Source organism: Bradyrhizobium sp. AUGA SZCCT0105 (assembly GCF_018129565.1).
GTDB lineage: Bacteria > Pseudomonadota > Alphaproteobacteria > Rhizobiales > Xanthobacteraceae > Bradyrhizobium.
The window spans coordinates 626,285-683,955 of record NZ_JAFCMK010000001.1; the positions used below are offsets into that span (position 1 = coordinate 626,285).

The 57,671-nt window shown below is 65.3% G+C and carries 45 protein-coding genes and 1 pseudogene (2 of these 46 running past the window's edge); 21 read left to right on the forward strand and 25 right to left on the reverse strand.

Annotated elements, in window-relative coordinates:
• From JQ573_RS02940 to JQ573_RS02985, 10 genes are all read right to left on the reverse strand, one after another.
• On the reverse strand, positions 1-937 hold the 5' portion of the coding sequence (locus JQ573_RS02940) for a sensor histidine kinase (protein WP_212317549.1). The gene continues 155 nt to the left of window position 1, outside the view; 937 of the gene's 1,092 nt are visible here — the first part of the coding sequence; its start codon is at positions 935-937; its stop codon lies beyond the left edge, outside the window.
• Positions 934-1,374: a response regulator gene (locus tag JQ573_RS02945; RefSeq protein ID WP_212317548.1), complete on the reverse strand. Its 441-nt coding sequence runs from the start codon at positions 1,372-1,374 to the stop codon at positions 934-936. The genes JQ573_RS02940 and JQ573_RS02945 overlap by 4 nt, the downstream gene beginning before the upstream one ends.
• Positions 1,371-2,909 (reverse strand): CHASE3 domain-containing protein, encoded by a 1,539-nt coding sequence (locus JQ573_RS02950; RefSeq protein WP_212317546.1) that lies wholly within the window; start codon positions 2,907-2,909, stop codon positions 1,371-1,373. Before JQ573_RS02950 ends, JQ573_RS02945 begins: the two co-directional genes overlap by 4 nt.
• A gap of 100 nt (positions 2,910-3,009) precedes the next feature.
• Complete coding sequence (accC, locus tag JQ573_RS02955; RefSeq protein ID WP_092113729.1) at positions 3,010-4,368, reverse strand: acetyl-CoA carboxylase biotin carboxylase subunit; 1,359 nt, start codon at positions 4,366-4,368, stop codon at positions 3,010-3,012.
• 24 nt (positions 4,369-4,392) lie between these two features.
• Positions 4,393-4,887: an acetyl-CoA carboxylase biotin carboxyl carrier protein gene (gene accB / locus JQ573_RS02960; RefSeq protein ID WP_212317544.1), complete on the reverse strand. Its 495-nt coding sequence runs from the start codon at positions 4,885-4,887 to the stop codon at positions 4,393-4,395.
• A 52-nt stretch (positions 4,888-4,939) separates the two neighbouring features.
• A complete protein-coding gene (gene aroQ, locus JQ573_RS02965) occupies positions 4,940-5,401 on the reverse strand; it encodes a type II 3-dehydroquinate dehydratase (protein ID WP_212317542.1) in 462 nt (153 codons plus the stop codon).
• A 298-nt stretch (positions 5,402-5,699) separates the two neighbouring features.
• A complete protein-coding gene (locus JQ573_RS02970; RefSeq protein WP_212317541.1) occupies positions 5,700-6,545 on the reverse strand; it encodes a DUF1236 domain-containing protein in 846 nt (281 codons plus the stop codon).
• 125 nt (positions 6,546-6,670) lie between these two features.
• Positions 6,671-7,630 (reverse strand): hypothetical protein, encoded by a 960-nt coding sequence (locus JQ573_RS02975; RefSeq protein ID WP_212317539.1) that lies wholly within the window; start codon positions 7,628-7,630, stop codon positions 6,671-6,673.
• A gap of 134 nt (positions 7,631-7,764) precedes the next feature.
• A complete protein-coding gene (locus JQ573_RS02980; protein WP_092113737.1) occupies positions 7,765-8,532 on the reverse strand; it encodes a DsbA family protein in 768 nt (255 codons plus the stop codon).
• 86 nt (positions 8,533-8,618) lie between these two features.
• A complete protein-coding gene (locus JQ573_RS02985; protein ID WP_212317537.1) occupies positions 8,619-10,040 on the reverse strand; it encodes a M48 family metalloprotease in 1,422 nt (473 codons plus the stop codon).
• A 226-nt stretch (positions 10,041-10,266) separates the two neighbouring features.
• On the opposite strand from JQ573_RS02985, the gene JQ573_RS02990 reads away from it, so the two are divergent.
• Positions 10,267-11,454: a pyridoxal phosphate-dependent aminotransferase gene (locus JQ573_RS02990; protein ID WP_212317535.1), complete on the forward strand. Its 1,188-nt coding sequence runs from the start codon at positions 10,267-10,269 to the stop codon at positions 11,452-11,454.
• A gap of 185 nt (positions 11,455-11,639) precedes the next feature.
• Positions 11,640-12,974, forward strand: a complete 1,335-nt coding sequence (locus JQ573_RS02995) for a dicarboxylate/amino acid:cation symporter (protein WP_212317534.1) — start codon at positions 11,640-11,642, stop codon at positions 12,972-12,974.
• 103 nt (positions 12,975-13,077) lie between these two features.
• On the opposite strand, the gene JQ573_RS03000 is transcribed toward JQ573_RS02995, so the two are convergent.
• Together JQ573_RS03000 and JQ573_RS03005 are read right to left on the reverse strand one after the other, a co-directional pair.
• Entirely contained in the window at positions 13,078-14,310 is a 1,233-nt protein-coding gene (locus tag JQ573_RS03000; RefSeq protein ID WP_212317533.1) for an FAD-binding oxidoreductase, read from the reverse strand.
• Positions 14,311-14,416: 106 nt separating this feature from the next.
• On the reverse strand, positions 14,417-17,602 hold the full coding sequence (locus JQ573_RS03005) for a ribonuclease E/G (protein WP_212317532.1): 3,186 nt from the start codon (positions 17,600-17,602) through the stop codon (positions 14,417-14,419).
• A gap of 705 nt (positions 17,603-18,307) precedes the next feature.
• Here JQ573_RS03005 and JQ573_RS03010 point away from each other — a divergent pair.
• The 5 genes from JQ573_RS03010 (at position 18,308) to JQ573_RS03030 (ending at position 25,647) form a co-directional block, all read left to right on the forward strand.
• Positions 18,308-19,633 (forward strand): N-acetylmuramoyl-L-alanine amidase, encoded by a 1,326-nt coding sequence (locus tag JQ573_RS03010; RefSeq protein WP_212317531.1) that lies wholly within the window; start codon positions 18,308-18,310, stop codon positions 19,631-19,633.
• Between the two features lie 279 nt (positions 19,634-19,912).
• Positions 19,913-22,414 (forward strand): penicillin-binding protein 1A, encoded by a 2,502-nt coding sequence (locus tag JQ573_RS03015; protein ID WP_212317530.1) that lies wholly within the window; start codon positions 19,913-19,915, stop codon positions 22,412-22,414.
• 208 nt (positions 22,415-22,622) lie between these two features.
• Positions 22,623-23,754, forward strand: a protein-coding gene (gene prfB / locus JQ573_RS03020; RefSeq protein WP_173643340.1) for a peptide chain release factor 2 whose coding sequence is annotated in 2 segments (ribosomal slippage) — positions 22,623-22,691 and positions 22,693-23,754 — 1,131 coding nt in all. Because the reading frame shifts where the segments join, the coding sequence is not laid out codon by codon here.
• Positions 23,755-23,757: 3 nt separating this feature from the next.
• Positions 23,758-24,627 carry an NAD(P)-dependent oxidoreductase gene (locus JQ573_RS03025; protein WP_212317529.1) on the forward strand — a complete coding sequence of 290 codons (870 nt, stop codon included), beginning with the start codon at positions 23,758-23,760 and terminating at the stop codon, positions 24,625-24,627.
• Positions 24,628-24,711: 84 nt separating this feature from the next.
• Entirely contained in the window at positions 24,712-25,647 is a 936-nt protein-coding gene (locus JQ573_RS03030; RefSeq protein ID WP_212317528.1) for a DMT family transporter, read from the forward strand.
• Here the strand turns inward: JQ573_RS03030 and JQ573_RS03035 are convergent.
• The gene (locus tag JQ573_RS03035; protein ID WP_212317526.1) at positions 25,607-27,760 is read right to left on the reverse strand and encodes a carbamoyltransferase C-terminal domain-containing protein; all 2,154 of its coding nucleotides are present in this window, start codon (positions 27,758-27,760) and stop codon (positions 25,607-25,609) included. The two genes, JQ573_RS03030 and JQ573_RS03035, sit on opposite strands and share 41 nt — an antisense overlap.
• A gap of 159 nt (positions 27,761-27,919) precedes the next feature.
• Between JQ573_RS03035 and JQ573_RS03040 the strand changes: the two genes are divergently transcribed.
• Positions 27,920-29,155, forward strand: a complete 1,236-nt coding sequence (locus JQ573_RS03040) for an ABC transporter substrate-binding protein (protein ID WP_212317524.1) — start codon at positions 27,920-27,922, stop codon at positions 29,153-29,155.
• A 291-nt stretch (positions 29,156-29,446) separates the two neighbouring features.
• On the opposite strand, the gene JQ573_RS03045 is transcribed toward JQ573_RS03040, so the two are convergent.
• The 6 genes and pseudogenes from JQ573_RS03045 to JQ573_RS03070 form a co-directional block, all read right to left on the reverse strand.
• Positions 29,447-30,283: an O-antigen ligase family protein gene (locus JQ573_RS03045; protein ID WP_312011348.1), complete on the reverse strand. Its 837-nt coding sequence runs from the start codon at positions 30,281-30,283 to the stop codon at positions 29,447-29,449.
• Positions 30,270-31,263: pseudogene (locus tag JQ573_RS03050) on the reverse strand (glycosyltransferase family 1 protein); the annotation flags it as partial. The pseudogene JQ573_RS03050 and the gene JQ573_RS03045, both read right to left, overlap by 14 nt.
• Positions 31,260-32,000 carry an ABC transporter ATP-binding protein gene (locus JQ573_RS03055; protein ID WP_212317522.1) on the reverse strand — a complete coding sequence of 247 codons (741 nt, stop codon included), beginning with the start codon at positions 31,998-32,000 and terminating at the stop codon, positions 31,260-31,262. The gene JQ573_RS03055 and the pseudogene JQ573_RS03050, both read right to left, overlap by 4 nt.
• 3 nt (positions 32,001-32,003) lie before the next feature.
• The gene (locus JQ573_RS03060; RefSeq protein WP_249131199.1) at positions 32,004-33,944 is read right to left on the reverse strand and encodes a glycosyltransferase; all 1,941 of its coding nucleotides are present in this window, start codon (positions 33,942-33,944) and stop codon (positions 32,004-32,006) included.
• A 17-nt stretch (positions 33,945-33,961) separates the two neighbouring features.
• Positions 33,962-34,147, reverse strand: a complete 186-nt coding sequence (locus tag JQ573_RS03065; RefSeq protein ID WP_212317518.1) for a hypothetical protein — start codon at positions 34,145-34,147, stop codon at positions 33,962-33,964.
• 186 nt (positions 34,148-34,333) lie between these two features.
• A complete protein-coding gene (locus JQ573_RS03070; RefSeq protein WP_212317516.1) occupies positions 34,334-34,696 on the reverse strand; it encodes a hypothetical protein in 363 nt (120 codons plus the stop codon).
• Positions 34,697-34,779: 83 nt separating this feature from the next.
• On the opposite strand from JQ573_RS03070, the gene JQ573_RS03075 reads away from it, so the two are divergent.
• Both JQ573_RS03075 and JQ573_RS03080 read left to right on the forward strand, forming a co-directional pair.
• Positions 34,780-35,655 carry a DUF6502 family protein gene (locus JQ573_RS03075; protein WP_212317514.1) on the forward strand — a complete coding sequence of 292 codons (876 nt, stop codon included), beginning with the start codon at positions 34,780-34,782 and terminating at the stop codon, positions 35,653-35,655.
• Positions 35,652-36,896, forward strand: coding sequence for a DUF5666 domain-containing protein (locus JQ573_RS03080; RefSeq protein ID WP_212317512.1), 1,245 nt, complete (start codon positions 35,652-35,654; stop codon positions 36,894-36,896). The genes JQ573_RS03075 and JQ573_RS03080 overlap by 4 nt, the downstream gene beginning before the upstream one ends.
• Positions 36,897-37,064: 168 nt before the next feature.
• Here the strand turns inward: JQ573_RS03080 and JQ573_RS03085 are convergent, their stop codons facing one another.
• Together JQ573_RS03085 and JQ573_RS03090 are read right to left on the reverse strand one after the other, a co-directional pair.
• Positions 37,065-38,429, reverse strand: a complete 1,365-nt coding sequence (locus JQ573_RS03085) for a M23 family metallopeptidase (protein ID WP_212317510.1) — start codon at positions 38,427-38,429, stop codon at positions 37,065-37,067.
• Between the two features lie 99 nt (positions 38,430-38,528).
• On the reverse strand, positions 38,529-39,275 hold the full coding sequence (locus JQ573_RS03090) for a peroxiredoxin (protein WP_212317508.1): 747 nt from the start codon (positions 39,273-39,275) through the stop codon (positions 38,529-38,531).
• A gap of 227 nt (positions 39,276-39,502) precedes the next feature.
• On the opposite strand from JQ573_RS03090, the gene JQ573_RS03095 reads away from it, so the two are divergent.
• Together JQ573_RS03095 and JQ573_RS03100 are read left to right on the forward strand one after the other, a co-directional pair.
• Complete coding sequence (locus JQ573_RS03095; protein WP_212317507.1) at positions 39,503-43,237, forward strand: DUF3971 domain-containing protein; 3,735 nt, start codon at positions 39,503-39,505, stop codon at positions 43,235-43,237.
• 222 nt (positions 43,238-43,459) lie between these two features.
• On the forward strand, positions 43,460-45,214 hold the full coding sequence (locus JQ573_RS03100) for a hypothetical protein (protein WP_212317506.1): 1,755 nt from the start codon (positions 43,460-43,462) through the stop codon (positions 45,212-45,214).
• 144 nt (positions 45,215-45,358) lie between these two features.
• Here the strand turns inward: JQ573_RS03100 and JQ573_RS03105 are convergent, their stop codons facing one another.
• A complete protein-coding gene (locus tag JQ573_RS03105; RefSeq protein WP_212317505.1) occupies positions 45,359-45,904 on the reverse strand; it encodes a hypothetical protein in 546 nt (181 codons plus the stop codon).
• A 132-nt stretch (positions 45,905-46,036) separates the two neighbouring features.
• Here JQ573_RS03105 and JQ573_RS03110 point away from each other — a divergent pair, with 132 nt between their 5' ends.
• On the forward strand, positions 46,037-46,441 hold the full coding sequence (locus tag JQ573_RS03110) for a hypothetical protein (RefSeq protein WP_212317504.1): 405 nt from the start codon (positions 46,037-46,039) through the stop codon (positions 46,439-46,441).
• 128 nt (positions 46,442-46,569) lie between these two features.
• Here the strand turns inward: JQ573_RS03110 and JQ573_RS03115 are convergent, their stop codons facing one another.
• Positions 46,570-47,817: an MFS transporter gene (locus tag JQ573_RS03115; RefSeq protein ID WP_212318026.1), complete on the reverse strand. Its 1,248-nt coding sequence runs from the start codon at positions 47,815-47,817 to the stop codon at positions 46,570-46,572.
• A 56-nt stretch (positions 47,818-47,873) separates the two neighbouring features.
• Positions 47,874-49,127 carry a tyrosine--tRNA ligase gene (tyrS, locus tag JQ573_RS03120; protein ID WP_212317503.1) on the reverse strand — a complete coding sequence of 418 codons (1,254 nt, stop codon included), beginning with the start codon at positions 49,125-49,127 and terminating at the stop codon, positions 47,874-47,876.
• A 152-nt stretch (positions 49,128-49,279) separates the two neighbouring features.
• Here tyrS and JQ573_RS03125 point away from each other — a divergent pair, with 152 nt between their 5' ends.
• From JQ573_RS03125 to JQ573_RS03135, 3 genes are all read left to right on the forward strand, one after another.
• Positions 49,280-50,383 (forward strand): anhydro-N-acetylmuramic acid kinase, encoded by a 1,104-nt coding sequence (locus JQ573_RS03125; RefSeq protein WP_212317502.1) that lies wholly within the window; start codon positions 49,280-49,282, stop codon positions 50,381-50,383.
• Between the two features lie 82 nt (positions 50,384-50,465).
• On the forward strand, positions 50,466-51,143 hold the full coding sequence (locus JQ573_RS03130) for a glutathione S-transferase family protein (protein WP_212317500.1): 678 nt from the start codon (positions 50,466-50,468) through the stop codon (positions 51,141-51,143).
• A gap of 3 nt (positions 51,144-51,146) precedes the next feature.
• Positions 51,147-51,476 carry a multidrug efflux SMR transporter gene (locus JQ573_RS03135; RefSeq protein ID WP_212317498.1) on the forward strand — a complete coding sequence of 110 codons (330 nt, stop codon included), beginning with the start codon at positions 51,147-51,149 and terminating at the stop codon, positions 51,474-51,476.
• A gap of 102 nt (positions 51,477-51,578) precedes the next feature.
• On the opposite strand, the gene JQ573_RS03140 is transcribed toward JQ573_RS03135, so the two are convergent.
• Positions 51,579-52,226: an alpha/beta hydrolase gene (locus tag JQ573_RS03140; protein ID WP_016843213.1), complete on the reverse strand. Its 648-nt coding sequence runs from the start codon at positions 52,224-52,226 to the stop codon at positions 51,579-51,581.
• A 474-nt stretch (positions 52,227-52,700) separates the two neighbouring features.
• Here JQ573_RS03140 and JQ573_RS03145 point away from each other — a divergent pair, with 474 nt between their 5' ends.
• From JQ573_RS03145 to JQ573_RS03165, 5 genes are all read left to right on the forward strand, one after another.
• Entirely contained in the window at positions 52,701-53,858 is a 1,158-nt protein-coding gene (locus tag JQ573_RS03145) for a cysteine desulfurase family protein (protein ID WP_212317496.1), read from the forward strand.
• Between the two features lie 96 nt (positions 53,859-53,954).
• The gene (sufB, locus tag JQ573_RS03150; protein ID WP_212317493.1) at positions 53,955-55,451 is read left to right on the forward strand and encodes a Fe-S cluster assembly protein SufB; all 1,497 of its coding nucleotides are present in this window, start codon (positions 53,955-53,957) and stop codon (positions 55,449-55,451) included.
• A 58-nt stretch (positions 55,452-55,509) separates the two neighbouring features.
• Positions 55,510-56,262: a Fe-S cluster assembly ATPase SufC gene (gene sufC, locus JQ573_RS03155; RefSeq protein ID WP_212317492.1), complete on the forward strand. Its 753-nt coding sequence runs from the start codon at positions 55,510-55,512 to the stop codon at positions 56,260-56,262.
• A gap of 17 nt (positions 56,263-56,279) precedes the next feature.
• Positions 56,280-57,602 (forward strand): Fe-S cluster assembly protein SufD, encoded by a 1,323-nt coding sequence (gene sufD, locus JQ573_RS03160; RefSeq protein WP_212317491.1) that lies wholly within the window; start codon positions 56,280-56,282, stop codon positions 57,600-57,602.
• Positions 57,599-57,671, forward strand: the 5' end (the start) of a protein-coding gene (locus tag JQ573_RS03165) for a cysteine desulfurase (protein ID WP_176531605.1). Its footprint extends 1,175 nt past the window's final position; 73 of the gene's 1,248 nt are visible here — the first part of the coding sequence; the start codon lies at positions 57,599-57,601; its stop codon lies off the right edge, out of view. Before sufD ends, JQ573_RS03165 begins: the two co-directional genes overlap by 4 nt.

The following is a 57,671-nucleotide window of genomic DNA, read 5'->3' on the forward strand; positions in this document are numbered from 1 at the left end:
CGCGTGGATCGGCCTTGTCGGAGAAGCCCACGCCTTCATCGCTGATCGCAAGCTGCAAATCGTCCGCGTCCGGCTTCAGCTCGACATGGATCGGGCCGGCGCCGTCGGGATAGGCGTATTTCACGGCGTTCATCACCAGCTCGTTGACGATGATGCCGATCGCGACCGCGCGGTCGGGATCGATCTCGACCGGCTCGGCCTTCAGCGTCAGCCGCGACATCTTGTTGCCTTCGGCCGATCGCCTGAGGTCCTCGAGCAGCGCCTCGAGATACTGGTTGAGCATCACCGTTTTGAAGTCGTGCGAGGTGTAGAGGCGGCGGTGCACCTGCGCGACGGCGGCGACACGGCCCATCGCATTGGTGAGCGCCGCCTTGACATCCTGCTGGGTCGAGGAATTGGCTTGCAGATGCAGCAGCGAGGCAATGATCTGCAACGAATTGCCGACGCGATGGTTGACCTCGCGCAGCAGAACCTCGCGCTCGGCGGCGAGCGCGGCGTACCGGTCGCGCGAGGCGTGCACCTCGGCCTCGGCCTCGTCGCGCGCCTTCTGGATCGCGGCGCGCCGGACCGCGCCGTTCACCGCGACCTGGAGCAGGGGGATGAATTCGCCCCTGACGTCCTTGACCAGATAGTCCGCCGCGCCGGCCTTCAGCGCGGTGACGGCAATCGCCGAATCCTGCGAGGCGGTGACGAACACCACCGGCGGTGCGTCCGCAATCTTGAGCATCTGCTCCAGCGTCTCCAGCCCATCGAGGCCGGGCATGTACTGGTCGAGCGCGACGACGTCGATGCCGCCCTGGGCGAGCCGCTCGAGGCCTTCCTGGCCGCTTGCGGCGTGCACGACCTTGTAGCCCGCGCGCGTCAGCCCGCGTTCGACCAGGCGCGCCAGCGCCGCGTCGTCGTCGATGTAGAGCAGTGTCGGCGTTGCGCTGGTCATAGGGAAGCTGGCGGCACCTGAATCACGGAAAAGAACAGGCCAAGCTGGCGAATGGCGTTGGCAAAGCTTTCGTAGTTCACCGGCTTGGTGATGTAGACGTTGCAGCCGAGTTCGTAGCAACGCTTGATCTCCTGGGAGTCGTCGGTGGTGGTCAGCACGACCACCGGCGTCGCCTTGAGATGCTTGTTTTCCTTGACCCGCTTCAGAATATCGATGCCGGTCATGTCAGGCAGATTGAGATCAAGCAGGATGAGCAGGGCCTGGCCCTTGCGCTCAACCGCGCTGCCATCCTTGCCGAACAGGTAGTGCACGGCCTCTGTACCGTTGGTGAACGGGACGATCTCATTGTTGACACCTGAGCGCCGGATATTCCGCTCAATCAGGCGGGCATGGCCCTCGTCGTCCTCGATCATGATGATGGTGACTGGATCGCTCATGATTCTTTGTCCCGGTTCTTGCCTGAGTTCTTGCCTGACCATTTGATAGGCAGCGTGATCGTGAACGTGCTGCCATTGTGAAGTTCCGATGTTACCGACATGGTGCCGCCCAGTCTGCGCACAAGTGCGCGGACATGGGCAAGCCCGATGCCCTGACCAGGCTTGTCCTGGGTTCCGGCACGGCGGAATAGATCGAAGATGCGCTGGTGGTCCTTCGGATCGATGCCGCGGCCATTGTCGGTCACTTCGAAGATCGCAAAACCCAGCTTGGTGCGGCCCTCGATCGAGATCTCGCCGGGGACGCCGTCCTTGAGGTACTTGAGTGCATTGTCGATCAGGTTGGAGAAGATCTGCTCCAGCGCGAGGCGGTCGCTGACGAGATTCGGCAAAGCGCCGACCTCGACGGTCGCATTGGCCTCGGCCGCCTGATGCGCGACCGTCTTGACGATGCCGTCGATCAGCTCGCGGAGATCGATCCGCTCCGGCTTAAACTCGCGGCGGCCCTCGCGGGTGAGATTGAGGATCGCGCTGATCAGGCGGTCCATCTTGGCGATCGACGATTTGATGAAGCCGAGCGATTCGTTGAAATCGTCGGATAGCTGCTTGTCGGATCCTTCGAGCTCGGGCTCGGCCACGTCGGTCGCGTCTTCCATCGCCGGCGCCAGCGATGCGGTGCGATTGAGCGTGGCGATGCGCTTGAAGATGTCGCCGCGCAATTCCTCCAGCTCGCTGGTGAAGCCCATGATGTTGACCAGCGGCGAGCGTAGGTCGTGGCTGACGATATAGGCGAAGCGCTGGATTTCCTCGTTGGCCTCGCGCAGGTCGGCGGTCCGTTCGTCGACGATGGTTTCGAGATTGACGTTGCTGTCGCGCAGCCTGGCCTCGGCCTCGTCGCGCGCCCGCGAGGACTGCCGCAGCAGCACGAGAGAGAGGGCGGCGAGCGCCAGCACCATGCAGGAGCCGGCGATGGTGACGGAGGAGGCGAGCACCTGGGTCCTGTCCGCGGTTGCGGTGCGCTCAGCCAGCAGCCGATCCTCCTCGGTGCGCATGTCGCGGCCGATCCGGGCGATCGCTTCCAATGCATCGGCCGAAGTGCCCTGGCGCAGGATGTCGACGCTGGTCGCGGCGTCGTTGTTGTTGGCGCGCTCGATGCTGAGGGCGAACTCGGCCAGCCGTTGCTCGACGGCGGCTTTCAGCTTCGCGGCATTGGCGACCTGCGCCGGATTATCGACGGTCATCATCTGGAGATGGCCGAGCGCGGCCGGGAGCGCCGCCGCGGCCGACTGGTACTCAGACAGGTATTGTGGTGCTGACGTCAGCAGATACGCCCTGGTCGCGCTTTCGGCGCGCCTGACGTCAAGCAACAGATTGGCAACCTGGCTCTCCACCTCGACGGTATGGACGACCCAGGCGTTGTCCTCACGCGCCTTGTTGACCAGCAGGACGGACGCCACGCTGACCGCGACCAGCACGAAAAATCCCGCCGAGAGCAGCAGGATCTGTAACGTGGACCGGCGTCGTGAAACTGGTGTCACGACGGTCTCTTCGCGAGAGTGGGATTCAATGCGTCCCCGTGGAAAGCCAACAACCCTTTAGTACGTTTGAGCGGGGCGCTGGGTTCCACAAAGTTCCAAACTATTTCGGGGCGTCGGATGGCTGGCCGGCGAGATACTGCTCCAGCCAGTGGATGTGATAGTCGCCCTCGATGATGTCGGGCTCGCGCACCAGCGCGCGGAACAGCGGCAGCGTCGTCTCGATGCCGTCGACCACCATCTCGTCCAGCGCCCGGCGCAACCGCATCAGGCATTCGCCGCGGGTCTTGCCGTGCACGATCAGCTTGCCGACCAGCGAGTCGTAATAGGGCGGAATCACGTAGCCCTGATAGACGGCGGAATCGATCCGCACGCCGAGACCGCCAGGCGCGTGGAATTGCGTGATCCGTCCGGGCGACGGACGGAAGGTCTGCGGGTTCTCCGCATTGATGCGGCACTCGATGGCGTGGCCGATGATCGCGATCTCGCTTTGCTTGGCCGGAAGCTCGCCGCCGGCGGCAATCCGGATCTGCTCCAGCACCAGATCGATATCCGTGATGCTTTCGGTGACGGGATGCTCGACCTGGATGCGCGTGTTCATTTCGATGAAATAGAATTCGCCGTCCTCGTAGAGGAATTCGATGGTACCGACGCCGAGATACTTCATGTCCCGCATCGCCTTGGCGCAGGTCTCGCCGATCCTGGCGCGCGCCGCCGCGCCAAGCACGGGCGAGGGGCCTTCCTCCCAGACCTTCTGGTGACGGCGCTGCAGCGAGCAGTCGCGCTCGCCGAGATGGATGGCGCCGCCGCGGCCATCACCGAGAATCTGGATCTCGATGTGGCGCGGCTTCTGCAGGTATTTCTCCAGATAGACCGAGGCGTCGCCGAACGCCGACTTGGCTTCGTTGGCCGCGGTCGTGAGCGCCAGCGCGAGGTCGGCCTCGGTGTGGGCGACCTTCATGCCGCGGCCGCCGCCGCCGGCCGCCGCCTTCACCAGCACGGGGAAGCCGATCTCCTTGGCGATCGCCATGGCATCGTCGTCCGCCGTCACTGCGCCGTCCGAACCGGGCACCACGGGGATGCCGAGGCGCTTGGCGGTCTTCTTGGCCTCGATCTTGTCGCCCATCAGGCGGATGTGCTCGGCCTTCGGCCCGATGAAGCCCAGATTGTGATCGGCGAGGATCTCGGCGAAGCGCGCATTCTCGGACAGGAAGCCGTAGCCGGGATGCACGGCGTCGGCGCCGGTGATCTCGCAGGCGGCCAGCAGCGCCGGGATGTTGAGATAGGAATCCTTCGACGGCGGCGGCCCGATGCAGACGCTCTCGTCGGCGAGGCGCACATGCATGGCGTCGGCGTCGGCGGTCGAATGCACCGCGACGGTGGAGATGCCGAGCTCCTTGCAGGCCCGGAGCACGCGAAGCGCGATCTCGCCGCGATTGGCTATGAGGATCTTGTCGAACATCGCAGCGCCTGACGTTGACGGAAGCTATTCAATGATGACGAGCGGCTCGCCGAATTCGACCGGCTGGCCGTCCTCGACGAGGATCTGCGTCACGGTGCCCGCGCGCGGCGACGGAATCTGGTTCATCGTCTTCATCGCCTCGATGATCAGAAGCGTCTGGCCGGCCGTGACCTTGCTGCCGACTTCAATGAACGGCTTGGCGCCAGGTTCCGGAGCCCAATAGGCGGTGCCGACCATCGGCGAGGGCACGACGCCCGGGTGTTTCGCCATGTCGGCGGCGGCAGCGGCGGCAGCCGGCACTGCCACCGGGGCGGCAACCGCATGCACGGCTGACGGCACGGAGGCGGCGATGCTGATATTGCGCGCGACCCGGACGCGCAGGCCGGCGCGCTCGATCTCGATCTCGGTGAGGTTGGTCTCAGCAAGCAGCAGCGCGAGCTCGCGGATGAGGACGCTGTCGTCGTTCTTGGAGTCGTTCTTGGACTTTGCGGCTGGTTTGTCGTCTGGCTGGCGCGCCATGTTGTTTGATCCGAAATCTCTGTCTGGTGACGGGGAACGTCAGGATTGACGATTAAGTCTTTGCCTTCGCACCGATCCTGGTGGCGAGGCCGATGATCGCAAGCCGGTAGCCGTCGATGCCGAAGCCGCAAAGTGACGCGAAGGCGGCTTTAGCAGTGAACGAGTGGTCCCGGAAGCTCTCGCGGGCGTGGATGTTGCTGACGTGAACCTCGACGGCGGGAATCTTGACCGCAACCAGCGCGTCATGCAGCGCGATCGAGGTATGGGAGTAGCCGCCGGCGTTGATGATGATGCCGAGCGCCTTCTTGGCGTGAGCCTCATGGATGAAGTCGATCAGTTCGCCCTCGCGGTTGGACTGCCGGCAGTCGGCGGTCAACCCGAACTGCCGCGCGGTGTCCGCGCACAGCTTCTCGACGTCGGCGAGGGTGGCATGGCCGTATGTCTCCGGCTCGCGCGTCCCCAACAGGTTGAGGTTCGGGCCGTTCAGCACATAGATCGTTCCGGCAGCAGCCATTTCCATGGGTTCCGAAGGGGAAAGTGGGCCGGGTTATAGGTAACAACCGGCCGCAGGGGAAGTCTTTAGGTGAAATCGGAACGTCTTCAACAGCTTCCTTCGCCCTGTTAGATAGCTGCCGTAACCTACGGAAATTGCTGATTAACCAAATCTGGCGGAAGGCGGGCCGGGGGTGTGCTCCGGCCAGCCATCCACTGGCGACTGCGGGGTGCAGCCGCATGCAAAACCCCGCCCCTGAGGGGGCGGGGTTGAGATCGAGGCGAGGGCCCGTCATGGCACCCTCGCGCCGAGGCCGAGGTCAGCCCTCGATGATGTAGACGATCTCATGGGTCTCCGGCTGCACGATGATGTAGCGGCCGTGGACCAGGATGAACTCGTAACCGCGCCACTGCGGATAGATCGTCACGACGCGCTCCGGCACCGGGTAGAAGTGCACGTCATTGGGAACGCGGGTGCCGACCGCCACGTTGAAGTTCACATTGGTGGCTTCGGTGACGTGCTCCGACCTGATCGCCGTCGAGATCTGGGTGCGCTTCTCGGCCGGCGGAGCCGCGGTGGCCGACGTCGCCGCATTGCCGGTCGTGGTCTGGGTGCGGCTGGTGTCGTTGGTCTGGGCGTGGTTGGTGTCGGTCGGGCTCTTGGTCTGAGCGTTCTGGTTGGTGGTGGCGCCGCTCTTCTCGCGGCTCTCGGCGGCGTTGTTCATCTTGCCGCTCTTGTCATGCTCCTCGGCCTTCATGTTGCCGCTCTTGTCGCGGCCTTCGGCCTTCATGTCCTTCGAACCTTCCTTGGCGCCCTTGGTCGCATCGTTCTCCGAGCTCATGCTCTTCGACTTCTGCGTGTTCTCCTGTGCACCCTTGGTGGCGGGGCCGGACTTTTCGGACTCGGCGCCCTTCATGCCCGACGCCTCATCCTTCATGCCTGAAGAAGACTCACCGGTCGTGGAGTGCTCGGAACCCTTCATGCCGCCCGTATCGCGCTGCATGGTGCCCGACGATGCGCCACCGGACGGTGCGCTGTGCTGCACGGTCGCGCCACCGCCGGCCCCGGACTCCTTGTTGGCGCCGCCGGCGCCCTGTGCATTCGCAAATCCGGTACCAGCGATCAAAGCCGCCGCAGCGACCGAAATCAGAAAGCGGTTAGACATTGTAGTCCTCCTCGTTATTCAGCATTGCCCGCGCCGACAACGGGAGAGGATGTGCGATGTTCCTGTTGATTTGCGGTTCCTTGCAGATTGTTTCTTGTGTGAACGCGCGATGAACGATTTGCGTTTCAACCGCAGGCCCAGTCGAACTCCATGCTCGCAAGGTCGAGCTGGCCGTTGCCGCCGCCGAAATTGAATCCGCCGAAATGCTCTTCGATCTCGAGATAGGTCGCGCTGTATCTCGGCGTCCACTGGTTCGGAAACATCGTTCCGCCGAGATGGTTGCGGCCGTGCAACCGCTCGAGACCGCGTGCACTGCCTTGCTCGCCGTAAGGCGCGATGTAGTCGCCGAGTTCGCCCTTGTGCAGCAGATGATCGCGCGGCGGCTTGCCGACATTGGGATCGTCGTCGCGCGGCGCAAGTGCGATGCCGTAGGCGTGGTGCCCGGCCTCGGGGATGCCGCCGAACAGGCGGTACCAGTATGTCTTCTCCAGCGCGTCGCTGCGGGTGCGGCCGACGTTGACGTCGAACGCCGTGCGCGCCGCCCCCTTCACGAGCCAGCGCGGAGGCGAATTGGTTTCCAGCAGCGGATTGCCGGCAAGCTCCGGCGGCCGGCAGAGCGGTCCTGCGAACTCGGTCTCCGTGAGCCAGATCGCCACAAAATTGTGGTCGATGATGTCCTTCATCCGAAACTCCATCGGATGACGGTTCTGCCGATAGGCGAAGTAGGGCAGCAGATTGGGATCGGATGGACGCGCGATGGTCTCTGCCGCGAGATATTGCGCGACCGCGTCGATCTCGACGGGTTCGTCATATTGCTGATCGGCGAACATGGCGAGCGCGACATAGGCGTCACCCTTGGCGCGATACTGCGCCGGGACGCGCAGCGTGAAGCAGTGCTGCATCGGAAAGCCGTCATGGGGACTGAGCGGCCATTGCTCGGTGCGAATGCCCGATGGCAGACCGTAGCACCAGCCATGATCGTGGTCGGAGCCACGCTGTGGCGCGGTCTTCAGGAGGGTGAGATCGTAGCCAAGTGTTGGTGGAGCAAGGGTTGGCGGGGCCAGTGTTGGCGGGGCCAGGGGCATGGCGCGCGACTTCCGTTATTGGTGATGCCCCTTGGTTGCGGCCAGCGCGGAAGCGGTTCGGTGCCGCAAACAAAAAAATCCGACTGCCAGGCAGCCGGATTTTTCTTGATGGATGAGCGCTGTCGAAGCGACGATCAGCAGGTCGCCTTGCCGCAGCGGGCAAGGCCGATCTTCTCCTTGAGACCCTCGACGCCGACCGCGCCGATCACGACCTGCTTGCCGATCACGTAGCTCGGCGTGCCGTTCATGCCCATGGATTCAGCGAGGCGGAAGTTCTCCTCGATGGTCGCCTTCACCTCGGGGCTTGCCATGTCCTTCTCGAGCTTGGTCATGTCGAGACCGACCTCCTTGGCGACCGCCAGCGCGCGCGCCTTGTCGGCGGCGCCGCGGCCGCCCAGGAGCTTCTGGTGAAACTCGAGATACTTCTTGCCGGTCGGATCCTGCATGCGCACGGCGACCGCGACCTGCGCGGCCTCGACCGAGCCCTGGCTCAGCACCGGGAATTCCTTCAGCACGACCTTCAGCTTCGGATCTGACTTCATCAGGTCGAGCATGTCGGACATCGCGCGCTTGCAGTAGCCGCAATTGTAATCGAAGAACTCGACGAAGGTGACGTCGCCGTCCTTGTTGCCGAGCATGACGCCGCGCGGCGAGTTGAAGATCGTGTCGGCGTTCTTGGCGACGCTCTGCTCATGCTTCTCGGCTTCGGCGGCGGCCTGCCGCTTGCTGAGCTCGTTCATCGCCTCTTCGAGCACCTCGGGATGCGCGATCAGGTAGTTGCGCACGATGGTCTCGATGTCGCCGCGCTGGGTATCGTTGAAGCTCTGCGCGGACGCAGTCAGCGGCGCGGCGCAAATACCGAGCGCGAGCAGGGCAGGGGCGAGAAAACGAAGCGCTGGCATGGCAAAATCCTTGTTCGAGGTGGCCCGAAATTCGGCAGGGCCGCGGGCTGGTTTCGGTGATCGTTGTATGGAACTACGGTTTATTTCTAGTTGTTTTTCTGACCCGGCATCGGCTTGGCGCTCACAATGTCGTCAGCTTTGACCCAGCCGGGCGTGCCGATCGCGAACCGCGTCTTGGCGCGCGACGCCAGTTCGCGGGCGGTCTTGTTGTCGCCGCGGAGATAGGCGGCCTGCGCCGAGGCGAGGTCGGCCTGGGCATAGTCGCCCTTGCGGCCATAGGCCATCGCGAGCTGGGTATAACCGAGCGGCGCCTCGGGCTCGCGCGCCACGGCGGCGCGCAGCATGTTGATCGCATCGTCGGTGTAGGCCTTGTTATCGGAGGCGACCAGCGCCTGGCCGAGCAGCATCTCGATCAGCGGCGAGCTGCCGGAGAGCTGCACCGCGCGGCGCAACGGCGCGATGGCCTCCGCCGGCCGGCCGCCTTCGAGCAGCGCCTGGCCGCGCAACTCGTAGAAATAGGGATTGTTGGGCTGGACCTGGATCAAGCCGTCGATCTGGGCGATCGCCGAACGCAGATCGCCGTGCAGATAGGTGGTGATCGCGCGCGCATAGCGCGCCGGCAGGCTGGTGTTGGACAACGGATAGCGGCGGTAGACCGTGTCCTGCCGTTCCATAAAGCCGGAGATCTTGGCGCGCATCATGTCGTGACGCAGCTGCAGCGCCGGATCGTCCTTCTTGTCCCAATAGGGGCTCGAGCGCGCCAGGTCCTGCAGCGCCGAGACGCGGTCGACCGGCATCGGGTGCGACTGCAGATAGGGGTCGGCGCCGCGCGCGGCGAACAGGCTCTCGTCGGTGAAGCGCTTGAACGTCTCGTACATGCCCTTGGCGGACTGGCCGGTCGCGTTCAGGAATTTGACGCCGGCGCGGTCGGCGTTTTCCTCCTGCTGGCGCTGGTAGGAGAGCAGTGTGCGCTGAATGACCGACTGCGGCGCCGAGATCGCGGCGGCACCGGCGCTGGAGAGGCCGTTTCCAACGCCGCCGCTCGCAGCGCCTGCGGCCAGCGCGCCGACGCCGAGCAGCATCGCGATGATCATCTGGGTCTGCGCCTGCGCCAGCTGCTCGCGCATCTTGGCAAGATGACCGCCGGCCAGATGGCCCGTCTCATGCGCCAGCACGCCGATGATCTGGTTCGGCGTCTCCGATTGCAGCAGCGCGCCGTAATTGACGAAGATGCGGCGGCCGTCGGCGACGAAGGCATTGAACGAGCCGTCGTTGATGATCACGATCTGGATGTTCTGCTTCTCGAGACCGGCGGCGCGCAGGATCGGCCTGGTATATTCGCGCAGCAGCTGCTCGGACTCGGTGTCGCGCAGCACCGGCGGGCCCTTCTGCTGGGCTCGCGCCGGGACGCCGGGACCAACGGCGAGTGCAACCGCGGTCAGCAATGCGGTGAGCTTGAACGCCGTCGGCTTGAGGGTCCTGGCGCGAAGAGCGAGGCGGAACAGCATGGGCGATCTATCGGCGATTTCTGGCCGCGCGGCGGCAAAGTCCGGTTCCCGACCCGACCGGGGCAGGCGCGTGGCACAGTCTGTTGTTTTTGCAGTTCTTCTTCACGCGAACCGGGTATGCACTTGGCCTGAAAGCGTTATAAGGAGCCACCGAATGCGGCCAGTCTGGGGCGGTCGCCGGTATCGGAACCCGAACCCGGCAGCGGCCGTCCAATAGCAGAAATCCATGCGTGAAGCGACAGCGAGAGACCGTGTGAGCAGCCTTTTGACAGCGTCCGGCCGGAGCGATGTTCCGCCGTTCATGGTGATGGACGTGATGGCCGCTGCGGCGCGAATCGAGGCCGCGGGTGGCCATGTCATCCACATGGAGGTGGGGCAGCCCGCCGAGGGGGCGCCGAAGCCGGCGATCGCCGCCGCACAGGCCGCGCTTGCCGGCGGGCGGATCGACTACACCTCGGCGCTCGGCATTCCCAGTCTGCGCGCGCGCATCGCCCGGCATTACCGCGACACGTATGGCTGCGCGGTCGATGCCGAGCGCATCATCGTCACCACGGGCTCGTCGGGCGGGTTCATCCTGGCGTTTCTTGCGATGTTCGAGCCGGGCGACCGGGTCGCCGTCACCGTGCCGGGCTATCCGCCTTATCGGCACATCCTGACCGCGCTCGGCTGCGAGCCGGTGCTGATCGAGACCTCCGGCGACACCCGCCACGCGCTGACCGGGGAGGCGCTGCTGGCCGCCCATCGCAAGGCGCCGCTGAAGGGCGTGCTGGTCGGCAGCCCGGCGAACCCGACCGGCACGATGATGTCGCGCGAGGCGCTGTCGAGCCTGATGGCCGCCGCCGACAGCGCGGGCATCCGCTTCATCTCCGACGAGATCTATCACGGCCTCGACTACGCATTTCCTGCGGTGACGGCGGCGGAGCTGTCGCCGAACGCGCTCGTGATCAACTCGTTCTCGAAGTACTTCTGCATGACCGGCTGGCGCGTCGGCTGGATGGTGGTGCCCGATGTGCTGGTGCGGCCGATTGAGCGGCTGCAGCAGAACCTGTCGATCTCGGTGCCGACCTTGTCGCAGATCGCCGCCGAAGCGGCCTTCGAGGGCCGCGAGGAGATGGAAGCGATCAAGCGCGGCTATCAGGAGAACCGCCGCATCCTGATCGAAGGCCTGCCCAAGGCCGGGCTGACCAAGTTCCTGCCCGCCGACGGCGCGTTCTATCTCTACGCCGACGTCTCCGACTTCACCTCCGACAGCTTCGCCTTCGCCAGCGAAATGCTCGAGAAGGCGCATGTCGCAGCGACCCCGGGCGTCGATTTCGATCCGATCCACGGCCGCGCCTTCATCCGATTTTCCTATGCGCGTTCCGCGGCGGAGATGCAGGAAGCAGTTGCGCGGATCGCGCATTGGCTTAAATAGCCCGCAATCTTCAAGAGCCCTCGGTCTTGTCGGTTAGATCGGTTTCGCAAGCGCTGGCCCCGGTTTCGGCGGAGCAGCACGCGACAGATCGCCGCGGATAAACGGCAGGGCCGACACAGTTCCATTTGACTTGAACGGCCAAGTTGATCTTGGCTATTTCCGCCATTTCTGAGGGGGAGTGACACATGGCAGCGGCAACCGTTGCCACGGCTTCACCGGCGTCTGCCGGTAGCAAGCCGTGGTACAAGATTCTCTACGTCCAGGTTCTGATCGCGATCGTGCTCGGCGCGCTGGTCGGCTGGTTGTGGCCCAGCATTGCCACCAACGAGTGGATCAAGGCGCTCGGCGACGGCTTCATCAAGCTGATCAAGATGGTGATCGCGCCGATCATCTTCTGCACCGTGGTGTCCGGCATCGCCCACATCCAGGATGCCAAGAAGGTCGGCCGCATCGGCGTCAAGGCGCTGGTCTATTTCGAGGTCGTCTCGACCTTCGCGCTGGTGATCGGATTGCTCATCGGCAATATCGTCAAGCCGGGCGCGGGCTTCGGCAATGCGGCGGCGAACGCGCAGGCGGTTGCCGGCTATGCCAAGCAGGCGGAGGCGCAGAAGAGCGTCGACTTCGTGCTGCACATCATTCCGGACACCGTCGTCGGCGCATTCGCGCAGGGCGAGATCCTGCAGGTGCTGCTGTTCTCGGTGCTGTTCGGCTTTGCGATCATGGGCCTGGGTGAACGCGGCCACACCATCCGCTCGTTCATCGACGACGCCGCGCATGCGGTGTTCGGCGTGATCTCGATCGTGATGCGGGCGGCGCCGATCGGTGCGTTCGGCGCGATGGCCTTCACCATCGGCAAGTTCGGCACCGGCGCGATCCTCAATCTGATGGGGCTGATCGCGACGTTCTATCTGACGGCCGCGCTGTTCGTCCTCGTGGTGCTCGGCATCATCGCGCGGATCGCCGGGTTCTCGATCTTCAGGTTCCTGGCCTACATCAAGGATGAACTCCTGATCGTGCTCGGCACCTCGTCCTCCGAGAGCGCGCTGCCGTCATTGATGGAGAAGCTCGAACGTCTCGGGTGCTCGAAGTCGGTGGTCGGTCTCGTAGTGCCCACGGGCTATTCGTTCAACCTCGACGGCACCAACATCTACATGACGCTGGCGACGTTGTTCATCGCGCAGGCGTTGGGCTACGACCTCTCGTTCAGCCAGCAGCTCACGATCCTGGTGGTGGCGATGCTGACTTCGAAGGGCGCCTCCGGCATCACCGGCGCGGGCTTCATCACGCTGGCGGCAACGCTTGCGGTGGTCGATCCGCGGCTGGTGCCGGGCATGGCGATCGTGCTCGGCATCGACAAGTTCATGAGCGAGTGCCGCGCGCTGACCAATCTGTGCGGCAACGGCGTCGCCTGCGTGATCGTCGCCTGGTGGGAGGGCGAGCTCGACCGCGACAAGCTCAATGCCAACCTTTCCCGGCAGATCGACCCGACCGACATGGAGACCGCGCTGACGACGGACTAGAGCATGATCCGGAAAAGTGTGAAGCGGTTTTCCGAGAAGATCATGCTCAAACAAGAATCCAAGGCGCGATGAGGACTCAGCGCGCTTTGGTTCGCGTCAGCGGTCAGAACCGGTCCAGCCGATACGGCGAGGTGTCCACCGAGGATGCCTCGCCGTTCATCGTTTCGGCCAGCACCCGTGCCGTCGCCGGGCCGAGCGTAAAGCCCTGGTGGCCGTGACCGAAATTCACCCATAGCCCGCGATGGCGCGGCGCAGTCCCGAGCACCGGCAGCATGTCGGTGGTGCAGGGGCGGGTGCCGAACCAGGGCTCGGGCTCGACGCGGCTGCCGATCTCGATCAGCTCGCGTGCGGCCGCTTCGGCGTAACCAAGCTGGATCGGTGTCGCCGGCGCATCGGGGCTGGTCAGCTCCGCGCCGGTCGTGATGCGAATCCCCTTGGCCATCGGCGCCATCGCATATCCATTCGCGGTGTCGACCAGCGGCAGGTCGAGCGAGCGGCCGCCCTGATAGTGCATATGGTAGCCGCGCTTGCGCACCAGCGGAATCCGGTAGCCGAACTTGCGCAGCAATTGCGGTGACCACGGCCCGAGCGTGACCACGACGTGGGCGGCATCGATCCGGCCGCCAGCGGTGTCGACCGACCAGCCGGTGGCGGTCTCCGTCAACGTCTGCGCATCGCCGCGCAGCAGCGTGCCGCCGAGACGCTCGAACAATCCGGCATAGGCCGAGACCAGACCGCCGGGGTCCGACACGGTCCACGGCCCGAGCCAGTGAATGGCGCCGGGCAGGTCGTCGCGCAGCATTGGCTCGGCCCTGGCGAGCTCGCTGCCGTCAAGCACGCGAAACTGCACGCCGAAGTCACGCTGGTTCTCTTCGGCGACTGCGATCGCCTGCTCCAGGGCCGCCGGGTCGCGATGCAGCAGGCGATAGCCGGCGCGGCGGATCAGATTGTCGGCATGCGCATCGCGGATCAGCGTGTCGTGCTCCGCCGTCGCGTAGGCGATCAGGCGCGCCCAGGCGATGGTGGCTTCGCGGTGCCGCTCGGGCGTCGAGTTCCACCAATAACGCAGCAGCGGACCGGCGTGCCGGGGCAACGAGGCCAGGCGATAGCGTACGTCGTTGGTGCGCCCCATCGCGATCCTGGCGAGCGTGGCCGGATCGCGCGGCATCGGATAGGGCCGCACCGCCTCGCTCTGAATGATACCGGCATTGCCGTAGCTGGTTTCGCGGCCCGGTTCCTTGCGGTCGACGAGCGTCACCGACCAGCCGCGGCGTTGCAGGTGCAGCGCCGTGCTGACGCCCACCATGCCGCCGCCAAGAACGATCGCGCTTTGCATTGGGATCCGTCTCCGTTAGGCTCCGTCACGCCGGCGTCTGACGAACGGATGGCCTGTCCAACAAAAACGCCCGGCGTGAACCGGGCGTTTTGACTTTCAGGTGGCGCTAGTTGCCGCCGCCGCCGAAGCGGCGCGACCACCAGCCCTTGCGGGCCGGAGCCTCGGCCGTGGCGGCATCCGCTGCGGCCTGCTGGGCAGAGGCTGCGGGTTCAGGGGCGGGGGCAGGTTCCTCCGCCGGGCTCTGAGCCAGCGCCGGTGTTGTCTCGGGTTGCGGGCTCGACGCGAAGCTGACCTTTTCGCGCACCGTCGAGCGGCGCCGCTGCGCGCGGTCGCTTTCGGCCGTGTCCTCGGCGGCAGGTGTTGCAACGGGTTCGGGCTCGGGCTCGGGTGCCGCGATCGCCTCAACCGGCGCGGCCTCGATCGGCTGCCATTCCGCCGGCTGGGCAAACAACTCGGGCTGCGCGAGCGAGGGGGCCGGCTCCGCGTCGTGGCTATCGAAATCGGCAACCGCGTCCGTGGCTTCAGGTGCTGCCACCGGGCTCAGCTCATCGGAGATCGATCCGGCGAGACCGTCATCCGGTCCGCCAGTGCCGCGCCGGCGGCGGCCGCCACGGCGCCCGCGGCGCCGCGGGCGGCGATCGCCATTGCCGGCCTGGTCGTCGCGGGCAGCGCCCTGCGCTTCGTCGCCTTCGTCCTCATCGCCTTCGGCTTCGCCCGCGGCAACCACCTCGGTGCCATCGGGCAGGACATGCATCAGATCGCCGTCCTCGCGCGGCGGCGGAGCGCCTTCGCGCGCTTCGCTGCCACCACGGCCGCGGCGCCGACGGCGGCGCTTGCGGCGCTGGCCGTCGCCTTCGCCCTCCGCGGCGCCTGCTTCCTCGCCGGCCGCCCGGTCGTCGACGAGCCCTTCGGTCTCGTCGGTCTCGATCTCGGCTTCGTATTCGAACAGTTCTTCCTCGTCATCCGGTTCATCGACCTGCGCCGGCGCAGCGGCAGCTTGCGCGGCAAGCAGCGCCTTGGCGGCTTCGAGCGTATGCACCTGCTCGCCGCGATCGATGATGTAGGATTGCTGGCCGTGCACCGTGGCGTCGGCGACGACCGACAGCGAGACTCGGAAGGATTCCTCGAGGTCGCGCAGATGGCCACGCTTGTGGTTGAGCACGTAGAGCGCGACGTCGGTGCGGGTGCGGACCACCAGATTGTGGGTCGCGCCCTTCATCAGGATTTCCTCGATGCCGCGCAGCAGCTGCAGCGCCACCGACGAGACCGAACGGACGTGGCCGCTTCCGCCGCATTGCGGGCAGGGCTCGGTCGAGCTCTCCAGCACGCTGGCGCGGATGCGCTGGCGCGACATCTCCAGGAGGCCGAAATGCGAGATGCGGCCGACCTGGATCCGTGCACGGTCCTGGCGCAGGCAGTCCGACAGCTTGCGCTCGACCGCGCGGTTGTTGCGCTTCTCGTCCATGTCGATGAAGTCGATGACGATCAGGCCCGCGAGGTCGCGCAAACGCAATTGACGCGCGACTTCTTCCGCGGCTTCCAGATTGGTCTTGAGCGCGGTGTCCTCGATATGGTGCTCGCGCGTGGCGCGGCCGGAGTTGACGTCGATCGAGACCAGCGCCTCGGTCTGGTTGATTACGATGTAGCCGCCGGAGCGCAATTGCACGGTCGGCGAGAACATCGCATCGAGCTGGCTTTCGACGCCCATGCGCGAGAACAGCGGCTGGCCGTCGCGATATTGCTTCACCGCGCGCACATTGGCCGGCATCAGCATCTTCATGAAGTCGCGCGCTTCACGGTAGCCGGCTTCGCCCGCCACCTGAATCTCGTCGATCTCCTTGTTGTAGAGGTCGCGCAGCGAACGCTTGATCAGCGAGCCTTCCTCGTAGACTAGGGTCGGCGCCTGCGACTTCAGGGTCAGGTCGCGCACCGTCTCCCACATCCGGATCAGGTACTCGAAGTCGCGCTTGATCTCCGGCTTGCTGCGGGAGGCGCCGGCGGTGCGCAGGATGATCCCCATGCCCTCGGGCACGTCGAGGTCCTGCACCACTTCCTTCAGCCGCGAGCGGTCCTGGGCTGAGGTGATCTTGCGGCTGATGCCGCCGCCACGCGCGGTGTTGGGCATCAGCACGGCATAACGGCCGGCGAGCGACAGATAGGTGGTCAGCGCGGCGCCCTTGTTGCCGCGCTCTTCCTTGACGACCTGCACCAGCATCACCTGCCGGCGCTTGATCACTTCCTGGATCTTGTACTGGCGACGGGGGCGGAACGCGCGCTCCGGAACCTCCTCGAGCACATCGTCGCCGCCGACGGACTCGACGACATCCTCTTCCTCGCCTTCCTCGCCGTCATCCTCGTCATCGTCTTCGCCGGCATCGTCGCCATGCCGAGCCTCGGGCGCGGCTCCGTCCGCAAGCGTTGCGTATTCCGCGACGGCGTGCTCATCGGCCGCGGCGTGGACTTCGTCGGCAGCGACATGCGGCGCGTCGTCGGCATGCGCGGCGTTTTCCGCGACCTGCTCCTCATGGGCCCGCTCGGGCTCATGATTGACCTCGGCGGTCTCGACGAATTCCGGCGCCGCTGACGCAACGGAGGCTTCGACCACCGCGACGACGGGGTCGGACGGCGCGTCGGCGGCCGGCGCCTCGCTCGTTACGGGGGCGTGGTCGTGATCGTGGTCATGGTGGTCATGATCGTGATCATGGTGGTCATGATCGTGATCATGGTGGTGCTCATGGTCGGCGTGATGCGCATGATCATGCGCCTCATGCTCGTGACCCTCATAGGCGGCCACGCCGTGCTCGTGATACCCGGCATCATGTTCATCGTGCCCGGCATCGACGGGATGTTCGTGAGCCTCGGCTGCCGGCAGCGCCTGAGCGGCGCCTGCACCCTCGATCACCTCGCTCTGGACACGGTCGCCATGGCCGCGGCGGCGGGCATTGCGATGGCGCGACCGGCGGCGATGGCCGCGGTTCTCGTGCTCTTCCTCGGCCTCGCGATGGGCGCGCTCGTCGGCTTCGATCAGCGCCTGACGGTCGGCGACCGGGATCTGGTAGTAGTCGGGATGGATTTCGCTGAAGGCGAGGAAGCCGTGACGGTTGCCGCCATACTCGATGAAGGCAGCCTGCAGCGACGGCTCTACGCGCGTGACCTTGGCGAGGTAAATGTTGCCGCGCAGTTGCTTGCGCTGGGCGGTCTCGAAATCAAACTCTTCGACGCGATTGCCACGGACCACGACGACCCGGGTTTCTTCCGGGTGGGTGGCATCGATCAACATCTTGTTGGGCATTTTGGAGCTCTTGACGGCGGCGGGCGCGGATCATGGCAGGCGCAAATTGCGCCGCCCGGTGACGCGACGGTCCACCTGATTCGGGGGTGAGGGGAAGGCCAAAACGCGTCTCGCGGCGCAGCGCCGGACGGGAACCCACCGGGATGATGCGACGGGCGAAGTTTTCACCTCGCGTCAGCGCGATCATTCGGGGGATCCTGGTCGGCAATGCAGTCTGGCGCATTAAGCGTCGGCCCGTCTAAACATGTTGGCGGCGAAAATTACCGCCGTATCCTTTGCTGAAAGCCCCGCCTGGCGCCGAAGCGCCTGCCGGCCATCGCATATCGAGGCCCCAAGGGACCGGATAATCAGTTATGCCTTGTCTCAAACCGTCCCTCTGGCGAGGGAGTGTGTCTGGGACCGGACGCCGCTCGGGCTTGAATCCGCCTCTCCGTGTCAGCCGCGCGCGGCGCTGGCTGGGGAGGGACCGGAAAAACACGGCGGGATCTTCGATTTGGAAGGTTCCACCGTTGCACCGAGAGGCTGAACGCGACACAACCGGGAGTACTAGCCGTCAGCATTCCGTACATACGTGGATTGTCCGCCGCGTGCAAGGGAAGCGTCACGCCGCCGCAACACTCGGCTCTTTTCGCCCGCGCGTCATTAGGGCGCGATTAACCGTGTGGTTCTAATGCGGTAAGAAGCAGCTGGGAGGCTCCGAATCGGGTGGAGAACCGCGCAAAACACCTTGTTTTCTTGGGATGCGGGCTGTTGTGCGCTGCAGCATTGGCGCTTGGCGTGGCCAGCGCCCCGAGCGCGGCCGAGGGACCACCGGACGGCCAGCCGGCGCCGGCCGCTAGTGCCCCCGCCGCCAGCGCGCCGAATTTCCCGATCGCATCCGGCGCCAGGCTTGCCGGCGACGACAAGCAGACCCGATTCATCCTCGATCTCGACCGCAAGATCGAATTTCGCGCCTTCCCGCTGGCCGACCCTTACCGTGTCGTGGTCGATATCCCGCAGGTCAATTTCCAGCTCGCTGCCGGCACCGGCTCGGCGGCGCGGGGATTGGTGAAGGCGTTCCGCTATGGCCTCGTGATGCCCGGCGGCTCCCGCATCGTGTTCGACATGACCGGCCCGGTGAAGATCGCCAATTCCTATGTGCTCAATGCCGCCAACGGTCAGCCGCCGCGGCTGGTGCTGGATTTCGAGCAGGTCGATCACACCAGCTTCGTGCAGTCGCTCGCGCCGGAGAGCCGGCCCGAATTGAAGCCGTCGATTTCCGAAGCCACCACGGCGACGATTCCGGCCGTCACCACGGCGGCGCTGCCGCCGGTTGCGGCCACCGACTCGCGCCCGCTGATCGTGATCGATCCGGGGCATGGCGGCATCGACAACGGCACCCAGTCCGGCGACCAGACCGAGAAAAACCTGGTGCTGGGCTTTGGCCTCGCTTTGCGCGACCGGATCGAGAAGTCGGGCAAATATCGGGTAGTTATGACCCGGTCCGACGACACCTTCATCCCGCTCAACGACCGGGTGAAGATCGCCCGCTCGCAATCCGCGGCGCTGTTTGTCTCGATCCACGCCGATGCCTTGCCGCGCCGCGAGGGCGACGCCCAGGGCGCCACGATCTACACCGTGTCGGACAAGGCGTCCGACGCCGAGGCCGAGCGGCTGGCGGAAGCGGAGAACAAGGCTGACGCGATCGCCGGCGTGAACCTGACCGACGAGCCGACCGAGGTCGCCGACATCCTGATCGACCTCGCGCAGCGCGAGACCAAGACCTTCTCCAACCGTTTCGCTCGTCTGCTGATGGACGAGATGAAGTCCACGGTGCGGATGCACAAGCATCCGCTGAAATCAGCCGGCTTCCGGGTGCTGAAGGCGCCCGACGTGCCGTCCGTTCTGGTGGAGATCGGCTATGTCTCCAACAAGGGCGACCTCGAGCATCTGGTCTCCGAGAACTGGCGCAACAAGGCCGTCGGATCGATGGTTCAGGCGATCGACACGTTCTTCTCGAAACGGCTGGCAACCGCCGGACCGGCAAAGTGAAATTGGCCGCCTGAAAAGCCGGGGCCGTTGCCCGGAAGCCCTAGTTTGGCCACAGCGGCGACGTTATAGACAAAGGACCGCAGGTCCGCAGAATCGACCATATTGTCCGGCGGCTCTTGTATATTCGCGTGCGCAAGGCGGCTCGCTGGGCCAAGGCTTTGATGTAAAGGCCTCGATGCAAAGGCCTCGCTATGTGAGCCTTCGTTGTGTGAGGCTTCGCACTTTTGGACAGGCGCTTCTGACGATTGGGCGCCGGAGGGTAGGAACGGAACGTCGATAATGCGCCTGCTCGTGCGGTTCATGGGTTTCTTGTTCGCCGCCGGAACCGTCGTGTTCCTGGTCGGTGTCGCCGCCGTCGCTGGCGCCATCTGGCATTTCTCCAAGGATCTGCCCGACTACTCGCAGCTCCAGGACTACGAGCCGCCCGTGATGACCCGCGTGCACGCCGCCGACGGCGCGCTGCTCGGCGAATACTCCAAGGAGCGCCGGCTTTATTTGCCGATCCAGGCGGTGCCGAAGCTCGTGATCAACGCGTTCCTCGCCGCCGAAGACAAGAACTTCTACGAGCACGGCGGCATCGACTATCAGGGCATGGCGCGCGCGGCGATCCTCTACGCGCAGAACTACGGCTCCAACCGCCGCCCGCAGGGTGCGTCGACCATTACCCAGCAGGTCGCCAAGAACTTCCTGCTGACGAACGAGGTCTCGTTCGCGCGCAAGATCAAGGAAGCCTTGCTGGCGATGCGCATCGAGCGCGCCTATTCGAAGGACCGCATCCTCGAGCTCTATCTGAACGAGATCTATCTCGGGCTCGGTGCCTACGGCATCGCGGCGGCGTCGCTGGTTTATTTCGACAAGTCGGTCAACGAGCTGACGATCGCGGAAGCGTCCTATCTCGCCTCGCTGCCGAAAGCGCCGGCCGCGCTGCATCCGGTCCGCAACCGTGACCGCGCGATCGAGCGCCGCAACTATGTGATCGACCGCCTGCTGGAGAACGGCTGGATCAAGCAGGCCGACGCCGACAAGGCGCGCAAGGACCCGCTCAACGTCACCAGCCGCTCGAACGGCGCGCACATCTTCGCCGGCGAATATTTCGCCGAGGAAGTCCGCCGCGACATCTTCGAGCGCTACGGCGAGAAGAAGCTGTACGAGGGTGGCCTGTCGGTCCGCACCACGCTGGATCCCAAGATCCAGGTGATGGCGCGCAAGACCATGGTCGCCGGCCTCGTCAACTACGATGAGGCACAGGGCTGGCGCGGCGCACTGCACAAGCTCGACGTCTCCGGCGACTGGGGCGTCAAGCTTGCCGACGTCAAATCGCTCTCCGACATCTCGCCGTGGCGGATGGCGGTGGTGCTGGAGACCAGCGATCAATCGGCGCGGATCGGCTTCCAGCCGGGCCGCGAGCTCGGCGGCGCGGTCAGCAAGGAGCGGCAGACCGGCATCATCACGATAGACGGCGTGCGCTGGGCCAAGAGCAAAGGCAAGGCGCCGACGGCGGTCTCGCAGGTGCTGCAGCCCGGCGATGTGATCTATGCCGACCCGCTGGTGACCAAGGAAGGCACTACGGTCGAAGGCCAGTATCGCCTGCGGCAATTGCCCGAAGTGTCGGGCGCCATGGTGGCGATGGATCCGTGGACCGGCCGCGTGCTCGCGATGGTCGGCGGCTTCTCGTTCGACCAGAGCCAGTTCAACCGCGCGACGCAGGCCTACCGGCAGCCCGGCTCGTCGTTCAAGCCGATCGTGTATTCGTCGGCGCTGGACAATGGCTACACGCCGTCGACCACGGTGATCGATGCGCCGATCGAGATCGATCAGGGGCAGGGCGCCGGCGTGTGGCGTCCGGAAAACTATTCGACCGGCAAGTATTACGGTCCGACCACGCTGCGCAACGCGCTACAGCGCTCGCTCAACACCGTGACGGTGCGGCTTGCGCAGGACATCGGCATGCCGCTGGTCGGCGAGTATGCAAAACGCTTCGGCGTCTATGACGAACTGCCGAACTATCTGTCGTATGCGCTGGGTGCTGGCGAAACGACCGTCATGCGCATGGTCACGGCGTATTCGATGTTCGCCAATGGCGGACGTCGCGTGAAGCCGACGCTGATCGATCGCATCCAGGACCGCTACGGCCATACCATCTTCAAGCACGACACCCGCGAATGCCGCGGCTGCGACGCGCCGGGCGGCTGGAAGAGCCAGCCGGAGCCGCAGCTCGTCGACCGCCGCGAGCAGGTGCTGGATCCGATGACCGCCTACCAGATCACCGAGATGATGGAAGGCGTGGTCCAGCGCGGCACCGCGACCGTCGTCAAGGAGGTCGGCAAGCCGATCGCCGGCAAGACCGGCACCACCAATGACGAGAAGGACGTCTGGTTCGTCGGCTTCTCGCCGGATCTCGCGGTCGGCGTCTATATGGGCTACGACAAGCCGCGCAATCTCGGCCGTACCGCTACCGGCGGTCACGTGGCGGCGCCGATCGCCCGCGACTTCCTCAAGCTTGCGCTCGCCGACAAGCCGCCGACCCCGTTCAAGGTCCCGGCCGGCATCAAGCTGATCCGCGTCGACGCCAAGACCGGCATGCGGGCCGGCCCGGGCGATGGCGGCAACACCATCCTCGAAGCCTTCAAGCCGGGCACCGCGCCGCCGGACAACTACTCGGTCATCGGTGTCGCCGACGCCGACGGCCGCAGCCCTGCGCCCGGCCCACAGCCGTCGCAAGGTGGTGGGCAGCCGGACGGCGGCTTCTTCATGCGGCCGGGAACCGGGGGGCTGTACTAGAGCGTTTTCAAGCGAAGTGGATGCCGGTTCGCGTGAAGAAAACGCGTCAAAACAAAAACCTAGAGCCCCGTTCCGATCCAATCGGAACGGAAATGGCTCTAGCGGCTGGCCGATCCAAATCGCCGGGATAGCGCGGCCAAGCCGATTGCGCTTTGCCGCGCCGGTCGCTACATCCCCGGCAAGCTTTTTCACCAACACCTGAAAGACCATGCGCGCGGAAATCGAACGCCTTGTTGAAGAGATCAAGCAGTCGGTCGGGCTGCTGAGGAGGCATCTTTGACGTCGAACAATCGACGGCACGCCTCGCTGAGCTGAACAAGCTCGCTGAAGACCCCAATCTCTGGAACGATCCCCAGAAGGCCCAGCGGCTGATGCAGGAACGTACCTCGCTGGAGGACGCGCTCTCTGGCATCGGCAAGGTCGAGCGCGAGCTCGAGGACAACATCGGCATGATCGAGCTCGGCGAGGCCGAGAACGATGCGGCCGTGGTCGCCGAGGCCGAGAAGGCGCTCAAGGACCTCAAGAAGGAAGTCGCCCGGCGCGAGCTGGAAGCGCTGCTCTCTGGCGAGGCCGACAAGTTCGATTCCTATCTCGAAGTCCATGCCGGCGCCGGCGGCACCGAGAGCCAGGACTGGGCGCAGATGCTGCTGCGCATGTACACGCGCTGGGCGGAGAAGCACGGCTTCAAGATCGAGTTCCTCGAGGAGTCCCAGGGCGAAGAGGCCGGCATCAAGTCCGCCACCATCCAGATCTCCGGCCACAACGCCTATGGCTGGCTGAAGACCGAGGCCGGCGTGCATCGCCTGGTGCGCATCTCGCCATTCGATTCCAACGCGCGGCGGCACACTTCGTTTTCGTCGGTGCAGATTTTCCCCGTGATCGACGACAGCATCAAGATCGAGATCAAGGAGTCCGATGTCCGCACCGACACCATGCGGTCGGGCGGCGCCGGCGGTCAGCACGTCAACAAGACCGAGTCGGCGGTGCGCCTGACGCACATTCCGACCGGCATCGCGGTGGTCTGCCAGGCCGGCCGCTCCCAGCACAAGAACCGGGCGCAGGCGTGGGACATGCTGCGCGCGCGGCTCTACGAGATGGAGCTGAAAAAGCGCGAGGAGCAGGCCGCCGCCGACCAGGCCGCCAAGACCGAGATCGGCTGGGGTCACCAGATCCGCTCTTACGTCTTGCAGCCCTACCAGATGGTGAAGGACCTGCGCACCGGTGTGCAGACCTCCGACACCTCGGGGGTGCTCGACGGCGACCTCGATGAATTCATGGCGGCGACCTTGGCGCAGCGTGCCTTCGGCACCGGCCCCGGCTCCGTCGAGGATGTGGATTAGCCCATGCCGCGCGTCGCTTTCATCGGATTGGGACGCATGGGCCACGGCATGGCCGGCCGTTACCTCGATGCCGGCTTCACCGTCGCGGTGTGGAACCGGAGCAAGGCCAAGGCCGAGGATTTGATCGCGCGCGGCGCGCTGTGGGCGACCTCGCCGGAGGACGCCGCGATCGATGCCGATGCCGTCGTGACCATGGTCGCTGACGACGAGGCATCGCGCGCGGTCTGGCTGACCCGGGACGGCGCCGCCGCGACCATGAAGGCCGGCACGCTCGCGATCGAGTGCTCCACGGTTTCGTATCAGCACACGCTGGATATGGCGCGCGAGCTCAACAGCCGCGGCCTGATCTACATCGATTGTCCGGTCACCGGGCTCCCCGAAGCGGCGGCCGCGGGCAAGCTGACGCTGCTGGTGGGCGCAGATGCCGCTGATCTCGACAAGGCACGGCCGTTCCTCGCGCCGATCGGCAGCACGATCCGCCATTTCGGCGCAGTCGGCACCGGCACCGTGTTCAAGCTGATCAACAATCTGATCGGCGCGGTGCAGATCGCAAGCCTCGCCGAGGGCGTTGCGATCGCCGAGCAGGCCGGCCTCGACATGCAATTGGTCGCCGAGGCGCTGGCGACCGGTGCGATCGCGAGCCCGCAGATCATCCGCCACAGCAAGCGGATGATCGACCGCAACTTCACCGGCGCATCCTTCACGGCGGCGCTGCGCCACAAGGATGCCGACTACGCCGTGCGGCTTGCCGAGACGCTGCTGCCCGGCGTACCTGTGAGCCGTGCCGCGCTCACCGCCTACGACAAGGCCAAGGCCCACGCGCCCGATGGCGACGAAGGCCAGATGATCGAGATCGTGTCGCGGCCGAAATAGGCAAAGCCGCCATTCACGGAAATCGGGTGGCCATCGCCGCCGCGCCCGGCTAGGCATCTGCGCCAGCGCAGATGAGTGCCCGCCATGCCTTCCGCCGACAACAGGATCGATCGCCGCGACTGGGGGCTGCTCGGCTTTCTGTCGGTGCTGTGGGGCGGCTCGTTCTTCTTCAACGGCGTGATCCTGCGCGAATTGCCGCCGCTGACGCTGGTGCTGCTGCGCGTCGTGCTCGGGGCGCTCATCCTGCTGCCGCTGCTGCGAGCCCGGAAGATCGAGTTTCCGCGTGGCCTGGCAGGCTGGGCGCCGTTCGCCGCGATGGGGCTGTTCAACAACGCACTGCCGTTCTCGCTGATCGTGTTCGGGCAGACCTATATTCCGAGCGGGCTGGCCTCGATCCTCAATGCGACGACGCCGCTGTTTGCGGTGGTCGTGATGGCGGTGGCCGGCGAGGAGCGGCTGCAGGCGCGCCGCGTGGCGGGCGTTGTGGTCGGGCTGATCGGGGTCGCGATCCTGCATGGTGATGCACTCGGCTTCGAGAGCAGGCAGGGCATCGGCATCCTGCTGTGCCTCGCCGGCGCCTTCAGCTACGGCATCGCAGCGCTGGTCGGGCGGCGGCTGCCACAGCGCGTGCCGCCGCTGGGCACGGCGACCTTCCAGATGATGGCCTCCAGCGTGATGATGGCGTTCGTCGCCGGTGTGGCCGAGCGACCCTGGCTGTTGCCGATGCCGCATCTGACCACGTTGCTTGCCGTGCTCGGGCTCGCGGCGCTGTCGACGGCGCTGGCCTATATCGTGTTCTTTCAGATCTTGCAGCGCTCCGGCGCTACCAATGTGATGCTGGTGACGCTGCTGCTCCCGGTCACCGCGATGCTGCTCGGATTCTTCGTCCTCGGCGAGCCGGTCGCGCCGCGCGAGGTGATCGGTGCGCTCGTGATCGCCAGCGCGCTGCTCCTGATCGACGGGCGCGTCTTGGCCTGGTTCAGCCGCGCGCCTGTTTCCACGCCGCATACCAGCCGGTGAAGCGGCCGCTGTCGCGCTCGCCGCCGTGCCAGGCGGCGTAGGCGGTGCCGTCGTCGGCGACCAGCACCACGGCATCAAGCTCTTTGGAGCGGCGCAGCGTGTCCATCGCCTGCGCCGGTGTCTGCGCAATCGGGCCCGCGACATTGAACGACGTGTTGACCGACATCTCGACGCCGATGTGGCGGCCGAGCGCCTTCAGATAGGCATAGGTGAGGGGATCGTCGGCCTCGCGCACGATCTGGATGCGGCCGGTGCCGTCGGCATGCACCACGGCGGGAATCTTGGTGCGGGCCTCCGGCTTCGAATGCGCCGTAAGCACCATGTAGTTGTAGGCGTTGTAGTCGTCGTCGGACGCGCCGTCTTCCAGCTCGAAATAGTCGCGCGCGGCCTGCAGCGTCGCCATCGGCGCCAGCGGCCGGATCGCCTCGCGATACTTGACGCGCTCGTTGAGCCGCTCGCGCACCTCGGGGTCGCAGGGATTGGCGAGGATCGAGCGATGGCCGAGCGCACGCGGCCCGGTCTCGGCCGCGCCTTGATAGATCGCGATCACGCCGCCTTGCGCCACCATGCTGGCCATCAGATCGGCAACCGCATCGCGTCCTTCCGATGTCGCGACATTGCCGATCTCGGTGGAGGCGACATCGTCGGCGTGCAGCGCCGCGGTGATGTCGGCGTTCGAGGGCGGCAGGCCGCAATAGAAGGCGTGCGACAGCGGCGCACCGCGCGCCGCGCCCGCCATATGCGCGAACAGCCAGGCCGCGCCGATCGGCACGCCGGGATCGCCGGGCACCGGCGGCACCCACATATGCAGCCGGGCCTTGCGCTGCTGCACGCGTTCGAACCACGCCTCGTCAAAGTGCTCGAGCAGCCGCATGTTGCCGAGCGCGTTCAGCGCCACGCCGCCGGTCAGCACCAAACGGTCGGTGCCGGTGACGCGCAAGAGATGATCGATGACATGGATCATCGCGTCCTCGAACACCAATTGCGTGGCGGCCGCCTTGTCGACGCGGTCCTTGGTGTCGGCGCGGTGATTGATGTCCTCGACGCGCAGCACGGCGTCGGGATTCCAGAGCTGGTCGGGCCGCAGCGGCGGGCCGAGAATATCGATCAGCGGCTGATGATAGGGGGTGTCGGCGGGGTCGGCGTACCAATTGGCCATCGCGCGATTGAGCTGCACGCTGCCATTGGGCCCGAGCTGCAGCACCGCCTTCAGGCGCTGATAATAGGGATTGGTGGCGCGGTTCATGTCGCCCCAGGCGGCGGCGCCCATGTAGCGGCCCTCGCTGGAGAGCCAGGTCCAGCCGCCCTGGCTCGACGAGATCACGGTGTAGAAGGCGCCGAGCGAATCGAACAGGCTCTCATTGCAATAGAGCCGCTTCATCTCGCCGTTCTCGGTGACATAGAGCGAAATCGAGCCGACGTCGCCGGTGCCGTCGAGCACCGCAATCGCGACACGCTCGCGCACATCGGCGAACGGCGATGCGGTGAACGAGTACCAGGCGTGATTGTCATGATGCGGCATGCAGATCAGCGGCAGCTGTTCGCCAAGCCCGTACATCCTGCCGAGCCTGCGCGAGATGCGCCGCACCTGGTCCATCTGGCGCAGGTTGATCGCCGGCGCGATCGGCGCGCGCAGCAATTTGATGCTGGCCGGCGCTTCCTCGAGCGAAGTGCGGATCAGCATCGCCAGCAGCGCCGGATAGTCCCACGTGGTGACGAAAGCCGCGATGTCGCCGACGTCGCGGCCCATCCGCTGCAACACCTTGCGCATGTCGTCGAGTGCGTGTTGCGGAAACTCGTTGGTGTGTTTGTTTCCGGAAAAGCGCTCTTCCTCGTTGTTGACGATCAGGCGCGGTCCGCCCTTCTGGGTGACCTCGACCAGCGCGACGCCGGTGTTGTGCGTGCCGGGGCAGGCGAGGCCGGCGATGTAGACGGTCTCTCCGCGCTGCAGCCTTTCGCGGATCGAAGCGATCGTGCGCTGCGCGAACTCACCACTGGCCTTGTGCAGGCCACGCTTCGCCAACGCACGTTCGCTGAGGCGGCGTGTGATCTCATAGCCCACGGCGGCAATACGCGGATGCCGCGGACCGGTACGAATGTCCGGTTTACGCAATCAGAACGCCTCGACTCGTGATCCCCAGATCGACTTCAATCATAAATAGCGCCAGGCAACAATGCCGTTTCGCCCAACGGAAAAACCCAGCGCTTGCCAGCACATGCGTCTCTTGCGAGACTTGCCGTCAAAACTACGACAAAAATCGGGGAGAAAACGATGCCGGCTCGTTCTGGATATATTGGCGCGATCGTGGCCTTCGCAAGTGCCGCATTGATCACGACCTCGGCCACCGCGCAGAAGAAATACGACCCCGGCGCAAGTGATGGCGAAATCAAGATCGGCAACATCATGCCGTATAGCGGCCCGGCGTCGTCCTACGGCGTGATCGGCAAGACCGAGGCCGCGTTCTTCAGGATGATCAACGAGCAGGGCGGCATCAATGGCCGCAAGATCAATTTCATCAGCTACGACGATGCCTATTCGCCGCCGAAGGCGATCGAGCAGGCGCGCAAGCTGGTCGAGAGCGACGAGGTGCTGCTGATCTTCCAGGCACTCGGCACGCCGTCGAATTCGGCAATCATGAAATACATGAACGCCAAGAAGGTGCCGCAATTGTTCGTCGCGTCCGGCGGCACGAAATTCGGCGACCCCAAGAACTTCCCCTGGACGATGGGCTTTCAGCCCAACTACCAGAGCGAGGGGCGCATCTATGCGAAATACATTCGTGACAAATTCCCCGACAGCAAGATCGCGGTGTTCTGGCAGAATGACGACGCCGGCAAGGATCAGTTCAAGGGCCTGAAGGACGGACTCGGCGACAAGGCGGGCATGATCATCGCCGACAAGTCCTACGAGGTCTCCGATCCCTCGATCGATTCGCAGATCGTCGCGCTGCACGATTCCGGCGCCGACATCTTCTTCTCCTGGGCGGCGCCGAAGGGATCGGCGCAGGCGATCCGCAAGGTGGGCGAGCTCGGCTGGAAGCCGAAGTTCTTCCTCGCCAATACCGCGACCACGGTCGCCTCGGTGCTGAAGCCGGCGGGGCTCGAATATGCCAAGGGCATCATCTCGACCCAATACCTGAAGGATCCGACCGACCCAACCTGGGACAAGGACCCCGCGGTCGTGAAGTGGCGCGGCTTCATGGACAAATACTATCCTGAGGGGGACAAGGCCAATTTCAACAACGTCTATGGCTATGTGCAGTCGGAGGCCATGGTGCAGGTGCTGAAGCAATGCGGCGACAATCTCACGCGCGAGAATGTCATGAAGCAGGCGGCTAGTTTGAAGAACTTCCACTCCGACCTGATGCTGCCGGGCATCATGGTCAACACCTCGCCCGACGACTACTACCCGATCGAGCAGATGCAATTGATGCGGTTCAACGGCGAGGCCTGGGAACTGTTCGGCGACGTCATCACGGGTGAAGTCGGGCGCGACGCGACGCGGTAGGCGGTTGGGGGTCATGAAGGCGTTGCCGGTGCAGCAAACACTGCTGTCGTCCTGGCGAAAGCCAGGACCCATAACCACCGCATGAGATTGTGAGAGGGATTGGGGCCCCAGCGTCGCGCAGCAATGACCATTTGGGGTAATGGGTCCTGGCTTTCGCCAGGACGACGCGGAGTGTGTGGCGCGGCCTACATCCCGATCGTCGTCCCTGCGAAGGCAGGGACCCATAACCACAGGCTCGTGTTGTTGAAGAGGGCTGTGGCTCCAGCATCGTTCAACAATTGCCTTCGGTGGTTATGGGTCCCGGCCTGCGTCGGGACGACAACTGAGTTTGTTGCACCACTTGTGAGTTACACATCCACGGCGTGCTGCACTATCCACCGGGATTTTCTCCGGCCGGCGGGCGCGTAGCGCCATGCCGCCGGCGACGCCGACGCCGATCACGTACATCCAGCCCTCGTGAAAATCGGACAGATGCGAGTTGAGCAGCGAGCTCGTGATGTTCTGCACGACGATGGCGAGCCCGATCCAGCTCACGAGATCGCGGCCGGCGAACAGCCTGACATGGCTGGTCCACATCGTGTACAGCAGCAGAGTGCCGATCAGCCCCCACTGGATCGCGACATTGAAGGTCTGGTTGTGCGGGTTGTTGATCACCTCAGCGTTTAGGCCAGTTTGTCCGGCGGCATCCTGCGTGAACATGTGCCTGATCGCACCGGTGCCGTGTCCGAGCAGCGGCGCCTCGGTGATGAATTTGACCGACTTCCGCCAATAGGTCAGGCGCTGCGCGGTGGAGGCGATCCCGGACGTATCGTGGGCGCGATACTCGATGCCGACGTCGGCGATGCGATGGCGCAGATAGGGTGACGTCGCCCACACCAGCAGGCTCGCCAGCGCGACAGCGGCGAACAGCAGCCGCGTGGCGCGGCGGGACAGATGCAGCGAGGCGAACAGGATCAGCAAGACCGGCATGGTAACCAGCGCGGTCCGCGCCGAGACGACGTAGAGCATGTTGGCGACGAACAGCAGGATCAGCGCGATGGCGCCGGTTGCGATGCGCCATTGCCGGGCCCGCAGCGCCGCCAACGCCGGCAGCATCAGCGCGAAGGCGCACAGCGTTGGGCGGTGCATTGCGAGTCAGGCTGGGGGCGCCGGTGTAACCGATCACGACGAGGTCGGCCTGGGGCAGGTTGCGGAACGAGCGGATGACCGCGGCGAGGTTCTTGCGCGGCTCGGCGGAGACGATCACGACGAAGTACGGCCGTCCGCTCGGCGCAGCCGCCGAAAGCGCCGGTGCATCGAACCTGGTCCGGGGATAGACCACCCGCGCCGGCAGATGCGCGAACTGCGGAAGCAAGGCGCGGAACCGGCCCAGGCTGTAATGCGAGACGAAGGCGAGCTCGTCGGCCTGCTGCAGGCTGGTGAACAGGCGCGACAGGAACAGCCGGGTTGCGACGTCGCTGAGCTTGAGGTCGGTGAGCGGCAACAGGTCGTGCACGACGCAGATCACCTTGGCGCCGCGCTTGCTGGATCGCGACCCGCGTCGGGGTATCGACGAGGATGACGTCGTAGCCGCGCGCATCGACCCGCGGCGGCGGCAGCCGCAGCAACGCCGAGGTGTCCTGATAGCTGTAGAAGCCGGGTTCGAGCAGGAAGTCGCCGAACAGCTTGAGATGGCGCAGGTCGGTCGGGATGTATTCGAGGCCGTCGGCATGGTTCTCGATCAGGCTGACGCCGGCCGGCAGCAAATGGACCGCGCGCAGGAAGCTGACGGCGAATTCCAGCGAGGTCGCGGCGCGAAGCTTGCCGCGGCACCAGTCGACGGTGCGGCGCAGGCCGCCGCTGCTGCGCATGACGGGCGCATTCATGTCGGCCTCGTCGAGGAAGCGATAGAGCGCGAGCAGCTCGATCAGTCGCGACCCGTCGGGCAGCAGCCTTGTGCGCTGCTGACGCTGGCGCAGCTTGCGATAGCGGCGCGTGGTCTCGACCAGCAAGGTCAGCTCGTGGCCGTCGCCGGCCAGCGAGCGGATCAATTCACGCGTGAAATGAAAGATGCCGCGCTTGTGGCTGGGTTCGCCGAGCGCCTCGCTGACGACCAGGATCTTTGTCATGCGGTTATTTCTCTGAGCTCGAGGTGATGCGGGACGGGCGGATCCAGTGCGACGGTGCTGGTGATGCGGCCGTGATCGAGATTGATGATGCGGTTGCAGGTCCGGCGCAGCAGCCCCTGGTCGTGCGAGGCGATGATCACGATCGCCGCGGCCTCGACCATCTTGCGCAGCCGCTGCTCGGCCTTGGCCGAGAAATTTTCGTCGACGACGCTGAGCCATTCGTCGAGCAGCAGGATATCCGCGGGAAAGGCGGTCGCGGTCGCGAACAGTACGCGCATCAGCATGCCCGACGAGAACATGCGCAGCGGCAGCCGCTGCATGCGCGCCTCCAGTTCCGTGAAGGCCCAGATCTCGTCCAGGATCGCCGGCGTCGGCTTGCGGCCGGAGATCCGCAGCAGCAGGTTGACATTGTCGGCGGCGACGAAATCGAGATTGACGCCGGCCCCTACGCCAAGCAGCGGCACGATGTTGCCGGAAATCCGGACCTCGCCGCTGGTTGCCGGAAACACGCCGGCGATCAGCCGCAGCAAAGTGGACTTGCCGGAACCGTTCGGCCCGGCGAGGCCGATGCGGGCGCCGGCCTTCGCCTCGATCGAGATGTTGTCGACCGCGCGGATGGTGTGCATCTCGCTGGTCTGGCGGAACAGGCGGCCGAGCAGGCGGCGCTTCAGCGAGAAGTCGTAGGCGCCGTACAGCGGATAATCGAGGCAGACGTCGCGGAGGTCGATGCTTGCCATGTGCTAGATCCAGAATGCCGCTTTGCGCAACTGGGCGACCGTCACGATCGCCGCGACCGCGAGCGCGGCAAGACACGCCAGTACGTAAATCACGCTCGTCGTCGCGACGTGGCCCGATGCCAGCGGGTCGCGCCAGACCGCGAACAGATGCGTCAGCGGATTGAGCCGCATCACCGTGGAGCCGCGATCGACCATCTCGGGCGTCCAGATGATCGGCGAGGCCAGGAAGGCCAGCGTCAGCGAGGACTCGATGATCGGCTTGATGTCACGGTAGCGCGTCGCCAGCGCGCCGAGCACGAGGCTGACGCCGAGCGCTGCGATGACGAACAGGACGAGGCCGGGCAGTGCGGCGATCGCGCCGCCGACATCCCGCGGCGTCAGCACGAGCCACAGGATCAGCGGCACGACCGCGTTGTGAGCCGCGAACAGCGCCTGCCGGAAGGTACACTGCAGCAGGAAGATCACCGGCGGCAGCGCGCGATCCTTGATCAGGCTGGCCGAGCCTTGCAGCGCGGTGGTGGCGTCGAGCACGACGCTGTTGAGGAAGGTCCAGGCGGTGAGGCTCGCCGCCAGCATCGGCAGCCGCGCCACCGCGCTGGCGTTGGAGAGGTGGCCGATGACCGAGCCGAGCACGGCTACCATGATCGCCATCTGGATCGACATCCAGAAGGGTCCAAGGAGGGAGCGGACGTAGCGATGGCGGACGTCTGACCAGGCCAGCGCTGCCGCGATCTGGATCGCGCCGACGAGACCGGCCGTTCGGGGGCGCGGGGCTGGGGCTGACGACCCTGCGTCCTTTGCGGCGGCCTCTTCGGTAACGACCTTGCGGTACACCGTCTCCACTCCCTCCTTGAAGGCTGATGTCGAGTATTTCGAGATCGCGCGATGGCGCGCGGCCTGCCCCATGCGGCGGCGCCGCTCCGGATCGTTGATCAGCGTCTCGATGGCGTCGGCGAGGGCTGTGGGATCGCCGGGCGGCACGGTGATGGCCTCGAGGCCGTCGCGGGCGACGTGCGGAACGCCGGTGTCGAGCGCGGTGTTGACGATCGGGCGGCTCGCCGCCATCGCCTCGAGCTGGGCCAGCCCGAAGGTCTCGGCATTGGTCACCGACGGCATTACGAAGACGTCGGCGATGCGCATCAGCTTGACGCGTTCGCTCTCGGACACCGAGCCGAGCAGTCGGACGCGGTCCTGCAGGCCGTAGTCGCGGATCAGCTGCTCGAGATGGCCGCGCTCACGGCCCTCGCCGACGATCCAGACCTCGAAATTGCGGGCGTGGGCGGCGTGCACCAGCACGTCAAAACCCTTGTAGGGCACCAGCCGGCCGCAGGCGAGGACGAGGCGGCCGCGGGCGTTGACGTCGTCGGCTTGCGCGGCGGGCCGGTCATACTTCTCGACATCGACGCCGAACGGAACGGCGTGACACTTGTCGGCAAATTCCTGCAGCAGCGGCGTGGTTTCGATCAGCACCGGATCGGAGACGATGATCGCGGCGGTGCGGCGCAAGGTCCGCCGCATCATCGGCTCGACCAGAAAGCGCAAGGCCGCGTGCGAGACGATATCGGCGTGCCAGTGCACCACCAGCGGACGCGCGCGGCCGAGCCCGAATGCGAACACCAGGTCGGCGAGCGGGAAGGGCGCGTGCAACGCCAGCAGATCGTGCTCGGCGATGCGGCGCCACAGCCGCCACGGATAGGTCGGCGCCGCCGGCAGCGACAGCACGTCGCCGAACGAATGCACGCGCTCGACCGCAACGTCATTGACCACGATCTGCCGCTCGCCGCCGGCGCGCGAGCAGACCAGCACGGCGGCGTCGAACGTGTCCCTCAGGGAGGCACAGACGTCGCGGATCACGGTCAGCGTGCCGCCGAACAGATCGGGGTAGTAGACCTTGAAGATATGAAGCACCGATGGACGCCGGGCCGGCGCGTTCAGACCAATCATGGGCGGCTCGATCCGGATCATGCAACGAACAGGGCGACGACGAACGGCAGCGCCAGCGCAGCGGCGAACACCAGCGAGCGCAGCAGCGCCGGAAACACCGGCTCGATCGGGCCGCAGGCGGCCTGCGGCGTGAAACGGAGTGTGGTGGCGAACCGAATGGGTTCGCGTGGCGAACCGGGGTCGTGGGCCGAACGAAGAGACATTGCGTCGGATTCCCTGCTGAATGGATTCTGGATACGTGGGAATATTTCACACGTCAATGGGATCGGGCTAAAATGTGGGATTATGTCCCACATGTGGCGGTAGACAACTTTTTTGACAGGGGGCGCATGGCGGGCGATCGCGCCGTGACGGCGCGAGGCGAGCGGGGCGGGAGTGCTAGCGAGACGTCAGGCCGGCTCGGCCGTGCTGCCCTTCGTCGATGGCTGCAACTGGCGGCGGATGGCGGGGATGTCGAAATGGATCCGCTCGGGCAGCATCGCGGCCGCGGGCCGCTGCAGATCCTGCTCGATGACGACGCGCTTGCCGCCATCCGATGTCAGCGCGATCGAGATCGAGTTCGCGCGTGGCTCGGCGGTGAGGCCGGCATGCGCGCGGCTGGCATATTCGCCGGCGCGCAAGCCGCCGAAGCCGAAGGCAAGCAGGCGGCCATAGATGTACAGCGCGAGCAGATCGGTTTCGTCGAAGCGGCGCGGCGAACCGGGCGCCACGCCCGGCAGGCAGGGATAGCCGCCCGCCATCACCGTCGACACGAACTCCTAAAATGTCACACGTCAAGCAAGGTGGGCAAAACGGTGGGATTGTGTCCCACGCGGCGGACGGCTAAAAGTTAGGCATGAATGCCAAGCCCCCGAAGCCGAAGCCGGGATCGTCCGCGCCGATCGCCGCCGCGAAGCTGCACCCGCCGCTGGCGCGGATGCTGCGCCCGCTGGTGCGGCTTTGCGTCCGCGGCGGCATGACATTTCCGGCGCTGACCCAGCTGTTGCGCGAGCTCTATGTCAACGTCGCCGAGCACGACTTCGCGCTCGAGGGCAAGGAGCAGACCGACAGCCGCGTCAGCCTCTTGACCGGCATCCACCGCAAGGAGGTCGCGCGGCTGCGCGGCGCGGGCGCGCCGGTCAATGCGGTGCCGGCGACGCTGTCGCGCACCAGCGCGATCATCGCGCGCTGGCTGGCCGCGCCCGAGTTCACCGACACGAAGGGCGATCCGCTGCCGTTGCCGCGCACCGCCGATGGCGGCGCGCCGTCGTTCGAGACGCTGGTCGAATCGATCACCAAGGATGTGCGGCCGCGCGCGGTGCTTGACGAATGGCTCGACCGCAAGCTCGTCACGATCAATGATCGCGACGAGATCATGCTGGTCGAGGAGGCCTTCGTCCCGCATGGCGACGACGATCGCAAATGGCACTATCTCGGCCGTAACCTGCACGACCATGTCGCGGCTGCCGAGATGAACGTGTCGTCGGCGACGCCGCGCTTCCTCGAACGCGCGGTGCATTACGACGGGCTGTCGGCCAAACTGGCAAAACGGCTCGAGGGCCGTTCGCGCGAGCTCGCGATGGAGGCGTTGAAGGTCGCCAACCGCGAGGCCAACCGCGCCTTGGCCAAGGACAAGGGCGGCGACTACCGCTGGAATTTCGGCATCTACATCTATCGCGAGGGCCCCGACGGTCCGGTCGATGACGATGCCGACGAAGGCGGTGCGGCATGAAAAGCCCGCCGGTCATTTCCCGCCGCGCGCTGCTGATCGGCTTCTGGCTCGCCGGAACCTCGCTCGCAGGCGCGCAGGTCAAGAAGCGCGGCAACGATCAGGGCATCGGCGGCACCGGGATCACCGGCTCCGATCAGGGCATCGGTGGCACCGGCATCGTCGGCGTGATCCAGCGGTTCGGCTCGATCTACGTCAACGGCGAGCGCGTCGCCTATGCGGCCGACGTGCCGGTCCGGATCGACGGCGAGGCGGCGAACGCCAAGGCGTTGCGGATCGGGCAGCTCGCGCGCGTGGTGGCGGAGCGCGATGCCGGCGGCACGCTGTCGACCAAGCGCATCGATGTCGCGAGCGAAGTGACCGGACCGGTCGAGCAGATGAAATCGGGCGAGCTGACGGTGCTCGGCCAGAAGGTCGCCTGGAGCGGCCGCGAGAGCTGGCTGAAGGTCGGCGCGCACGTCGCCGTGTTCGGGCTGCGCCGCACCGATGGCATCGTCGTCGCTAGCCTGGTGCAGGAGCGCCATGACGCTGCGATGCGCGTCGCAGGACCGCTCGAGCGCGACCGCGACGGAGCGTTCCGGATCGGCGAGCTCAAGCTCAGCGGCGTCGATGCGGCTTTGGCCGGTCAGCGCGTGCAGGCCGAAGGCCACGTCGCGCAGGGTGTGATGCAGGTCTCGCGCAGCCGCGCCGACGACTTCTCCGATCTCACCGGCGCGAAGCGACTCCTGATCGAGGCCTATGTGCGGCGGGTCGGCAATGACCTGCAGCTCGGCGCCGGCTTCGTCGCGCGCGACCACTCGCGCTTTTCGCCGCCGGCCGATACGCGCGTGGTCGTCAACGCGCAACTGTCGGGGACGCGCGAGCTGCGGGTCGAGTCGGTGCAATCGGTCACCAGATTCCCGGGCTCCTCGGTGAAGAGCCCCGGCACGCCGGGCCGCGGGTCCGGCGGTGGCGGTTCCGGGCCGGGACATGGATCCGGACCGGGTGGGCGCGGTGCGCCTGGTGGCGGCGGCCCCGGTGGCAGCCCGGGCGGGCCGTCTGGTGCGCCCGGCGGCGGGCCACCAGGTGGTGGCGGTCCTGCGCCCGATCCCCTCAATGGCGGAACGACCGGCCCGGGTCCTGGCGGCTTCGGCTCACCCGGCGGACCATTCGGTCCCGGTGGTGGTGGTGGTCCATTCGGACCCGGCGGCGGATTCGGAGGCGGCGGGCCGCCCGGCGGCATGGGCGGCGGTGGCCGCCGCTAAAGCGTTTTCGAGCGAAGTGGACGCCGGTTCGCTTGAAGAAAACGCGTCAAGACAAAAAATGGAGCATCGGTGCTGATGCCATCAGAACCGATGCTCCAAGCCACAAACGAGATCGGCGCAAGCGAGGCCGCTTGCGCCGATGTTCAGATCAATCGTTGCGAGATTGAGCTAGCCCGCGCTGAGCCGGACGCCGGCGCGGAGGAATTTCTGCGGATCGACCGCTTCGCCGTCGATGCGGGTCTCATAGTGCAGATGCGGACCGGTGGAGCGGCCGGTCGAACCGACGGCGCCGATCACCTGGCCGATCTTGACGTACTCACCGACCTTGACGCCGATCTCGGAGAGATGGCCGTAGCGGGTCGAGAGGCCATTGCCGTGATCGACCTCGACCATGCGGCCGTAGCCGCCGGCCCAGCCTGCCGACACCACCTTGCCGTTGGCGGTGACGCGCACCGGATCGCCCTGCGCGGCGCGGAAGTCGAGCCCGGTGTGCATCGCCGGACGGCCGAGGAACGGATCGGAGCGAACGCCGAAGCCGCTGGTGAATTCGACCTCGCCGACGACGGGCTTGCGGTATGGCACCAGCGCCAGGGTCTGGTTCAGGCGCTGCATCTGCGCGCGGTTGATGTTGATGCGGTAGAGCTGGCGCTCGAACGCACCGGCGTCGGGCGTGAGCTTCACCGGCACATAGGGGCCGCCCATGCCGGAGCGCGGCGTCGCGGCTTCGAGCTGCGCCATGTTGAGGCCGAGATCGGAGATCACGCCGCGCATCCGGCGCACCCGCGATTCGATACCGTCCTCGACCGAGGAGAGTGCTGCGACCTGGCGCCGCTCGACCAGGTCGAGCGAGGTCTGCAGACGGACCAGAACGTTGTCGACGCCCAACCTGTCGAAGCCTTGGGCCTTGGCGAACTGGTTCGGCTGCGCCTTGGCGATCAGCGGCGCGCGCGATTCCAGCCGCGCCTCGCGATCCGGCGGCGCCACGAAGATCACGGTGTCGCTGATCGGGGAGGGCTTGGGCGTACCGGATGACGGCGCGGCGTCGGCGCGGCCCTGCGGCTTGATCGATCCGGTGGTCGCAACATCAGGCATCGCGCCGAGCGCGGTGGCGCGCGATTCCAGCGCCGATTGCCGCTTCATGATCTGGTCGAGCTTCTGGTCGAACTGCTCTTGATCGAGCAGCTGGCGGCTGGTGGTGCGGTCGACCTTGGCGCGCAGCTCCGAGATGCGGTCCTCATAGGCGTATTGCATCTCGGCCTGGCGCGCGATCAGCCGGGTCAGGACGTCGTCACGGAACGCAAAATACGTCGCGGTCGCCGCCGACCACATGCCGAGCAGGACGACCGTGCCGACCGCGATCCAGAACACCACCGGTCCGAACCGGACCTGCTTGCCGGCATGAACCAGCGTATAGCCCTCGCCGGAGGCAGCCGCGGCAGCTGCGGCATGCTGGGCCACCGGACGGCGTGCCGGCGACCGGCCATGGTCCTGCGGATGATGGTGTTTCTGGTGATGACCGGACCGGCTCGACATCGGTACTCCCGCGGCCGGTCGGACCAAGCTCCGTACGGCTAATTTGCGGGGCCGATTTGAGCCCGCCATGGTTAATTTTCAGGAAACGGAACCCTCCGGTCAGAGCGATCGGGCGGCCTCCAATACCGCTTCGGCATGGCCGTCGACCTTCACATGGCGCCAGATCCGGGCGACTTTTCCACTGGAATCGACCAGAACCGTGGTGCGAATAATTCCCATGAAGGTCCTGCCATACATGGATTTTTCGCCCCAGGCGCCATACGCCTCCAGCATCTGATGGGCCGGGTCCGAGACCAGCGGCACGGACAGCTGGTGTTTGTTTCGAAATGACTCCTGCGCCTTAACCGTATCGGCGGAAATGCCGACCACCTCGGCACCTGAAGCCGCGAACTCATTCTTGAGCCGGGTGAAGTCGATCGCCTCCCTGGTGCAGCCGGGGGTGTCGGCGCGGGGATAGAAGAACAGCACCAGCTTCTTGCCGGCAAAATCCCGCAGTGAAACGCTGCCTCCGCCGTCGCGCGGCAGATCGAATCCAGGTGCCGCGGCGCCCTCAGTGAGTGTGACGGCGGACGACTTGGTCACGGTCGCGGCCGGCTCAGCCTTTAACGGTTTCGATGCGGCCTTGTGCGAGGCTTTGCCTTGAATACCCGTTGCGGTCTTTGTGGTGGTCTTGGCCTTCGCCTTCGTTGCTTTCTTGGTTGCTTTCTTGGCCACGGCCTTCTTCGCAACCGTTGTGCGGGTTTTCATCGCGGACTTCCCAGTGCTTGCGCTTGCGGCGCGCGCAACCTTTGTTGCGACCCGCTTTCCGGTTGTGTTGGAGGATTTCTTGCGCGTTTTCTTGGACATACGCCTTCCTTTCGTCGCTTTCCGAAGCTCAACCATTGGGGTATTGCGGGTCTCATTCGCAGCGGCCGGATTCGCATCGGCCGCTGGGCAAGTTTGATGGCCACGGAGTATGGTGACAAGGAATTCGACGCGTTACCCGTCCGCTTGCTGAATTGGCTTTCGATTGGTTGGTTTGGTCCGTTCCGGGGCCATCGGCGAGCAACATGATTAGGCGAGGATAGGCGGCGATGCCGGCAAGGGAGCGCTCGATAACAGTCGACGGGCGCCCCGATGGCGGTGATCAGCTTCGCCGTCAGCACCGAGAGGCAATGGCAAGGAACACGTCGCCGCAGGGTCCAAATCCGCGCGCCGGGACCGACTTCTCGCAACGGGAAGACGACGCCGCGTGGGACGAGCAGGATGAGGCGGCGGGCAACCGTGCGCGGCAATTGCTGGCGCGTTCCAACACCAACCTGCATCGTTTCACCGATTTCTGCTCCGGCATGCAGCGCTGGCTGCATGGCGAGCGCTGGATTCGGCGCATCGGACTGGTGCTCGTGGTGCTGGTCGTGATGTTCGCGACCTGCTTCGGCGCATTGTGGTGGCGGCTCGGCGCTGGTCCGATCAATCTCGATTTGGCGACGCCATGGCTTGCCGCGGCGATCGAGGAGAATATCGGTCACGGCAACACGGTTGAGGTCGGCGGAACGCAGATCGAGCGCGCCGGCCGGGTCAGGATCGCGGTGCGCATCCGTGACATCATCGTCCGCGACCGCGACCACGCGGTCGTTGCCAGCGCGCCGAAAGCCGAAGTGCGCTTGTCCGGAACGGCATTGCTGATGGGCCAGTTGCGGGCGGAGAGCCTCAATCTGGTCGATGCGGAACTGTCGGTGCGCATCACCCCCGACGGCAATGTCACGGTCTCCGCCGGCGACACCGCAAAGCCGCTCGCCACCGGCGTTGCATCCAAGCGGGATGCTGGGCTGCCGCCGACATTCCCGCGGCCGGCGACCGCTGCGCCGCCGCCGCCGGTTGCCTTGCCTCCAGTTGCCTTGCCTCCAGTTGCCTTGCCTCCGGTTGCCTCCGGGCCCGCGGCGGCCGCACCCGATTCGGCCCAGAGCGGGCTGCTCGCCGGCCTCGACTGGCTCGACAGCCTCAGCATGACCGGCCTCGACGGTCAGAACCTCAACGAGATCGGCCTGAAGAACGGCAATCTCGTCGTCGACGACCAGCAGCGCGGCAACAAATGGAGCTTTGAGAATATCAGCCTGAGCCTGCGGCGCCCGAGCGGCGGCGGGGTTGCGCTCAGCTTCGGCGAGGACGGCGCAAAGCCCTGGTCGGTGCGCGTCCTGGTTGGACCGCAGCAGAATGGCGTGCGCTCGGTCGACGTCAAGGCCGACAAGGTTTCCACCCGCAACATCCTGCTCGCGATGCGGACCAAGGATCTCACCTACACCGCCGACCTGCCGCTGTCGGGCGAGATGAAGGGCGAACTCGGCCGCGACGGCCTGCCGACCTATTTCCGCGGCAAGATCAATGTCGGTGCCGGCAACATCATCGACACCGACACGCCCGACTACCCGATGCCGGTCGATTCGGCCGAGATGAGCGTCGAATGGGATTCGGGGCGCCGCGTGCTGCTGGCGCCGATCAAGATCGTCTCGGGCGCCAACCGCATCACGCTGCTCGGCCATCTCGAGCCGCCGAACGACAACGTCACCGATTGGCAGGCGGGCCTGTCCGGCGGCACCATCGTGCTCGCCGGCGCCGACAAGAATGAACCGCCGCTGATCTTCAATCGCATCAACGTCGGCTTCCGGTTCGATACCGAGAAGAAGCGGGTGCTGCTGACCCAGGCCGATATCAGCAATGGCGAGATCGGTGTCGCCGGTACCGGCAGCATCGACTATTCCGGCGAGCCGCGGTTGCAACTCGGCTTCGCCGGCACCCCGATGTCGGCCTCCGCGCTGAAGCGGATGTGGCCGATCATCATCGTGCCCGAGGTGCGCGAATGGGTGCTCGAGCGGATCGACCGCGGCACGCTGCAGCGCATCGACGTCGGCGTCAACTCGCCGGTACATAATCTGTCGCGCAAGGGACCGCCGATCCCGGATGACGGCCTCTCGGTCAACATCGTCGCTTCGGGTGTAACGGTGCGTCCGGTGGATCAGATGCCCGCGGTGCATGACGCGGATCTGAAAGCGAGGGTGACCGGCCGCACCGCGACCGTGACCATCAACCAGGGCATCGCCGACACGCCGGCCGGCCGCAAGATCACGCTGTCGGATTTCAGCTTCGAGGTGCCGGACATGGCGCCGAAGCCGTCGCCGTCGAAGGTCAAGTTCCGGGTCGACTGTCCGGTGCCGGCCGCCGCCGAGATCCTCGCATCTGACCGGCTCAGCGATCTCTCCGGTCCGCCGATCGATCCCAACGCCAGCAAGGGCAACGTCACGGCCAAGATCAACCTCGGCATGCCGGTCACGGGCGGGCTGACCAAGGCGGACACGCAATATTCCGTCACCGCAGACATCTCCGGCGTTGCCGTCGACAAGCTGGTCATGAACCAGAAGCTCGAGGCCAACACGCTGAAGGTGATTGCGAGCAACGCCGGCTTCCAGGTCAAGGGCGACGTCAAGATCAACGGACAGGCGGCCTCGCTCGACTACCGCAAGCCGGCCGACGGCGATGCCGACGTCAAGCTGCAGGCAACGCTGGACGACGCGAGCCGCGCGCGCCTCGGGCTTGATCTCGGCCCCGCGGTGTCAGGCGCGATCCCGATCAAGCTGAGCGGCAAGATCGGCAGCGGCGACAATCCCACCACCAAGATGGGCGTCGAGGCCGACCTGACCCAGCTCAAGCTCGACAACATCCTGCCGGGCTGGGTCAAGGCGCAGGGCAGGGCCGGCAAGGCGACCTTCAACGTGGTGCCGAAGGGGCAGTCGACGCGCTTCGAGGACATCTCGATCGAAGGCAGCGGCGTCTCGATCAAGGGCGCGCTTGAGGTCGACCAGAACGGCGACCTGATGAATGCGAACTTCCCGACCTATGCGCCGTCGGACGGCGACAAGACATCGCTGCGGGCCGATCGCGGTCCCGACGGCGTGATCAAGGTGACGATGCGCGGCGACGTGTTCGATGGCCGCGGCTTCCTGAAATCGGCGATCTCCGGCCGCGATAGCGATCCCAAGAGCAAGACCAAGACCACCGATTTCGATGTCGATCTGAAGCTCGGCGCGGTGGCCGGGTTCAACGGCGAGGCGCTGCGCGGTGTCGACGCCAAGATCTCGCGGCGCAACGGGTTCTTCAAGGCGTTCACGCTGAGCGGCAGGGTCGGCCGCGATACCCCCGTCAGCGTCGATATGCGCGGCCGCCAGCAGGGCCGCGAGGTGATCTACCTGCAAACCGGCGACGCCGGCGCGTTCCTGCGCTTCATCGACACCTATTCGAAGGTGGTCGGCGGCCAGCTCACGCTGGCGATGGAGCCGCCGATCCCCGAGCCGAGCCCGAGGGAAGGACTCATCAACATCACCGGCTTCTCGGTGAAGGGCGAAACGCAGCTCGACCGCGCCGTCGCCGGCGGGCCGGTCAGCACCCAGAACGGCATCGGGTTCGACGCGCTGCGCGCCGAGTTCACGCGCCAGAGCGGCCAGCTTTCGATCCGCAACGGCGTGGTGAAGGGGCCGAGCATCGGCGCAACCATCGAAGGCAGCATCGACTATCTCGGCAATCAGGTGCGGATGAACGGCACCTTCATTCCGATGTACGGCTTGAACAACATGTTCGGCCAGATCCCGTTCTTCGGGATTTTCCTCGGCGCCGGCAGCAATGAAGGTCTGATCGGCGTGACCTATGAAGTGGTCGGCACGCCGAGCCAGCCGGTGCTGCGCGTCAACCCGATCTCGGCATTGGCGCCCGGCCTGACGCGAAAGATCTTCGAGTTCAAGCAATACGGCCCGAACGATCTGCCGACGACGAACAATTAGCGCGTCAGCAGATTCCCTCGGCGGCAGCCGAGGGCCCGGACGAGATTGCCGGACCTAACCGACCGGATCATCCATCGTGACGAGTGTGAGGCCGCAGTGGACGTGCGGTCGATTGTCGCACGCCCGTAACAGTCCACCCGCAGATTGCGCGCGCCGGCCGCCGCCATGGCGGGCGGCTACGCCCCTCGTTTTCTGAGAAAATCTTACATTGGGAGAAAAGCAATGATCGCCAAAGGATTGCGCCCGCCTGTGGGGCTTCCGCTGTCTCGGCCGGTTTTTGCGTTGACGCTGCTCGCCTCCACGGCGCTCGCCAGCAGTCTTGCGCACGCCGACGGCGACGACGTTCATTTCCGGCCCGGTCATCTGTTGTTGAGCCGTGCGGTGTTCGTCAACAACGCCGTCACCATCACGCCCGGCGTGACACAATTGCCGCCGAACTGCGTGTCGCCCAATTGCGTGACCGCCACGGCGGACGGCACCTATCCCACGGTGTTCAACAACGACGGGGTCGACGGCTCGTTCGGCCTGACTGCGAAGATCCTGCTCGACGAACTGCGTCTCGACGGCAGACATGTGCAGTCGCTCGAGGTGCCGAACAGCGCCCAGCGCGGCATCTCCCAAAACAAGGACCAGATGGTCACCAGCTTCTCGTCAAAATCCGAGCTGGCGCTCAATCTGTCGCTCGATCATCGCAGCGTGACCTTCATGGGCTATCTCGCTCCGATCGGCGCCATCGACGTATCGAACTCCAACACCCCTGACGTCATCGATCCGACCAACCCGGTGCCCGGCACCTATTATCGCCTGGTCGCTGAAGTCGACGAGAACGGTCGCTTCCACTTCACCAAGGTGAACGGCTATAGCGGCAACAACGGCCGCGCTGCGGTGTTCAACGATCGGCATGGCGCCGGTGTGTTCTACACCGCCGGCAACGCGGGCAATGGCGGCAACCCGCAGCCCGCCGGGGTCATCACGGGCGCCGGCATGCAGATCGCGCGAGAGGCCGACGCGCCGCTCGCTCGCCAGGCGGATCCGGGCGGACCTTTCCCGCTCGGCAGCTTCAACATCACGGAGCTCGGCCAGAAGGCCGACAAGATCGGCAAGGACACTAATTTCCGCGGTCTCACCGTGTTCAACAACGTGATCTACACGACCAAGGGCAGCGGCGGTAACGGCATCAACACCGTCTACTTCATCGACACCACCGGCAACGCCGCCAACGGCAGCCCGAAGGCGTGCCCGAATGGAGTCGGCCTGCCGGTTCCGTCTGCGTCGCTGCCGACGACGCAGATCTTCTACGATGGCTCGAAGTTGGCGGGGCAGGGCGTCACGCCGTATAACATGTGCGTGCTGAGCGGTTTCCCGACTGCGCTCAAGAGCACGACCGCGTTCCCGTTCGGCATCTGGTTCGCCGACGCGAACACGCTCTACGTCGCCGACGAAGGCAACGGCACCGCGACGTTCGACCCGGCATCGAACAGCTATACCGCTGCCAAGGCGCAGACATCAGCCGGATTGCAGAAGTGGGTGTTCGACAGCACGGCCGGCGCGTGGAAGCAGGCCTACACCTTGCAGGCGGGACTTGACCTCGGTGTCCCCTACACGGTGCAGGGCTATCCAACCGGCAACAATGCCGCGACCGGCAAGCCGTGGTCGCCGGCGACCGACGGGCTGCGCAACATCACCGGCCGGGTCAATCGCGACGGCAGCGTGTCGATCTGGGCGATCACCTCCACGGTGAGCGGCAGCGGCGACCAGGGTGCCGATCCGAACAAGCTCGTGATGATCACGGACAAGCTTTCCGCGGCGACGCTGCCGGCCGGCGAGCGTTTTGTCACGCTGCGGACCGCGAACTCCGGCGAGGCGCTGCGCGGCGTGTCGTTCACGCCGGGCACCGGCGATGGCCGTGAAGAGGCCCATGACCGCGGCTCCTGCGGCCGCGACCACCGCGGCGACGATTGCCGCGACATCGACTGAGCGAAAGACATCGTAGCCTTCGGCCTCTCCCCATGTGCCTGTGGGGAGAGGCCGTCGACTAGCCAAATTCATGAGCCCTCGGCTCAGCGCCGCAGCGCCGGCACCACCAGGAACGGGATCAGTCCGGCGGACCCGCTTCAGATATCAGGGCTGAGTTGATTCCGGACCAATACCGGGAAGGCGGCACTCACGGGCCCCGAACTCGTTTTTGAAGCACTTTGTAGCATCATGAATGGCTACGTGTTTTGCGAAAAATTCTTTGGACCAGTCGCGCATGTCGGCCTTCTGGATTGCTTCCAACATGATCCCGCGCTGAGGATCGTCTCGAAGCGTTCCGAGAACGATTCCCCGCCCGACGCCAATGTGAGCGCAGCTATTGGTGTACACGAATAGCTTAAGATACTTGGCATCGATTGATCCCTTGATCACTCGATCCACTCGCGCTTTCATTAGTGTGATAGTTGAGAAAGTACTGTCATGCGCGTAGCTCACATTATCCGTTGCGTCATAGATGGTCGCTTCGATGACAGCCGGTGCGTCGATGTCGGTCGGGACATGCTCGAAGAGGATGCCTATTAATGATGCTGGCGTACCCGGCAACACACAGGCCACTGCGCTAGTGCAAGCAGCGCAATATGCAATCAAACAGACAGCCCATGTACGCATATCGGCAAGCCAGTTGTTGATCATCGCGCGACGATGCCAATTCTCTGCAATGTCGGCAACGGGTCAACTACGGGCGCGGCGTCTCGGAAAATTTTAGCTGAGGGGTTTACGGGCGTTTCAGTTGAGCGCCGTAGAACAGCAACCCGGGAGGACGCTATGCAGGCTCTTGTCTGGAACATCCTTATCGGCGCGCCGCTCGTCGGTTCGCTCATCCTGTTCGTCTTTCTGATGTACCTGCCTGGCATTGCTCCCCGCTACGCTCTGCCGACAGCGCTCGGACTCGTGGCCATAGCTCTCGCAATCGCGGCCATGCGCAACCGCCTGACGATCGGGTCGTGGACTCGGACGGTCACGCCGGCGCAGCGCCAACTGATGGACGCTCGCATCAGGCGATCCACAGAACTCCGCCCGGTGCTGTTCGTCGCTCTCCTCCCGGTCGTGTTCGTCTTGGTCAGCTTAGGATACGGCAAGGGAGCAGTCATGATTGCATCGCTTATTTGCGGCGTAATCTTCGCGTGGTGCAGTCTTTACCTGTACAGGCTTTCGCGCAGGTCGAGCTAGCTAACACCGGCCCGAGGTCCGCCACGGGTCACAAGGCAACAATAAAAAGCCCGGACGCGCTGTGTACATCCGACGGCGCGTCCGGGCATGAACCGGCGTAGTTCGCGCTATGAAGCCAATAACCTTCGTCAGCGCCGCAGCGCCGGTACCACCAGGAACGGGATCAGGCCGAGCACCACGTTGACGAGCGCGAAGGCGATCAGCGGATTGTAGCTGTGGGTCCAGTCATGGATCAGGCCGCCGCCCCAGGAGCCGAGCGCCGAGCCGAGGCCGCTGCCGATCATGATGGTTCCGTAGATCGTGCCGACGCGCTCACCGCGGAAGATCTTCAGCGCGGTCGCGGTGATCAGCGGGCCGCGCGAGCCGATCATGCTGCCGAAGCAGATCACAAAGCCGGTCAGCAGCCAGTAGTTCGGATACCACTGCAACAGCCAGAGCAGGATGATGCCGACGATCGAGACGCCGTAGCTGAACAGCACCGAGGGCCGGCGGCCGATGATGCCGTCGAGCGTGGACACGCCGAGCATGCCGACGAACAGCGCGACGCCGGAGAAGCCCCAAGCGGTCGCGGCCTGCAGCGGCGGGAAGCCGACATCGATCAGGTAGGCGACGATCTGCGCCGTGAGGGCATACATCGCAATCGCGGTGAAGAAGAAGGTCGAGAACAGCGCCCAGAAGGCGTGATGGCGCATCGCGGCAAGCAACGTCCAGCCTTCTTCGGCGAGGCCGGCTTGCGCCTTCCTGACGATGTGCGGCGATCCGCCGGCGAGCAGCCGCCACGGCAGGAAGACGAGCGGGACAAGCAGGCAGAGCGCACTGACGCCGAACACCTGATAGGCCTCGCGCCAGCCGATCCGGTCGATCAGCACCTGCGACAGCGGCAGCAGCACCAGGAGGCCCGCGCCGGTCGCCGAATACATGACGGCCATCGCGGTCGGCAGTCGCGGCCCGAACCAGCGGCCGAGCAGGATCGAGTTCGAGACGTTACCAATCAAGGCGGTGCCGAAGCCGACGCAGAGGCCGACGCTGAGCTGGAATTGCCAGAGCGCTTGCGCGCGTGAGGCGATCAGGAATGCGCAACCGAGCAGCGACAGGCCGAGCGCATAGACCACGCGCGGACCCGAGCGATCGAACAGGCGTCCGACCAGGGGCGCGGTGAGGCCGCTGGCGAGCCAGGTCAGCGAATAGACCGACACGACGGAGGCGCGGTCCCAGCCGAAATTTTCCGAGATCGGTTTGAGAAAGACCGTGAAGCTGTCGCTAAGGCCGCGTCCGAGCACCGACAGCACGAAGCAGAGCGCGAGCACGTTCAGTGCGACGCGCGACTGTTTCGCCGGCGTTGCAAGCGTGTCGTTCGGCGGCGTGTTTTGGTCCATCGACAAGGAGGGAGCGCGCTTTCGGCACCCCCTGCAACCGACAAATACGAATGCGCCTATGCAGGCTTCAGCAGGACGTGGCGCTTCTTGCCGAGCGACAACTTGACGACGCCTTCCGGCGTCAGATTGGCCGGCGTCAGCAGCATCTTCTCGTCAGTGACGGCCACGTCGTTGACGCGCAGGCCGCCGCCCTTGATCTGCCGGCGTGCTTCGCCGTTGGACGCGACGAGCTCGGCCTTGACGAAGGCGGCGAGCACGCCGACGCCGGCTTCGAATTCGCCGCGCGGAATTTCCACGGTCGGCAAGGTTTCCGCCAGCGCGCCTTCCTCGAAGGTGCGGCGCGCGGTCTCGGCAGCCTCGTTCGCCGCATCGCGGCCATGGAGCAGGGCGGTTGCCTCGGTCGCCAGCACCTTCTTGGCTTCGTTGATCTCGCTGCCACCGAGCGCTGCAAGCTTGCCGATCTCGCTCATCGGCAGGATCGTGAACAGCTTGAGGAATTTGACGACGTCGGCATCCTCGACGTTGCGCCAGTACTGCCAGAAATCATACGGCGAGAACTGGTCGGCGTTGAGCCACACCGCGCCCTTGGCGGTCTTGCCCATCTTGTCGCCGGAAGCGGTGGTCAGCAGCGGCGTGGTCAGCGCGTACAGTTGCGGCGAGCCCATGCGGCGGCCGAGATCGACGCCGTTGACGATGTTGCCCCACTGGTCGGAGCCGCCCATCTGCAGCCGGCAGCCGGCACGGCGCGACAGCTCGACGAAGTCGTAGGCCTGGCAGACCATGTAGTTGAATTCGATGAAGCTCATCTCCTGCTCGCGCTCGAGCCGGAGCCGCACCGAGTCCATCGTCAGCATGCGGTTGACCGAGAAGTGCCGGCCGATGTCGCGCAACATCTCGATCCAGTTCAATTTGGTCAGCCACTCGGCGTTATCGAGCATGATGGCGTCGGAAGGCCCGTCGCCGTAGCGCAGCACCTTGGCGAACACGCCGCGGATGCTCGCCTTGTTGGATTCAATCTCCGCGACGGTGCGCATCGCGCGCGTCTCGTCCTTGCCGGAGGGGTCGCCGACCATCGTGGTGCCGCCGCCCATCAATGTTATCGGCTTGTTGCCGCTCTGTTGCAGCCAGTACAGCATCATCATGGTGAGGAAGTTGCCGATGTGCAGCGACGGCGCGGTGCAGTCATAGCCGACATAGGCGGTCGCCTCGCCCTTCGCAGCGAGCGCGTCGAGGCCCTCGAAATCGGAGCACTGGTGGACGAAGCCGCGTTCCTGTAGAGTGTTCAGGAAATCCGATTTAAATGCAGTCATTTGTCGGCGAGCCAGATCATTCTTGTTTTACGGTTTTTGCATCTATTTGCGGAACCCTGACGCTTGAGGCTGCCGCAGGCGGACGCGCAGTGGCATTATAGGATGTACTTGTTTGAGACAAGCCGGGGGTTCCCGGCTGGGGCGCTTCCAAGATGATGTTAACGGCACTCGGTCTGATGAGCGGGACCTCGCTCGACGGGGTCGACGTGGCACTGATCGAGACCGATGGCCGCCAGATCAAGGCCTTCGGACCTACGGGCTATCGACCCTATACCGACAGCGAGCGCAGCCTGCTGCGCCAGGCGCTGACCGAGGCCGTTCATCTGTCGCGGCGCGACGCCAGGCCGGGGATCCTGCGGCAGGCCGAGCAGGCCGTCACGACAGCCCATGCCGAGGCGGTCGCCAGCTTCACGGCGCAGACCCGGATCTCCGCCCAGGACATCGATATCGTCGGGTTCCATGGCCAGACCGTGCTGCATCGCCCGGAGCGGAAGTTGACGGTGCAGATCGGCGATGCCCTGGCGCTCGCCAAAGCGATCCACATTCCGGTGATGCATGATTTCCGTGCCGCCGACGTCGAGGCCGGCGGGCAGGGCGCGCCGCTCGTGCCGGTCTACCACCGCGCGCTGGCGCAATCGCTGAACCGCGAGGGGCCGATCGTCGTGGTCAATATCGGCGGCGTCTCCAACATCACCTATATCGACGGAACCGACACGCTGATCGCCTGCGACACCGGGCCCGGCAACGCGCTGCTCGACGACTTCATGTTCCGCCAGATGCATCAGCCGTTCGACACCGCCGGCAAGTTCGCCGCGCTGGGCAAACCGGACGAAGCCTGGATCGCACAGGCGCTCAGGCTGCCCTTCTTCTCGGTTCCGCCGCCGAAATCGCTCGATCGCAACGACTTTGCCGGCTTGAAGCTCGGTGCCGTGGCGCCGGCCGATGGCGCGGCGACGCTGACCGCTTTCACGGCGGCTGCGATCGCCCGCGTGGTGCCGCTGCTGCCGAAACGCCCGAAGAGCTGGATCATCTGCGGCGGCGGCGCCTCCAACCTCACCATGATGAGGATGCTGCGCGAGCGCCTGGCACCGGCAACCGTCGAGCCCGCCGAGGCGCTCGGCTGGGCGGCGGATGCGATCGAGGCGCAAGCCTTCGGCTTCCTGGCCGCGCGCGGCATGAAGGGGCTGCCGCTCAGCTACCCCGCCACCACGGGGGTGCCGATCCCGATGACCGGGGGCATCATCGCGCGACCGTGATTTAGATGCAAATGCATCTACCTTGACAGTTCCATGCCGCAGCATTTAATTCGATGCAGTTGCATTGAACACGAGGTTCGTCATGGCCGCCCTGAAGCTGATCAGCCACAAGCTCTGTCCCTATGTGCAACGCGCGGTGATCGCGCTGCATGAGAAGGGCGTGCCGTTCGAGCGGATCGACATCGATCTCGCCAACAAGCCGGACTGGTTCCTGAAGATCTCGCCGCTCGGCAAGGTGCCGGTGCTGGTCGTGACCGGCGACGACGGCAAGGAGGTCGCGCTGTTCGAGAGCAACGTGATCTGCGAGTACATCGAGGAGACGCAAGGCGGCGCCAAGCTGCATGCGCAGGATGCGCTCACCCGCGCCGAGCATCGCGCCTGGATGGAGTTCGGCTCGGCCATTCTCGGCGACCTCTGGGGGCTCGAGACCGCGACCGATGCCGCGACCTTCGAGAGCAAGCGGCAGGCGGTCACCGCAAAATTCGCGCGCGTCGAGGCTGCGCTCGGCGCGGGTCCGTTCTTCGCGGGCGACAGGTTCAGTCTGGTGGATGCGGTGTTCGCGCCGGTCTTCCGCTATTTCGATCTGTTCGACCAACTGACCGATCTTGCCGTGTTCACCCACACGCCAAAAGTTCGCGCGTGGCGTAGTGCGCTGGCGCAGCGGCCGAGCGTGCGCAGCGCCGTTTCACCTGATTATCCCGCGCTGCTGCATGCGTTCCTGGTCGGCCACCGCGCGCACATGCTGAAGCTTGCCGCGTAAGCCATGTCGCACTCCATTGCGTGGATCGCGCTGGTCGTCGCCGGTCTTCTCGACGTCGGCTGGGCCATCTCGATGAAATATGCCGAAGGCTATACGCGCCTCGGCTGGACGCTGGTCTCGCTGCTGCTGCTGGCCGCGTTCGTGTTCCTGCTCGGGCGCGCGTTGCAGGTGCTCGGCGTCGGCGTCGCCTACACGGTATGGACCGGCATCGGCGCGGTCGGCACGCTGACCATGGGCGTGCTGCTGTTCAACGAAGCCCTGAACCCGATGAAGGTCGCCGGGATCGCGTTCGTGCTGGTCGGCATCGCCGCGCTGAAATTCGCGCCGGAGTAAATCCGTAGCCCGGATGGAGCGACGCGCAATCCGGGATCAGTTGTGCCACTCGTGAGAGCTGTCCCGGATTTCGCTGCGCTCCATCCGGGCTACAAGATCGGCTCAGCGCACGTTGGCGAGGCGCATGTCGAGATAGCCGGTCACCGTCTCCATCAGCGGCTCGAGCTTGCCGTCGAAGAAATGGTTGGCGCCGGGGATGACCTGCTGGTCGATCACGATGCCCTTCTGGGTCTTCAGCTTTTCGACCAGCGTGTTGACGTCCTTGGGCGGCACCACGGCATCCTTGTCGCCGTGCACGATCAGGCCCGACGACGGGCAGGGCGCGAGGAACGAGAAGTCGTAGAGATTGGCGGGCGGCGCGATCGAGATGAAGCCCTCGACCTCGGGCCGGCGCATCAAAAGCTGCATGCCGATCCATGCGCCGAACGAGAAGCCTGCAACCCAGCAGGCGCGCGCCTCCGGATTGATCGCCTGCGCCCAGTCGAGCGCGCTCGCGGCATCGGACAATTCGCCGGTGCCGTGATCGAACGAGCCCTGGCTGCGGCCGACGCCACGGAAGTTGAAGCGCAGCACCGAGAAGCCGCGATGCGCGAACGCGTAATAGCACTGGTAGACGATCTGGTGGTTCATCGTGCCGTGGAACTGCGGATGCGGATGCAGGATCATCGCAATCGGCGCGTTCTTCTGCTTGGCCGGGTGATAGCGGCCTTCGAGACGGCCAGCAGGGCCGGTGAAAATGACTTCAGGCATTGTGTTCCCTTGATTGACGCGTTCCCTTGATTGACGTCGATCAATCAACCGGTTGGAGCCATCTTCGGCGACGGGCGCGAGCAGAGCGGCTCATGATGAAATCAGCGCAGGCACCGCCGGGCGGCACGCTGGAAGGCCTTCTAGCATGACGCAAGGGGCAAAAATCAAGGAAATTGTGCCGCTTGGCAGAGGCTAATCGGCTCCGTGACGCACGCGTAGCCGGCGCGTCGGCGGCGATCCGGATCGACACATCGAATTGCTCGTTGGCTACCTGAAGTTTTGGTTTGTCATATTGCTATCGCGCGCGGGGCGCGGCGCAAGGAAACTGCGAATGTCTTGCCAGGCAACACGATGGGACTCCCGGCAGGCGTGAAAAATCTCTGGCATCGGTGACTCTGATCTGGTCTCGCTGCCCGACTGTCGCTATGTCGCAGTGGAAGGCCGCAACCACGATGGTTGCCGCGGACAAGTTCGATGGCCGATCGCGTCTATCTCGACTGGAATGCCACCACACCGCTTCGCCAGGAGGCGAAGGCGGCAATGGCTGCGGCATGGGAATTGAGCGGCAATCCGTCCTCGGTGCACAGCGAGGGACGCCGCGCGCGCCGGCTGGTCGAGGATGCCCGCAATGCGGTGGCGAACGCAGTCGGCGGCCGGCCGCAGGACGTCGTGTTTCTCTCCGGCGGGACCGAAGCCAATGCGCTCGCACTGACGCCGGGATTGCGCCGCGGTGCGGGCGCGCCGGTCAGCCGGCTGTTGGTGTCCGCGATCGAGCATGCGTCCGTCCTCGCGGGCGGACGGTTCGCGCGTGAGGCGACCCTCGCGATCAATGTCACGCGCGCCGGGGTGATCGATCTCGATCATCTGCGCGCGCTGCTGGCCGACGGTGCGCCCGCGCTGGTCTCGGTGATGCTGGCGAATAATGAGACTGGCGCCATCCAGCCGGTGGCTGACGTCGCCGAGATCGTCCACGCGGCCGGTGGCCTGCTGCATGTCGATGCGATCCAGGCGTTCGGAAAGATCCCGTTCGATCTCGCCTCGACCCAGGCCGATCTCGTGACGCTGTCGGCGCACAAGATCGGTGGACCGAAGGGCGCAGGCGCACTGGTGCTTGCCGAAGGCGTCGAAGGGCTGGAGGCGTTCCTGCGCGGCGGCGGGCAGGAGCTCGGGCGACGGGCAGGGACCGAGAACGTCGCAGGGATTGCCGGCTTTGGTGCGGCCGCGAAGGCCGCGATGGTGGCGCTGAAGGCCGACGCCGCCCGCGTCAGGGGGCTGCGCGATCGGCTCGAGCATGGGCTGCGGCAGACGCCGGACGTGCAGGTCTTCTCCGATGACGTGAAACGGTTGCCGAATACCGTTATGTTCACTGCGCCCGGCATGAAGGCCGAAACGGCGGTCATCGGATTCGACCTGGCGGGGGTAGCGGTGTCTTCCGGTTCCGCTTGCTCGTCGGGCAAGGTCCAGCCGTCCCACGTCTTGGAGGCAATGGGATACCGTTCAGAGGTGTCCCAGGGAGCGGTGCGGCTCAGTCTTGGCTGGTCTACCACGGAGACAGACGTGGATTTGACCCTCAAGGCTTGGCGAAAGCTCGCCGATACCTTAGTTAAGGGAGAGCGACGAAACACAGCTTGAACAGTTCTAAGCGGGTGATTTCGTCTTCAAAGCATCGTAAGAGACTTCGGAACTTGAGATCCACCGCGGTCCTTGAAACCGCGAGCGGAGGATTGAATGCCTGCTGTACAAGAGACGGTCGAGCGCGTCCGGCGCATCGACGTCGACCAGTATCGTTATGGATTTGAGACGCTGATCGAGTCCGACAAGGCCCCGAAAGGCCTGTCGGAAGACACCGTCCGCTTCATCTCGGCAAAGAAGAATGAACCGGCCTGGATGCTGGAATGGCGTCTGGAGGCATATCGCCGCTGGCTGACCATGACCGAGCCGACCTGGGCGCGCGTCAACTATCCGAAGATCGACTATCAGGATCTTTATTATTACTCGGCGCCGAAGCCGAAGAAGACGCTGTCCTCGATCGACGAGATCGATCCGGAAATCCTCAAGACCTATGAGAAGCTCGGCATCCCGCTCCGCGAAGTCGCCGTTCTCGAGGGCGTCGAGCCGCCGCCTGGCGGCCCGCCGTCGGCCAATCGCAAGATCGCGGTTGATGCCGTGTTCGATTCGGTGTCGGTCGCGACCACCTTCCAGAAGGAGCTGAAGGCGGCCGGCGTGATCTTCATGCCGATCTCGGAGGCGATCCGCGAGCATCCCGAGCTGGTGCAGAAATATCTCGGCACCGTCGTGCCGACCTCGGACAATTACTTCGCGACGCTCAACTCGGCGGTGTTCTCCGACGGCTCGTTCGTCTACGTGCCGCCGGGCGTGCGCTGCCCGATGGAGCTGTCGACCTATTTCCGCATCAACGAGCGCAACACCGGCCAGTTCGAGCGCACGCTGATCATCGCCGACAAGGGCTCCTACGTCTCCTATCTCGAAGGCTGCACCGCGCCGCAGCGCGATGAGAACCAGCTGCACGCCGCCGTGGTCGAGCTCGTCACGCTCGATGACGCCGAGATCAAGTATTCGACAGTGCAGAACTGGTACCCCGGCAATTCGGAAGGCAAGGGCGGCATCTACAATTTCGTCACCAAGCGTGGCGACTGCCGCGGCAAGAATTCCAAGATCTCCTGGACCCAGGTCGAGACCGGTTCGGCGATCACCTGGAAGTACCCGAGCTGCATCCTGCGCGGCGACAATTCGAGCGGCGAGTTCTACTCGATCGCGATCTCGAACGGTTTCCAGCAGGTCGACTCCGGCACCAAGATGATCCACCTCGGCAAGAACACGTCGAGCCGGATCATCTCCAAGGGCATCGCCGCCGGCAAGTCGCAGAACACCTATCGCGGCCTCGTCAGCGCGCATCGCAAAGCCACCGGCGCGCGCAACTACACCGCCTGCGACTCGCTGCTGATCGGCGACAAATGCGGTGCGCACACCGTGCCCTATGTCGAGGCCAAGAATTCCTCGGCGACGTTCGAGCATGAGGCGACGACGTCGAAGATTTCCGAGGACGTGCTGTTCTACTGCATCCAGCGCGGGCTCTCGCAGGAAGAAGCCGTCGGCCTCGTCGTCAACGGTTTCGTGAAGGACGTGCTGCAGCAACTGCCGATGGAGTTCGCGGTGGAAGCGCAGAAGCTGATCTCGATCAGCCTTGAAGGTTCGGTTGGCTAATCCATCCCGCTGACGGCGCGGCCGACGCGCCTTGCGGATGATGCTCAGGAAAAATCAGATGTCTCTGCTTGAAGTGAAAGATCTGCAGGTTCGTGTCGAGGAGCGTGAGATCCTCCACGGGCTGTCGCTCACGGTGAACCCGGGCGAGGTGCACGCGATCATGGGGCCGAACGGCTCCGGCAAATCGACGCTCTCCCACGTCATCGCCGGCAAGCCCGGCTATGAAGTCACCGGCGGCCAAATCCTGTTCAAGGGCGAGGACCTGCTGGAGATGGCGCCCAATGAGCGCGCGGCCAAGGGCGTGTTCCTGGCGTTCCAGTATCCGGTCGAGATCCCCGGCGTGACCACCTGGAACTTCCTGCACGCGGCGCTCAACGCCCAGCGCAAGGCGCGCGGCGAGGACGAGATCTCGTCGCCGGCCTTCCTCAGGAAGGTCCGCGAGGTGGCGAAGTCGCTGAACATCCCGCAGGACATGCTGAAGCGCGGTGTCAATGTCGGCTTCTCCGGCGGTGAGAAGAAGCGCAACGAGATTCTGCAGATGGCGCTGTTCGAGCCGGCCGTCTGCATCCTCGACGAAATGGATTCCGGCCTCGACATCGACGCGCTGCGGATCGCCGCCGACGGCGTCAATGCACTGCGCTCGCCGGAGCGCGCGATGGTCGTCATCACCCACTATCAGCGGCTGCTCAACTACATCGTGCCCGATTTCGTGCACGTGATGTCGAAGGGCCGGGTGGTGAAGAGCGGCGGCAAGGAACTGGCGCTGGAGCTGGAAGAGTCCGGTTACGCGCAGTTCGAAGACGCTGCCTGACAAATGCAGGTTCTCAGATGAACGTTGTTGCAAAGACCGAGACCGGGCGGGCCTTGGGCGATGTGTTCGCCGTCGCGCGCGACCGTCTGCCGGGCAAGGGCAAGATCGCCGATCAGCGCCGCGAGGCGTTCGAGGCCTATGAACGATCAGGCCTGCCGCATCGCCGGATCGAGGATTGGAAATACACCGACCTGCGCGCGCTGATGCGCGAGGTGCTGCCGCTGGCCCCTGCGCCGGATGCGGCAGCCCTGGGGCTTGCCGCTGCTGCGGTCAAGCTGCGGGCGATCGACGGCGTGCGCCGCCTGGTGCTGGTCGATGGCGCGTTCGCCTCCGACCTCTCCGATCTCGGTAATCTTGATAAGGGTCTGAGCATCCGCCCGCTGCGCGAGGTGCTCGACGCCGGCGAGGACGCGCTTTCCGCGCAGCCCTTTGCGTCAGACACGTCCAATCCGATGATCGCGCTGAACGGCGCGATGGCGACCGATGGCGTCGTCATCGACGTCGCCAATGGTACGGTGCTGGCCCAGCCGCTGCACATCGTGCACGTCGCATCCGGCGCGACGCCGGCTGCGATGTTCACGCGCTCGCTGCTCCGGCTCGGCCGCGATACCGGCGTGACGCTGGTGGAGAGCTATCTCGCCGGCGAGGGCGCCAAGGCCTACCAGACCCATGATGGGCTGATCGTCGCGATCGGGGACAATGCCCGGCTCGATCATGTGCGTCTGGTCGAAGACAGCGTTGATGCCTTCAACATTTCCTCGGCGACCGTGACGCTCGGCGCGCGCGCCCATTTCAACACGTTCGGTCTGACCTCGGGCGGTCATGTCAGCCGCTATCAGCTGACGGTCACCTGCGCCGGCGAAGGCTCCAATGTCGAGACCAACGGCGTCAATCTGATCAACGGCGAGCAGCACGCCGACACCACGCTGTTCATGGATCACGCGGTGCCGCATTGCGCGAGCCGCGAGATCTTCCGGGCCGTCGTCGACGATCGCGCCCATTCCGTATTCCAGGGCCGCATCATCGTCCGTCCCGACGCCCAGAAGACCGACGCCAAGATGATGACGCGGGCGCTGCTGCTGTCCGACGACGCGGAAGCCGACAACAAGCCGGAGCTCGAGATCTTCGCCGACGACGTCACCTGCGGTCATGGTGCGACCACCGGTGCGCTCGACGAGAGCCTGCTGTTTTACATGCGCGCCCGCGGACTGCCTGAGAAGGAAGCGCAGGCGCTTCTGATCCAGGCCTTTGTCGGCGAGGCGATCGAGACGATTGCCAGCGACGCGTTGCGCGAGGTCGCAATTGTCACCGCGCAACGCTGGCTTCAGGCGAGGGCGTGAGCATGCACAAGGCGGTCGCCAACGGTTCTTACGACGTCGCCCTGGTGCGGCAGGATTTCCCGGCGCTCG

What these genes read in the sequence shown, in the direction of transcription:
- JQ573_RS03000 (WP_212317533.1), bottom strand. Translation starts at nt 14,310, where the DNA reads ATGCAAAGCGCGATCGTTCTTGGCGGCGGCATGGTGGGCGTCAGCACG.
- JQ573_RS03015 (WP_212317530.1), top strand. Translation starts at nt 19,913, where the DNA reads ATGCGCCTGCTCGTGCGGTTCATGGGTTTCTTGTTCGCCGCCGGAACC.
- JQ573_RS02970 (WP_212317541.1), bottom strand. Translation starts at nt 6,545, where the DNA reads ATGTCTAACCGCTTTCTGATTTCGGTCGCTGCGGCGGCTTTGATCGCT.
- JQ573_RS03140 (WP_016843213.1), bottom strand. Translation starts at nt 52,226, where the DNA reads ATGCCTGAAGTCATTTTCACCGGCCCTGCTGGCCGTCTCGAAGGCCGC.
- tyrS (WP_212317503.1), bottom strand. Translation starts at nt 49,127, where the DNA reads ATGACTGCATTTAAATCGGATTTCCTGAACACTCTACAGGAACGCGGC.
- JQ573_RS02945 (WP_212317548.1), bottom strand. Translation starts at nt 1,374, where the DNA reads ATGAGCGATCCAGTCACCATCATCATGATCGAGGACGACGAGGGCCAT.
- accB (WP_212317544.1), bottom strand. Translation starts at nt 4,887, where the DNA reads ATGGCGCGCCAGCCAGACGACAAACCAGCCGCAAAGTCCAAGAACGAC.
- JQ573_RS03110 (WP_212317504.1), top strand. Translation starts at nt 46,037, where the DNA reads ATGCAGGCTCTTGTCTGGAACATCCTTATCGGCGCGCCGCTCGTCGGT.
- JQ573_RS03025 (WP_212317529.1), top strand. Translation starts at nt 23,758, where the DNA reads ATGCCGCGCGTCGCTTTCATCGGATTGGGACGCATGGGCCACGGCATG.
- JQ573_RS03125 (WP_212317502.1), top strand. Translation starts at nt 49,280, where the DNA reads ATGATGTTAACGGCACTCGGTCTGATGAGCGGGACCTCGCTCGACGGG.
- JQ573_RS03135 (WP_212317498.1), top strand. Translation starts at nt 51,147, where the DNA reads ATGTCGCACTCCATTGCGTGGATCGCGCTGGTCGTCGCCGGTCTTCTC.
- sufB (WP_212317493.1), top strand. Translation starts at nt 53,955, where the DNA reads ATGCCTGCTGTACAAGAGACGGTCGAGCGCGTCCGGCGCATCGACGTC.
- JQ573_RS03100 (WP_212317506.1), top strand. Translation starts at nt 43,460, where the DNA reads ATGATCGCCAAAGGATTGCGCCCGCCTGTGGGGCTTCCGCTGTCTCGG.
- JQ573_RS03085 (WP_212317510.1), bottom strand. Translation starts at nt 38,429, where the DNA reads ATGTCGAGCCGGTCCGGTCATCACCAGAAACACCATCATCCGCAGGAC.
- JQ573_RS03115 (WP_212318026.1), bottom strand. Translation starts at nt 47,817, where the DNA reads ATGGACCAAAACACGCCGCCGAACGACACGCTTGCAACGCCGGCGAAA.
- JQ573_RS03005 (WP_212317532.1), bottom strand. Translation starts at nt 17,602, where the DNA reads ATGCCCAACAAGATGTTGATCGATGCCACCCACCCGGAAGAAACCCGG.
- sufD (WP_212317491.1), top strand. Translation starts at nt 56,280, where the DNA reads ATGAACGTTGTTGCAAAGACCGAGACCGGGCGGGCCTTGGGCGATGTG.
- JQ573_RS02985 (WP_212317537.1), bottom strand. Translation starts at nt 10,040, where the DNA reads ATGCTGTTCCGCCTCGCTCTTCGCGCCAGGACCCTCAAGCCGACGGCG.
- JQ573_RS02995 (WP_212317534.1), top strand. Translation starts at nt 11,640, where the DNA reads ATGGCAGCGGCAACCGTTGCCACGGCTTCACCGGCGTCTGCCGGTAGC.
- accC (WP_092113729.1), bottom strand. Translation starts at nt 4,368, where the DNA reads ATGTTCGACAAGATCCTCATAGCCAATCGCGGCGAGATCGCGCTTCGC.
- JQ573_RS03060 (WP_249131199.1), bottom strand. Translation starts at nt 33,944, where the DNA reads ATGATTGGTCTGAACGCGCCGGCCCGGCGTCCATCGGTGCTTCATATC.
- JQ573_RS03055 (WP_212317522.1), bottom strand. Translation starts at nt 32,000, where the DNA reads ATGGCAAGCATCGACCTCCGCGACGTCTGCCTCGATTATCCGCTGTAC.
- JQ573_RS03040 (WP_212317524.1), top strand. Translation starts at nt 27,920, where the DNA reads ATGCCGGCTCGTTCTGGATATATTGGCGCGATCGTGGCCTTCGCAAGT.
- JQ573_RS02980 (WP_092113737.1), bottom strand. Translation starts at nt 8,532, where the DNA reads ATGCCAGCGCTTCGTTTTCTCGCCCCTGCCCTGCTCGCGCTCGGTATT.
- JQ573_RS03080 (WP_212317512.1), top strand. Translation starts at nt 35,652, where the DNA reads ATGAAAAGCCCGCCGGTCATTTCCCGCCGCGCGCTGCTGATCGGCTTC.
- JQ573_RS03090 (WP_212317508.1), bottom strand. Translation starts at nt 39,275, where the DNA reads ATGTCCAAGAAAACGCGCAAGAAATCCTCCAACACAACCGGAAAGCGG.
- aroQ (WP_212317542.1), bottom strand. Translation starts at nt 5,401, where the DNA reads ATGGCTGCTGCCGGAACGATCTATGTGCTGAACGGCCCGAACCTCAAC.
- JQ573_RS03130 (WP_212317500.1), top strand. Translation starts at nt 50,466, where the DNA reads ATGGCCGCCCTGAAGCTGATCAGCCACAAGCTCTGTCCCTATGTGCAA.
- JQ573_RS03095 (WP_212317507.1), top strand. Translation starts at nt 39,503, where the DNA reads ATGCCGGCAAGGGAGCGCTCGATAACAGTCGACGGGCGCCCCGATGGC.
- JQ573_RS02990 (WP_212317535.1), top strand. Translation starts at nt 10,267, where the DNA reads ATGCGTGAAGCGACAGCGAGAGACCGTGTGAGCAGCCTTTTGACAGCG.
- JQ573_RS03145 (WP_212317496.1), top strand. Translation starts at nt 52,701, where the DNA reads ATGGCCGATCGCGTCTATCTCGACTGGAATGCCACCACACCGCTTCGC.
- JQ573_RS02975 (WP_212317539.1), bottom strand. Translation starts at nt 7,630, where the DNA reads ATGCCCCTGGCCCCGCCAACACTGGCCCCGCCAACCCTTGCTCCACCA.
- sufC (WP_212317492.1), top strand. Translation starts at nt 55,510, where the DNA reads ATGTCTCTGCTTGAAGTGAAAGATCTGCAGGTTCGTGTCGAGGAGCGT.
- JQ573_RS03045 (WP_312011348.1), bottom strand. Translation starts at nt 30,283, where the DNA reads ATGCACCGCCCAACGCTGTGCGCCTTCGCGCTGATGCTGCCGGCGTTG.
- JQ573_RS03030 (WP_212317528.1), top strand. Translation starts at nt 24,712, where the DNA reads ATGCCTTCCGCCGACAACAGGATCGATCGCCGCGACTGGGGGCTGCTC.
- JQ573_RS03105 (WP_212317505.1), bottom strand. Translation starts at nt 45,904, where the DNA reads ATGATCAACAACTGGCTTGCCGATATGCGTACATGGGCTGTCTGTTTG.
- JQ573_RS03075 (WP_212317514.1), top strand. Translation starts at nt 34,780, where the DNA reads ATGAATGCCAAGCCCCCGAAGCCGAAGCCGGGATCGTCCGCGCCGATC.
- JQ573_RS03065 (WP_212317518.1), bottom strand. Translation starts at nt 34,147, where the DNA reads ATGTCTCTTCGTTCGGCCCACGACCCCGGTTCGCCACGCGAACCCATT.